The 57,671-nt window shown below is 36.2% G+C and carries 54 protein-coding genes and 3 pseudogenes (1 of these 57 running past the window's edge); 30 read left to right on the forward strand and 27 right to left on the reverse strand.

Going from position 1 to position 57,671, the window contains the following annotated elements; genetic code table 11:
* Nucleotides 1–119: 119 nt before the first annotated feature.
* Together IE155_RS07055 and mef(C) are read right to left on the reverse strand one after the other, a co-directional pair.
* Nucleotides 120–1,004 carry an Mph(G) family macrolide 2'-phosphotransferase gene (locus IE155_RS07055; RefSeq protein WP_014386803.1) on the reverse strand — a complete coding sequence of 295 codons (885 nt, stop codon included), beginning with the start codon at nt 1,002–1,004 and terminating at the stop codon, nt 120–122.
* 4 nt (nt 1,005–1,008) lie between these two features.
* Nucleotides 1,009–2,232: a macrolide efflux MFS transporter Mef(C) gene (gene mef(C) / locus IE155_RS07060; protein ID WP_014386804.1), complete on the reverse strand. Its 1,224-nt coding sequence runs from the start codon at nt 2,230–2,232 to the stop codon at nt 1,009–1,011.
* A 469-nt stretch (nt 2,233–2,701) separates the two neighbouring features.
* On the opposite strand from mef(C), the gene IE155_RS07065 reads away from it, so the two are divergent.
* Both IE155_RS07065 and IE155_RS07070 read left to right on the forward strand, forming a co-directional pair.
* Entirely contained in the window at nt 2,702–3,052 is a 351-nt protein-coding gene (locus IE155_RS07065; RefSeq protein ID WP_229817119.1) for a RidA family protein, read from the forward strand.
* A gap of 53 nt (nt 3,053–3,105) precedes the next feature.
* Nucleotides 3,106–5,058 (forward strand): RecQ family ATP-dependent DNA helicase, encoded by a 1,953-nt coding sequence (locus tag IE155_RS07070; protein ID WP_229817121.1) that lies wholly within the window; start codon nt 3,106–3,108, stop codon nt 5,056–5,058.
* Between the two features lie 69 nt (nt 5,059–5,127).
* On the opposite strand, the gene IE155_RS07075 is transcribed toward IE155_RS07070, so the two are convergent.
* Together IE155_RS07075 and ygfZ are read right to left on the reverse strand one after the other, a co-directional pair.
* Nucleotides 5,128–5,616: an FKBP-type peptidyl-prolyl cis-trans isomerase gene (locus tag IE155_RS07075; RefSeq protein WP_189377551.1), complete on the reverse strand. Its 489-nt coding sequence runs from the start codon at nt 5,614–5,616 to the stop codon at nt 5,128–5,130.
* 15 nt (nt 5,617–5,631) lie between these two features.
* The gene (ygfZ, locus tag IE155_RS07080) at nt 5,632–6,579 is read right to left on the reverse strand and encodes a tRNA-modifying protein YgfZ (RefSeq protein WP_189377552.1); all 948 of its coding nucleotides are present in this window, start codon (nt 6,577–6,579) and stop codon (nt 5,632–5,634) included.
* A 179-nt stretch (nt 6,580–6,758) separates the two neighbouring features.
* Here ygfZ and IE155_RS07085 point away from each other — a divergent pair, with 179 nt between their 5' ends.
* On the forward strand, nt 6,759–7,010 hold the full coding sequence (locus tag IE155_RS07085) for an FAD assembly factor SdhE (RefSeq protein ID WP_189377553.1): 252 nt from the start codon (nt 6,759–6,761) through the stop codon (nt 7,008–7,010).
* A 43-nt stretch (nt 7,011–7,053) separates the two neighbouring features.
* On the forward strand, nt 7,054–7,497 hold the full coding sequence (locus IE155_RS07090) for a protein YgfX (protein WP_229817123.1): 444 nt from the start codon (nt 7,054–7,056) through the stop codon (nt 7,495–7,497).
* Here the strand turns inward: IE155_RS07090 and nadB are convergent.
* Nucleotides 7,463–9,064 (reverse strand): L-aspartate oxidase, encoded by a 1,602-nt coding sequence (nadB, locus tag IE155_RS07095; protein WP_189377555.1) that lies wholly within the window; start codon nt 9,062–9,064, stop codon nt 7,463–7,465. The genes IE155_RS07090 and nadB overlap by 35 nt on opposite strands.
* 203 nt (nt 9,065–9,267) lie before the next feature.
* On the opposite strand from nadB, the gene rpoE reads away from it, so the two are divergent.
* The 12 genes from rpoE to IE155_RS07155 all read left to right on the forward strand — a co-directional run bounded on the left by rpoE (nt 9,268) and on the right by IE155_RS07155 (nt 18,518).
* A complete protein-coding gene (gene rpoE / locus IE155_RS07100; protein ID WP_189377556.1) occupies nt 9,268–9,846 on the forward strand; it encodes an RNA polymerase sigma factor RpoE in 579 nt (192 codons plus the stop codon).
* Between the two features lie 32 nt (nt 9,847–9,878).
* On the forward strand, nt 9,879–10,475 hold the full coding sequence (locus IE155_RS07105) for a sigma-E factor negative regulatory protein (protein WP_189377557.1): 597 nt from the start codon (nt 9,879–9,881) through the stop codon (nt 10,473–10,475).
* Complete coding sequence (locus tag IE155_RS07110; protein WP_189377558.1) at nt 10,472–11,428, forward strand: MucB/RseB C-terminal domain-containing protein; 957 nt, start codon at nt 10,472–10,474, stop codon at nt 11,426–11,428. Before IE155_RS07105 ends, IE155_RS07110 begins: the two co-directional genes overlap by 4 nt.
* Nucleotides 11,425–11,904: a SoxR reducing system RseC family protein gene (locus IE155_RS07115; RefSeq protein ID WP_189377559.1), complete on the forward strand. Its 480-nt coding sequence runs from the start codon at nt 11,425–11,427 to the stop codon at nt 11,902–11,904. Before IE155_RS07110 ends, IE155_RS07115 begins: the two co-directional genes overlap by 4 nt.
* 88 nt (nt 11,905–11,992) lie before the next feature.
* Nucleotides 11,993–13,783, forward strand: a complete 1,791-nt coding sequence (lepA, locus tag IE155_RS07120; RefSeq protein WP_189377560.1) for a translation elongation factor 4 — start codon at nt 11,993–11,995, stop codon at nt 13,781–13,783.
* A 10-nt stretch (nt 13,784–13,793) separates the two neighbouring features.
* Nucleotides 13,794–14,714 (forward strand): signal peptidase I, encoded by a 921-nt coding sequence (gene lepB / locus IE155_RS07125; RefSeq protein ID WP_189377561.1) that lies wholly within the window; start codon nt 13,794–13,796, stop codon nt 14,712–14,714.
* Nucleotides 14,714–15,412: a ribonuclease III gene (gene rnc, locus IE155_RS07130; protein ID WP_189377562.1), complete on the forward strand. Its 699-nt coding sequence runs from the start codon at nt 14,714–14,716 to the stop codon at nt 15,410–15,412. Before lepB ends, rnc begins: the two co-directional genes overlap by 1 nt.
* Nucleotides 15,409–16,317: a GTPase Era gene (era, locus tag IE155_RS07135; RefSeq protein WP_189377563.1), complete on the forward strand. Its 909-nt coding sequence runs from the start codon at nt 15,409–15,411 to the stop codon at nt 16,315–16,317. Before rnc ends, era begins: the two co-directional genes overlap by 4 nt.
* Before the next feature lie 37 nt (nt 16,318–16,354).
* Nucleotides 16,355–17,035, forward strand: a complete 681-nt coding sequence (recO, locus tag IE155_RS07140; RefSeq protein ID WP_189377564.1) for a DNA repair protein RecO — start codon at nt 16,355–16,357, stop codon at nt 17,033–17,035.
* 7 nt (nt 17,036–17,042) lie between these two features.
* Nucleotides 17,043–17,774, forward strand: coding sequence for a pyridoxine 5'-phosphate synthase (pdxJ, locus tag IE155_RS07145; RefSeq protein WP_189377565.1), 732 nt, complete (start codon nt 17,043–17,045; stop codon nt 17,772–17,774).
* Nucleotides 17,775–17,779: 5 nt separating this feature from the next.
* The gene (gene acpS, locus IE155_RS07150) at nt 17,780–18,160 is read left to right on the forward strand and encodes a holo-ACP synthase (RefSeq protein WP_189377566.1); all 381 of its coding nucleotides are present in this window, start codon (nt 17,780–17,782) and stop codon (nt 18,158–18,160) included.
* Nucleotides 18,161–18,272: 112 nt separating this feature from the next.
* Nucleotides 18,273–18,518 carry a hypothetical protein gene (locus IE155_RS07155; RefSeq protein WP_189377567.1) on the forward strand — a complete coding sequence of 82 codons (246 nt, stop codon included), beginning with the start codon at nt 18,273–18,275 and terminating at the stop codon, nt 18,516–18,518.
* 42 nt (nt 18,519–18,560) lie between these two features.
* Here the strand turns inward: IE155_RS07155 and barA are convergent, their stop codons facing one another.
* Entirely contained in the window at nt 18,561–21,401 is a 2,841-nt protein-coding gene (gene barA, locus IE155_RS07160) for a two-component sensor histidine kinase BarA (RefSeq protein ID WP_189377568.1), read from the reverse strand.
* 122 nt (nt 21,402–21,523) lie between these two features.
* Here barA and relA point away from each other — a divergent pair, with 122 nt between their 5' ends.
* The 5 genes and pseudogenes from relA to mazG (IE155_RS18140) form a co-directional block, all read left to right on the forward strand.
* The gene (gene relA / locus IE155_RS07165; protein WP_189377569.1) at nt 21,524–23,719 is read left to right on the forward strand and encodes a GTP diphosphokinase; all 2,196 of its coding nucleotides are present in this window, start codon (nt 21,524–21,526) and stop codon (nt 23,717–23,719) included.
* Nucleotides 23,720–23,993: 274 nt separating this feature from the next.
* Complete coding sequence (locus tag IE155_RS07170) at nt 23,994–24,701, forward strand: helix-turn-helix domain-containing protein (RefSeq protein ID WP_189377570.1); 708 nt, start codon at nt 23,994–23,996, stop codon at nt 24,699–24,701.
* Between the two features lie 49 nt (nt 24,702–24,750).
* Nucleotides 24,751–24,879 (forward strand): annotated as a pseudogene (gene mazG, locus IE155_RS07175) (nucleoside triphosphate pyrophosphohydrolase); the annotation flags it as partial.
* A 78-nt stretch (nt 24,880–24,957) separates the two neighbouring features.
* Nucleotides 24,958–26,292 carry a 3'-5' exonuclease gene (locus IE155_RS07180; RefSeq protein ID WP_189377571.1) on the forward strand — a complete coding sequence of 445 codons (1,335 nt, stop codon included), beginning with the start codon at nt 24,958–24,960 and terminating at the stop codon, nt 26,290–26,292.
* Nucleotides 26,282–26,410, forward strand: a pseudogene (gene mazG, locus IE155_RS18140) (nucleoside triphosphate pyrophosphohydrolase); the annotation flags it as partial. The gene IE155_RS07180 and the pseudogene mazG (IE155_RS18140), both read left to right, overlap by 11 nt.
* Before the next feature lie 354 nt (nt 26,411–26,764).
* Here mazG (IE155_RS18140) and IE155_RS07185 read toward each other — a convergent pair.
* The 5 genes from IE155_RS07185 to IE155_RS07205 form a co-directional block, all read right to left on the reverse strand.
* A complete protein-coding gene (locus tag IE155_RS07185; RefSeq protein ID WP_189377572.1) occupies nt 26,765–26,995 on the reverse strand; it encodes a hypothetical protein in 231 nt (76 codons plus the stop codon).
* 213 nt (nt 26,996–27,208) lie between these two features.
* Nucleotides 27,209–27,352, reverse strand: coding sequence for a hypothetical protein (locus tag IE155_RS07190; protein ID WP_189377573.1), 144 nt, complete (start codon nt 27,350–27,352; stop codon nt 27,209–27,211).
* Nucleotides 27,349–27,513, reverse strand: coding sequence for a hypothetical protein (locus IE155_RS07195; protein ID WP_189377574.1), 165 nt, complete (start codon nt 27,511–27,513; stop codon nt 27,349–27,351). Before IE155_RS07195 ends, IE155_RS07190 begins: the two co-directional genes overlap by 4 nt.
* A gap of 2 nt (nt 27,514–27,515) precedes the next feature.
* Nucleotides 27,516–27,695 carry a hypothetical protein gene (locus IE155_RS07200; protein WP_189377575.1) on the reverse strand — a complete coding sequence of 60 codons (180 nt, stop codon included), beginning with the start codon at nt 27,693–27,695 and terminating at the stop codon, nt 27,516–27,518.
* A 2-nt stretch (nt 27,696–27,697) separates the two neighbouring features.
* Entirely contained in the window at nt 27,698–28,309 is a 612-nt protein-coding gene (locus IE155_RS07205) for a hypothetical protein (RefSeq protein WP_189377576.1), read from the reverse strand.
* A 520-nt stretch (nt 28,310–28,829) separates the two neighbouring features.
* Here IE155_RS07205 and IE155_RS07210 point away from each other — a divergent pair.
* Nucleotides 28,830–29,387 carry a tyrosine-type recombinase/integrase gene (locus IE155_RS07210; RefSeq protein ID WP_189377577.1) on the forward strand — a complete coding sequence of 186 codons (558 nt, stop codon included), beginning with the start codon at nt 28,830–28,832 and terminating at the stop codon, nt 29,385–29,387.
* A 150-nt stretch (nt 29,388–29,537) separates the two neighbouring features.
* Complete coding sequence (locus IE155_RS07215) at nt 29,538–30,239, forward strand: hypothetical protein (RefSeq protein WP_189377578.1); 702 nt, start codon at nt 29,538–29,540, stop codon at nt 30,237–30,239.
* Between the two features lie 20 nt (nt 30,240–30,259).
* Here the strand turns inward: IE155_RS07215 and IE155_RS07220 are convergent, their stop codons facing one another.
* Together IE155_RS07220 and IE155_RS07225 are read right to left on the reverse strand one after the other, a co-directional pair.
* Nucleotides 30,260–30,988, reverse strand: a complete 729-nt coding sequence (locus tag IE155_RS07220; RefSeq protein WP_189377579.1) for a hypothetical protein — start codon at nt 30,986–30,988, stop codon at nt 30,260–30,262.
* Nucleotides 30,981–33,017, reverse strand: coding sequence for a recombinase family protein (locus tag IE155_RS07225; protein WP_189377580.1), 2,037 nt, complete (start codon nt 33,015–33,017; stop codon nt 30,981–30,983). The genes IE155_RS07220 and IE155_RS07225 overlap by 8 nt, the downstream gene beginning before the upstream one ends.
* Before the next feature lie 16 nt (nt 33,018–33,033).
* Between IE155_RS07225 and mazG (IE155_RS07230) the strand changes: the two genes are divergently transcribed.
* From mazG (IE155_RS07230) to IE155_RS07240, 3 genes are all read left to right on the forward strand, one after another.
* Nucleotides 33,034–33,765: a nucleoside triphosphate pyrophosphohydrolase gene (gene mazG, locus IE155_RS07230; RefSeq protein ID WP_229817125.1), complete on the forward strand. Its 732-nt coding sequence runs from the start codon at nt 33,034–33,036 to the stop codon at nt 33,763–33,765.
* 127 nt (nt 33,766–33,892) lie between these two features.
* Entirely contained in the window at nt 33,893–34,165 is a 273-nt protein-coding gene (locus IE155_RS07235) for a hypothetical protein (RefSeq protein ID WP_189377582.1), read from the forward strand.
* 166 nt (nt 34,166–34,331) lie between these two features.
* Nucleotides 34,332–34,901, forward strand: coding sequence for a CBS domain-containing protein (locus tag IE155_RS07240; RefSeq protein WP_189377583.1), 570 nt, complete (start codon nt 34,332–34,334; stop codon nt 34,899–34,901).
* An 81-nt stretch (nt 34,902–34,982) separates the two neighbouring features.
* Here IE155_RS07240 and IE155_RS07245 read toward each other — a convergent pair whose 3' ends face one another.
* Nucleotides 34,983–37,094, reverse strand: coding sequence for a methyl-accepting chemotaxis protein (locus IE155_RS07245; RefSeq protein ID WP_189377584.1), 2,112 nt, complete (start codon nt 37,092–37,094; stop codon nt 34,983–34,985).
* A gap of 206 nt (nt 37,095–37,300) precedes the next feature.
* On the opposite strand from IE155_RS07245, the gene IE155_RS07250 reads away from it, so the two are divergent.
* Nucleotides 37,301–37,966 (forward strand): TorF family putative porin, encoded by a 666-nt coding sequence (locus IE155_RS07250; protein ID WP_189377585.1) that lies wholly within the window; start codon nt 37,301–37,303, stop codon nt 37,964–37,966.
* A 53-nt stretch (nt 37,967–38,019) separates the two neighbouring features.
* On the opposite strand, the gene IE155_RS07255 is transcribed toward IE155_RS07250, so the two are convergent.
* Genes IE155_RS07255 through IE155_RS07270 form a run of 4 tightly spaced genes read right to left on the reverse strand, consistent with a single transcriptional unit; the run spans nt 38,020 to nt 41,601 of the window.
* Complete coding sequence (locus tag IE155_RS07255) at nt 38,020–38,538, reverse strand: nitrous oxide reductase accessory protein NosL (RefSeq protein WP_189377586.1); 519 nt, start codon at nt 38,536–38,538, stop codon at nt 38,020–38,022.
* Nucleotides 38,538–39,356, reverse strand: a complete 819-nt coding sequence (locus IE155_RS07260) for an ABC transporter permease (RefSeq protein WP_189377587.1) — start codon at nt 39,354–39,356, stop codon at nt 38,538–38,540. Before IE155_RS07260 ends, IE155_RS07255 begins: the two co-directional genes overlap by 1 nt.
* Nucleotides 39,353–40,306 carry an ABC transporter ATP-binding protein gene (locus IE155_RS07265; RefSeq protein ID WP_189377588.1) on the reverse strand — a complete coding sequence of 318 codons (954 nt, stop codon included), beginning with the start codon at nt 40,304–40,306 and terminating at the stop codon, nt 39,353–39,355. The genes IE155_RS07260 and IE155_RS07265 overlap by 4 nt, the downstream gene beginning before the upstream one ends.
* Entirely contained in the window at nt 40,306–41,601 is a 1,296-nt protein-coding gene (locus IE155_RS07270; protein WP_229817127.1) for a nitrous oxide reductase family maturation protein NosD, read from the reverse strand. Before IE155_RS07270 ends, IE155_RS07265 begins: the two co-directional genes overlap by 1 nt.
* A gap of 184 nt (nt 41,602–41,785) precedes the next feature.
* Here IE155_RS07270 and IE155_RS07275 point away from each other — a divergent pair, with 184 nt between their 5' ends.
* The gene (locus IE155_RS07275) at nt 41,786–43,429 is read left to right on the forward strand and encodes an FMN-binding glutamate synthase family protein (RefSeq protein WP_189377590.1); all 1,644 of its coding nucleotides are present in this window, start codon (nt 41,786–41,788) and stop codon (nt 43,427–43,429) included.
* 81 nt (nt 43,430–43,510) lie between these two features.
* Here the strand turns inward: IE155_RS07275 and nosZ are convergent, their stop codons facing one another.
* The 5 genes from nosZ to IE155_RS07300 all read right to left on the reverse strand — a co-directional run bounded on the left by nosZ (nt 43,511) and on the right by IE155_RS07300 (nt 50,500).
* Entirely contained in the window at nt 43,511–45,400 is a 1,890-nt protein-coding gene (gene nosZ / locus IE155_RS07280) for a TAT-dependent nitrous-oxide reductase (protein WP_189377591.1), read from the reverse strand.
* 68 nt (nt 45,401–45,468) lie between these two features.
* Complete coding sequence (nosR, locus tag IE155_RS07285; protein ID WP_189377592.1) at nt 45,469–47,595, reverse strand: transcriptional regulator NosR; 2,127 nt, start codon at nt 47,593–47,595, stop codon at nt 45,469–45,471.
* Between the two features lie 223 nt (nt 47,596–47,818).
* Nucleotides 47,819–48,547, reverse strand: coding sequence for a YebC/PmpR family DNA-binding transcriptional regulator (locus IE155_RS07290; protein ID WP_189377593.1), 729 nt, complete (start codon nt 48,545–48,547; stop codon nt 47,819–47,821).
* 389 nt (nt 48,548–48,936) lie between these two features.
* Nucleotides 48,937–49,452: a hypothetical protein gene (locus IE155_RS07295; RefSeq protein ID WP_189377594.1), complete on the reverse strand. Its 516-nt coding sequence runs from the start codon at nt 49,450–49,452 to the stop codon at nt 48,937–48,939.
* Between the two features lie 172 nt (nt 49,453–49,624).
* A complete protein-coding gene (locus IE155_RS07300; RefSeq protein ID WP_189377823.1) occupies nt 49,625–50,500 on the reverse strand; it encodes a LysR family transcriptional regulator in 876 nt (291 codons plus the stop codon).
* Nucleotides 50,501–50,943: 443 nt separating this feature from the next.
* On the opposite strand from IE155_RS07300, the gene IE155_RS07305 reads away from it, so the two are divergent.
* Complete coding sequence (locus IE155_RS07305; protein ID WP_189377595.1) at nt 50,944–51,672, forward strand: transporter substrate-binding domain-containing protein; 729 nt, start codon at nt 50,944–50,946, stop codon at nt 51,670–51,672.
* A 165-nt stretch (nt 51,673–51,837) separates the two neighbouring features.
* Entirely contained in the window at nt 51,838–53,079 is a 1,242-nt protein-coding gene (nhaD, locus tag IE155_RS07310) for a sodium:proton antiporter NhaD (protein ID WP_189377596.1), read from the forward strand.
* A 72-nt stretch (nt 53,080–53,151) separates the two neighbouring features.
* Here the strand turns inward: nhaD and IE155_RS07315 are convergent, their stop codons facing one another.
* The 4 genes and pseudogenes from IE155_RS07315 to IE155_RS07335 form a co-directional block, all read right to left on the reverse strand.
* Nucleotides 53,152–54,417: a putative bifunctional diguanylate cyclase/phosphodiesterase gene (locus tag IE155_RS07315; RefSeq protein WP_229817158.1), complete on the reverse strand. Its 1,266-nt coding sequence runs from the start codon at nt 54,415–54,417 to the stop codon at nt 53,152–53,154.
* 861 nt (nt 54,418–55,278) lie between these two features.
* Nucleotides 55,279–55,793: pseudogene (locus IE155_RS07325) on the reverse strand (Rab family GTPase).
* 57 nt (nt 55,794–55,850) lie between these two features.
* Nucleotides 55,851–57,608, reverse strand: coding sequence for an OmpA family protein (locus IE155_RS07330; RefSeq protein WP_189377599.1), 1,758 nt, complete (start codon nt 57,606–57,608; stop codon nt 55,851–55,853).
* A protein-coding gene (locus IE155_RS07335) for a hypothetical protein (protein WP_189377600.1) crosses the window boundary here: on the reverse strand, nt 57,608–57,671 show its end. 476 nt of this gene lie beyond the right edge of the window; only the last 64 of its 540 coding nucleotides appear in the window; its start codon lies off the right edge, out of view; it ends in the stop codon at nt 57,608–57,610. Before IE155_RS07335 ends, IE155_RS07330 begins: the two co-directional genes overlap by 1 nt.

The following is a 57,671-nucleotide window of genomic DNA, read 5'->3' on the forward strand; positions in this document are numbered from 1 at the left end:
CATCGCAGGGGTGTCGAAAGAGTCAACTGCGGTCCAAAGCTGTTGGACTTGGGTGAAAAGGGCGTTTATTCTTCCTATACGTTGACCCGATTAAGGTGTCAGCCCCTACTAAAAAAAATCTACTCAACACCTAACTGTAATTTTGCAGAACTAAGATGAATTTCATCTTGTGTTTCTAAAGCAAAATATCCATAAGCTAGAGGTGCGGCAGCAGCTCGTTCAACTGCTTGTTCAAACAGTTTATCCCATACTTCTCCACCTTGTTTTTCGTATGCCGCAATTAAATTTTTCAGACTTTCTTCACCGAAAACAGTAACGTGACCTGAAAAATCTTGTGCTATATCGCTGACTTGTGCAGTTGACCAATCAATAATTCCACAAACTTCTCCATTATGATGAGTAAGTGTATGACCTGCATACAAATCACCGTGAATGAATTTTGTAAAATTCGGCCATAAGGCATCATTATCCAGCCATTTTTGGTACCGAAGTTCTAATTCGGCATTTATCCCTAATTCAGATTTCACCAAAATCAATCTTTCAGAAATCTCATTTCTAACCTGTTCAGGTGTCAAAATTTTTAGATTATTACGAAGTACTTCTTCCGTAGGAATTGAATGAAGTTCTATAAGTGCTTTCGCTAATGATGGTATATAAAGGTCGTTTTCTTTAGACATATTCCAGGTTACTTCATAAGTCTCCGCATCATAAGTAAGTGCAGGTTTTCCATCGAGCAAAGGATAGGCTACCAGTTTTTCATTAGCTATACGCCAATCAGGAACTTGAACCGAAAGGTATTTCGACACCAATTGAAGAATGCGTTTCTCATTCGCAATCTGTTCGCCTAAGGTTGTTCTTCTTGGAATACGCAACAACCACTTTGTGCCATCCCTATCTGTAGCGAAACCAACCTTAAAATCAATTCCCATTTCATTAAAACTCATTTCATCCGAAAGAATTAACCCATTTCTTTCCGCTAATTTTTGAATATCTCTATTTTTCATTTTTTTAAATATTTTTGATTTTACCTAATTGCATTAAGTTGCGAGTGCTAAACGAAAGAATACCCACAAGGATTGCCAAACAACCGCTTATGATAAACGTAATGTTTACACCAATAACTTCTGCAATCAGGCCTGTGAATAATAAACCGATTACACTTGGCAAAACTGCCAAACTATAATAAAGTGAAAATACACGTCCTAATTTTTCAGGACTTACCTCTGTTTGTACAATTGCTGTAAAACAGCCATTGAAAACAGACAGGCTGATACCGCCAATGGCTGTTACCATCACAAATCCTACAAACCAACTTGCAGGTAATACACCACTCAAAATAAATGTAAGTCCCAATAATACATACATAACATTGACTGCGACTACTTTTGAGCCTTTCAATTTGAAAATACTCAGGATGACACCGCCAATAAGCATACCTCCGCCCCAAACCACTTCTACAATTCCTATCTCCCATTTTCCTCCTGCAAAATGCCCTGTTGTGAGCAACGGAAACATAATGGCAGCTGGCATTATAACAAAGGTTATCGCCATTGCATAAAGAAAAAGATAACGCAAACCTTTGTTTTTTGAAACAGTCTGAAACCCTTCCGAAAATTCTGTAGCAATAGAATGTGCAGACGATTTTGACTTCGCAACCACATTGGGAATTTTCACCATCACGAGTGAAAGAATAGCCAGCAATGCTCCAATCAAATCCAAGTACAATACTTTTGAAATAGGAAGATAAGCAATGGCTAATGTGCCAATGGCAGGACCACCAATCCTGCAAACCGAATGTAACACCTGATTAATTCCTGCTACCTTTATCAATTCATTTTGGGGTACAATCAGCGGAGCAATTGCCTGTAGTGCCGGAGCGTGAAAAGCATTACCAACAGAGCGTAAACCCAATAAAATGTATATCCATATAAGATTAACATTTTCATTTTGTAAAATGACGAGTAACAAAAGGGCACAGAGAGCTATAAAAGCATCCGAAAAAATCATTACATATTTACGATTGAGACGGTCAACATATACACCTGCTATTAAGCCTATCAATGCTTGAGGCAACATAGCTGCTATTCCTGCGTAGGCTAAAACTTCGGCTGACTTGTACTCCAGACTAAGCCATATAACAATAGCAAACTGAACAGCATAACTTGTAAGCATTGAAGCAAACTGTCCAGCCCATATAAACATATAGGTCTTAAACCATTTACGGTTTTCCATAAAAACTTGATTAAATTATACAACAAAATAATTGTAGCATAATACTAATAGAGTACTATACCATAAAAGTGGGTTTTGAAGAGAATTACCCTAATAATTATTTAATCCAAGGCTTTGCCACGTGTTGTATACTTTTTGGAAGTGAAGCCACAAAAGTACAAATTATTATCTCAAAAAATAAGCTATTTTATCAAAATTAAGCCCAGCAGCTAACATGAACTCGGGTCGCCCTCAAAGGGGACATGCCTGCTGAACAATAAAGCGACGCTCTTTTTTGCTATTTCACTTTATTTCTGTGTCGAAAGTACTCACTGACTAACGTCAGCTCCGTGCTATCTCCTTGAACTAAAGCGAACTATCGGCAAATAGCGTACTTTACTTTTATTTAGTTCAATAAAACCTCATCGTTGCATAGCGTTGGGGTTTTATTTTTTAAACATCTACATTATTAAAAAATTGAGAATTAACAATGATAATCGAAAGAATAGAAACCAACGCTCGAATGAGTAGAATCGTTAAACATAATGGTACTATCTATTTATGTGGGCAGGTTTGTGCTGATGCAACTAAAGACATTACTGAACAAACCCAAACTATGTTAGCGAAAGTAGAAACTTTACTTGAGCAAGCGGGGAGTTCGAAAGAACATATGCTTTCAGCTACTATTTACTTAAAAACAATGGATGACTTTGCTGCTATGAATGCCGTTTGGGATGAGTGGGTTCCTACTGGCTTTGCCTCAGCTCGGGCTTGTGTTCAAGCACCAATGGCGCGCGATGTATTACTTGTTGAAGTTTCCGTTATTGCGGCAGAAAAATAAGCAAGATATTCTGATAAAGTAACTTACATATATCAATACAAGTATGGAAAAATGTGAATAATTTTACCTCACAAAAGATAGCACAAACATTAATACAAACTTTTGGCTTTAATGAATTCAGGGAAGGGCAGGAGCAAACGATTTGTCAGCTCCTAAATGGTGATTCAAGTTTAGCTATTTTTCCTACAGGCTCTGGAAAATCGTTATGTTATCAACTCGCTGCTTTGCACCTACCTCATTTAACGTTAGTGGTGTCTCCCCTACTTGCACTGATGAAAGATCAACTTGAATTTTTACATAGTAAAGGAATTTCGGCAGCCAGTATTGATTCTAGTTTAACAGCTAATGAACACCAAGACGTCGTTAAAAAAGTTAAATCTGGAACAGTTAAAGTATTAATGGTGTCGGTTGAGCGTTTTAAGAACGAGCGTTTTCGACAACTTATTTCGTCAATACCTGTGTCATTATTAGTGATTGACGAAGCACATTGTATCTCTGAGTGGGGGCATAACTTTCGTCCTGACTATTTAAAACTACCTTATTATCAGCAACTGTTGAATATCCCCTTAGTGCTACTGTTAACTGCAACGGCGACGCCAAAAGTCAAACAAGATATGGCAAAGAAGTTTACCATCAGTGAGCCTCATATTGTACAAACGGGCTTTTATCGTTCAAATTTACAGCTATCAATACGCTCGGTAGCACAAGCTGACAAAGCGAATGTACTTTCTGAAATATTATCCCAAAATACAGGAGCAGCTATTGTTTATGTCACATTACAGCAAACAGCCGAGGAAGTTGCTAGTTTGCTTGAACGCCAGGGTTTTAGCGCTAAAGCTTATCATGCAGGATTAGAAAGTGAGTTACGAACCAAAATCCAAACAGAATTTATGCATGATAAAGTGCAAATTATTATCGCAACAATCGCTTTTGGAATGGGAATCGATAAAAATAATGTACGTACTGTAGTGCATTATGATCTACCAAAATCTATTGAAAATTACAGCCAAGAAATAGGTCGAGCCGGGCGCGATGGGTTAGCTTCAGACTGTATAACTTTCGCTGCAACAGCAGGACTTAACACCTTAGAAAACTTTATTTACGGTGATACACCTGAGTTATCAGGAATAGAATATGTATTGCAAAACATTAAAAATGAGCAATATAACAATCAATGGCAATTACAAGGTCTGTCGTTATCAACAGAAAGTAATATTAGACAATTACCGCTAAAAACCTTACTAGTCCAATTAGAATTATTGAATGTTGTTAAACCGTTATTTACCTATTTTGCTGATTTTAAATATAAATTGAATGTCAGTGAAAATGAAATAATTGAACAATTTTCAGGAGAAAGACAAGACTTTCTAAAAGCTATATTTTTAACAAGCCATAAAAAGAAAGTTTGGGCTGAACCCGATTTTGAAAAATTGATGCAATTTTATCAGTGTGATCGTGCACGTGTTGTGATTGCATTAGAGTATTTGTCAGATAAAGGGTTAATTACATTAGAAGCGAAAAAAGCAACAGAGGTCTTTAATGTTAACCTGCAGGCTTTAGGTAACAAAAATTTAGCACAGCAGCTTTTTGCTTATTTTAAAGAAAAAGAACAAAGCGAAATCGCACGAATTCATCGGCTGATAAGCTTTTTACAAAGCTCGCATTGTTTAACTTATGAGTTAGCTCAATATTTTGGCGATATAGAAGCACCAATCCATTGTGGTCATTGTTCTGTTTGTGATGGAAATATTATTACCTTAGCAGTTGATCAAATACCTTCATGGCCAAGTGATGAGGTGATCGTGATGTCATTAGAACAATTAAAGCGGCAATTAGCTGGAAAAACTAAAGCAGATTTAAGTCGGGTTAATTATTGTCGATTTTTAACCGGTATAACTGCACCAATGTTTGCTAGGCAAAAAGTACAACAACTATCTGGCTTTGCATTATGTGAAAAAATGCCTTTTAATCAAGTCTATGAAAAAATAGCTAAATTAGGCTTTTAATTAGTCTACTTTAGCTATTATTGTTTTCTACAAGTCTAAACTTAGGTTAATGTGAGTGCCCAACTTAGGTTAATGTGAGTGCCCACAACCGCCTTCGGCATGTACATGTCCATGAGCGAGTTCTTCTTCAGTGGCATCTCTTATTTCAAGTATTTCAACGTCAAACTCTAAATCGATACCTGCTAGTGGATGATTGCCATCAACAGTTATTTCGTCGTCAGTCATATCAATAACAATAACCGTTTGTTCACCTTCATCAGTTGTTGCACGTAGTTGTGTGCCCACCTCCAATTCTTCAATACTCTCAAACATTGCTTTTGGCACGGTTTGAACAAAACCATCGTGGCGTTCACCATAAGCATTTTCTGCGGCTACAGACACTTCAAATTTATCACCCACTACATGGTCAATTAGTGCGTCTTCGAGTCCCGGAATCAAATAGCCTGTTCCATAAATAATGGCTAAAGGGCTGTGATCATAAGAGCTGTCGATTAATGTGCCTTCGCTGTCAGATACGGCATAATGTAATACGACAACTTTATTCGGGGCTATTTTCATAATAATTCCTAACGTTTATTCTGGATTTAAAGAGTAGGGGAGAGGCATTAGCGTTAAAGATGATCCTTCCTGGCCTTTTACTCTGAATTTAGTTTGTGGATTTACATCGTTTGCTAACACGATTTGCACAAAAGCAAGTTCAGAATCTTGATAGCTAGCAATAACATCACCTGCTTTTCGCCAATTTTCACCTAATTGCATTTCAACTATATCGTTTACCGAAATAGGGCTACTTGTTTGTCCTTGTAAAGAGAACATGGCACGTTTGTTTTTTCCTAAATACTGCATACGGGCAACAGTTTCTTGGCCCAAATAACAGCCTTTTGTAAAGCTAATGCCATGAATAGCTTGTATGTTTAACATTTGTGGGACGTATTGATCAAGGTGTTCGCTTGATAAAAATGGAAAACCTTGACAAATTTCATGAAAAACCCAGAGACTATCATTAAGGATAGGCAAAGCTAATGATGTTAATAGCGGTGCTAAATTTTCACTGCGATCAATTAATAAGTAACGGGTTATATCACCTGCAATATAGATTAATGAAGTGGTACCTTCATTGACAACAGGGGTGATATTATCTGGGATTTGGCTAAAATGTTTTGATAATATTTCTTTAGCATTTTCAGCCACTAATCCATAAAAGCTAAACTGTTCGGAAGTTGTAATGTCAACTTTTGCAAAAACACCAAATTTCTTTAATTCTGCTAAGGAAGCGGGAATGGTCGCTTTGGGTTGTATTAGCAATAATTGTTGGTCTTTTTCTATTAACCGAAAACAACTAAGTACTTTACCTTTAGCGTTACAGTGTGCTCCATGTAGTAAGTTATGAGCGGAAAGCGCATTTACATCACAGGTTACCTGACCTTGTAAATATTTGACTTGCTCCTCGCCAACTAATGAAATTGCAGAAACGTTGTTGAGCTTTATAAGATAATTGTTGGGAATATTTGGAAGTTGCATAATATTAATGAGCTTTCTTATTTAAGTAAGGTTTAAGTATGGGCGAAAAAACTATTTTGCAAGTTTAGTTTAAGGGAAGTGATAATTTATCTGTTATTTCCCCTTTGATGCTAAAATACCATAGGTATAAATAGTGGTTTTTGTTAAAATAGATAAAAATAAGTTATTTAGGAATAATAATGACTGATGGAAAAGTAAAAGCAAGACTAAAATGGGCTTGCCGACGCGGGATGTTAGAATTAGATGTACTTTTTATCCCATTTGTAAATGAGGCTTATGATGATTTATCAGAACAAGATAAGCTAACATTTGAACGCTTGTTAACCTGCCAAGATCCTGAATTATTTGCTTGGTTTATGGGACATGAAGCTTGTGAAGACACTGAACTCAACGCAATGGTCCAATTTATACTTGGACGAGTCAAAGTATAAGATTACGGTAAATATTTCAGTCATAAACGCTGTATATTGGTCTGTGTTTACGTTGCTTAACGCATTGTTAGTTTTATTGTTATGGTCAACGTTTTATCCATTAAATAATATCACTCTGTTATTAGCTTTAAGTGTCATATTATATATTTGCTGGCGTGTTTTTGTTCTAAAAAAACAAAGTCAGTGTCAGTTATTTTATCAACTTGATGCAAAAGGGAACTGGCAAGAGGTTTATAACGATAGACAAATAGCGCATTGGCAAATTAGCGATAAGAGTCGAGTCGCATTATATGGTTGCTATTTAGTACTGATACCGATAGCTGAGCCTAATACCAATACGATGTTATCTAACAAAATAATAAATGATGGGACGCTTACTAAACAGCAATTTATTTTTAAAGATAGCTTGAGCATAGAAGACTATGCTCGTTTATGCAGAGTGATACGTCGAATTAATGTTGAGGGTGAACAGACGGTTTTAAAATAGTAGGAAGCGCTTGAGCAAGTTGATCGGGATAATCTAAAGTATAATGTAACCCTCTACTTTCCTTTCGCTCCATCGCACTACGAATAATGAGCTCTGCAACTTGTACTAAATTACGTAATTCTAATAAATTATTACTTACTTTAAAATTTTGGTAATAATCTTGTATTTCTCGTTGTAATAATTCAACACGATGCAACGCCCTTTCAAGGCGTTTTGTTGTTCTAACAATACCTACATAATCCCACATAAAGAGTCTAAGTTCATGCCAGTTATGCTGAATAACAACTTCTTCGTCAGAATCTGTGACACGACTTTCATCCCAATCAGGTAGTGTTAAATATTGTTGATTAGGCGGTATACTGTTTTCAATATCAAGAGCGGCAGCATGAGCGAAAACTAGGCATTCTAATAATGAATTACTCGCTAAACGATTGGCACCATGTAAGCCTGTATAAGTGACTTCACCAATGGCATAAAGGTTTTTAATATCAGTTAAGCCTTGTTGGTTAACTATTACTCCACCGCAAGTATAATGGGCTGCAGGAACAACAGGCATTGGTTGCTTAGTTATATCAATCCCTAATGATTGTGTTTTTTCATAAATAGTAGGGAAATGTTGTTTAATAAATTCGGGTGTTTTATGGCTGATATCAAGGTACATACAGTCAGCACCTAAACGTTTCATTTCAAAGTCAATAGCACGGGCAACAATATCGCGAGGCGCTAGTTCGGCACGTTCATCAAAACTAGGCATAAAACGACTACCGTCAGGACGACGTAAAATAGCGCCTTCACCGCGTAATGCCTCGGTTAATAAAAAATTTCCTGCTTTAGGGTGAAATAAGCAGGTAGGATGAAATTGATTAAATTCCATATTTGCAACACGACAACCTGCTCGCCAAGCCATAGCTACACCATCGCCGCTAGCAATATCAGGGTTAGAAGTATATTGGTATACTTTGCTGGCGCCGCCTGTAGCTAAAATTGTTTTATGGGCGAAAATAGATTCTACCTTTTCGGTATTTCGATTCCAAATATATGCACCAATACAGGCTTTATCAGTTTCTTTTTTCCGAATAAGGTCAATGGCATTGTATCGTTCAAATACACGAATACGGTTATGCTCTTTTACACGATCAACTAACGTTGTTTGTATAGCATGCCCTGTAGCATCAGCAGCATGAAGGATGCGTCTGTGACTATGTCCGCCTTCGCGTGTTAAGTGATAGCTATCCTCTCCTTGTTGATCTTCCTCTTTATCAAAGGCTACACCTTGCTGTATCAGCCATTGTAAGCATTTTTTTGCATTACTAGCGGTATAATTAACAATCGCTTCATCACATAAACCTGCTCCAGCAACTAAAGTGTCTTCAACGTGAGAAGCGATACTATCACTTTCGTCAAAAACGGCGGCAATTCCACCCTGAGCATACATTGTTGAGCCTTCACTAACGGCACTTTTACTTAATACAATAACATCAGAACTTTTAGCTAAATGTAATGCTAATGAAAGTCCTGCAGCGCCACTACCAATAATTAATACGTCACAGTTGTGTTGTTGATTCATAATTGAGTTGAATTAAGGTACTCTATAGAGAATTGAATATTAACTTTTATTATTGCTTCATAACAGTAATAAACCGCTAAATGTGTCATTTTTTAAATAATTTGTAATTATTTAGAACTTTTTGGTAAAAGCTTAGTCCTACTTTTAGCGTTTGCCATGAGCCAGATGTAAAGTTAAGTGGTTATTTAGGAGAATGGGCTCGGATGAGCGAACAAAATGTCGACCAGAAACTGGTTGAACGAGTACAACGTGGCGATAAAAATGCGTTTAATTTGTTGGTGACAAAATATCAACATAAAGTAGCTAATTTGGTCTCACGTTATATAAAAAACCAAAGTGATGTACCTGACGTAGTACAAGAAGCCTTTATAAAAGCTTACCGTGCTTTACCTAACTTTAGAGGAGATAGTGCATTTTACACTTGGTTATATCGTATAGCAGTAAATTGTGCGAAAAATCATTTAGTGGCAGGAAATCGTAAGCCACCGGGTTCAGATATTGAAATTGAAGATGCAGAGATTTATGATGAGGGTGATGCATTAAGAGAAAACGCTTCACCTGAAAAGTTATTGTTAACTCAAGAAATTAAAAGAATTATTTTTAGCACTATTGAACAGTTACCGGAAGATTTACGTACAGCAATTAATTTACGGGAACTGGAAGGGCTAAGTTATGAAGAGATAGCTGTAATTATGGAATGTCCAGTAGGTACTGTGCGTTCACGAATTTTCAGAGCACGGGATGCTGTGGATAAAAAAATTAAACCTTTATTACAACGATAATGTTGTCAATGAAGAAAATTTAAGGTGTGTATATGAGCGAAAGTAAGTTTGAAACAGTTTCATCGTTAGTTGACGGATATAAAATAAATGATGAAGCTTTTGAACAAACAATGAATGACGGCGAGATGTCTGAAGCGTGGAACAATTACCAGCTTATTGGTGATGTATTGCGTGATGAAGTTAAAGGCCTAATTACTGACGATATATCAAACCAAATAGCACAGGCTATTGCTGATGAACCGACTGTTTTAGCTCCGAAACCTTCTGAGAGTTTTTCACAAGCGGTAAAAGCTAAAGTTGTTAAGTTTGCTAAACCTTTTGGTCAAATGGCGATTGCAGCTTCTGCGGCTGGGCTAATGGTGATTGGTGTACAACAAAATGTTGCTCAAAATGAAACGTTTATACCTAATCAGGTGTTAAAAACAACACCGCTTGGTGGAATTGCTGAACCTGTTAGTTTAAACTTTCAAAGTCAGAACTCTGATCGTAATGCACAAGAAAAAGCTTTTGCTGAGCAGCAACGTCGTTTTCAAGCACTACTTCATGATCATGAGCAACAAATTAAACTAACTGCGTTAGTGAATACACCTAAACAACCGGAAAAAAAGGCTGAAGAAACGCCTAAATGAAATTAATAATTAGTTTTTTAGTAGCGGTAGGTATCAGCTTACCGCTATGGGCAGAAGAACAGGCCCAACTTTCTCTTAATGCCTTATCTCACTCTATTAAAACTCTAAATTTTAGTACTTCATTCGTCGTTGTAAAAAACAATGAAGCAGAGCCTTATCATTGGTTTCATGGGGTTAATGAAGAAGGTGAAGAACTTGAAATTTTATCTTTATTAAATGGAGCAAGACGAGATATTTTACGAAAAGGAAATATTGTTAGTTATATAGAGCCAGAGTTACCCCCTTATTCTATTTTCTCAAATGATATAAAGGGGCCAATTCCGAGTATTTTTGCTCAAGACTTTACACTTCTAGAAAGTAGCTATGATTTTATTTCTGTTGGGCGAAGTCGTGTACTGGGTCGAACAGCGCAATTAGTGCGTATAGTGTCTAAAGATGCACATCGTTATGGGCATTGGGTATGGTTGGATCAGGAGACTGGACTTTTACTAAAACTTGTTATTGCAAATAGAGCCGGACAATTATTGGAGCAGGTACAATTTACTCACCTCGATATTTCCGATGTACCGGCAGATAGTTTAGTACAATTACAAGATACTGAACTTCCTAAGGTGCTTGAAGTACCAGATGATTACGAACAACCTACTCTTTCTTGGCAGGTAAAATGGTTGCCTCAAGGTTTTGAATCTATAAGTACTAATAGACATCGTATTACATTAACTAAGCAACCTGTAGAATTCATGATGTTTAGTGATGGTCTTGTTGATATTTCTGTTTATGTTAGCCCAAGTAATGTTAGACAACGAGCTGTTGAGTTTTTGATGGATGGCGCAACAGTTGCACTCAATCAAGTTAACAATGGTTTTGAAGTAAGCGTCGTTGGTAAAATACCCTCACAAACAGCTAAGGCCATAGCTGACTCTGTTGCGTTAATGACGAATCCCCCTAAATGATTGAAGAGAGTGCACGAGTAACTTCTGTAAGTGATAAAAATCAGATTACAGTGGTTAGTGAGATAAAATCGACTTGTAGTAGTTGTCAGCAGGTTGATACCTGCGGCAGTGGGCAAGTTGCTAAAGCATTTCCGACAAAGAAATTAGCACTTGAGTTAACCTGTCATTTACCTGTTAAAGTAGGTGATCATGTCGTATTAGGATTATCAGAAAAAGCGTTGTTATCTACTGCTTGGCAGGTATACTGCTGGCCACTATTCGGTCTACTTCTTTTTTCATACTTTGGACAATGGCTAGTAAGTGAGCAACTTTTAGCTCATGAAATTTTAGCAATAATCTTAGGGGCGTTTGGCGGTTATCTGGGATTTACCTTCGCAAAAAAACATCAAGAAAAATCAATAAGTCAGAAAGCATTAGCTCCTGTTGTGTTAAGAATCGAGCCCAAAAAGGTTTTTGTAACAGAAATAACTGAGTAATAGTGAACAAAAGATAGCCCCAAGGCGCTAAATTCGTTAAAATCTGGCCATTATTGAATTAGTAACAGCTTGAATTGAATTTTCTTCTATGAAACATATCCGAAATTTTTCCATTATTGCCCATATTGACCATGGTAAATCAACCTTGTCTGATCGCTTGATCCAACATTGTGGAGGGTTACAAGACCGTGAAATGGCAGCTCAAGTGCTCGATTCAATGGATATTGAGCGTGAACGTGGCATTACCATTAAAGCACAAAGTGTCACTTTAGATTATAAAGCGAAAGATGGTCAGGTATATCAACTGAATTTCATTGACACTCCTGGTCATGTTGATTTTTCTTATGAAGTATCCCGCTCTTTAGCCTCTTGTGAAGGAGCTTTACTTGTTGTAGATGCTGGCCAAGGCGTAGAAGCTCAAACAGTTGCCAATTGCTATACCGCAATAGAAATGGACCTAGAAGTCATTCCAATCTTAAATAAAATTGATTTACCACAGGCTGATCCAATTCGAGTAAGTGAAGAAATTGAAGATATCATAGGCATTGATGCTACCGATGCAGTGACTTGTTCAGCAAAAACCGGTCTTGGTATTGAAGATGTATTAGAGTCAATTGTCGCCAATATACCACCGCCAGTAGGTGATCCTAATGCTAATTTACAAGCGTTAATTATTGATTCATGGTTTGATAATTATCAGGGGGTTGTTTCTCTTGTTCGCGTCATAAATGGCGAAATTAAGAAAGGCGATAAAATGGTCGTTATGTCAACTGGACAATCTCATATTATTGATAAAGTTGGTATTTTTACTCCGAAACAGCGTGACACTGGAATATTAAAAACAGGTGAAGTAGGTTTTATCATAGCGGGTATCAAAGAAATCCATGGTGCGCCTGTAGGTGATACTTTGACGTTATTTAAACGTGAAGCAGAAAAGCCATTGCCCGGTTTTAAGAAAGTACAGCCGCAAGTATATGCTGGTATTTTCCCAATTAGCTCAGATGATTATGACAACTTTCGTGATGCGCTAAATAAACTAAGTCTTAACGATGCTTCATTATTCTTTGAACCGGAAAATTCATCAGCACTAGGTTTTGGATTCCGTATCGGCTTTCTAGGCATGTTACATATGGAGATTGTTCAAGAACGTCTCGCTCGTGAATATGATCTTGATTTAATTACGACTGCACCCACAGTGAATTATGAAATTGCCTGCACTAATGGTGATATTCTATCTATTGATAACCCAAGTGATTTACCCCCTATTAATAATATTGATGAAATTAGAGAGCCGATTGTACAGGCTAATATACTAGTGCCACAAGCGCATTTAGGGAATGTGATTACCTTATGTATTGAAAAACGCGGTATACAAAAAGATATTATTTATCATGGTAATCAAGTTGCTGTAACTTATGAGTTACCTATGGCTGAAGTCGTCATGGATTTCTTTGATAAATTAAAATCTACTAGTCGTGGTTATGCATCTTTAGATTATCATTTTGTACGCTTTGAAGCTGCAGATATGGTGCGAGTAGATGTTATGATAAATGGTGATCGTGTTGATGCATTAGCAATGATCACTCATCGCAATAATTCAGTTTCTCGTGGTCGCATGTTAGTTGAAAAGCTAAAAGAACTTATTCATCGTCAGATGTTTGATATTGCGATACAGGCAGCTATTGGGAACAATGTTATCGCACGAACTACCGTTAAACAATTACGTAAAAATGTAACAGCTAAGTGTTATGGTGGTGATATATCACGTAAGAAAAAACTGCTTCAAAAACAAAAAGATGGTAAAAAGCGAATGAAGCAAGTAGGTAACGTAGAAGTACCGCAAGAAGCTTTTCTTGCCGTACTAAAACTGGACAAGTAATAGGATAATTATGGCCGTTTATTTCTCAATAATTTTAGTCTTTATCACCGTAGTTTCAGGTATTATATGGCTTGCAGATAAGTTTTATTTAGCACCACAGCGACAATTAAAGTTAGCGACAGCACAAAAACAATGTGAAGGTGAGCTAAGTCCTGAGATATCCGATAAAATATTAGAGGCCCCTTTTTTTATTGATACACCAGTACAAATTTTTCCTGTTATCGCCTTTGTACTTATACTTAGATCATTTATTTATGAGCCGTTTCAAATTCCGTCTGGTTCAATGATGCCAACGTTATTAGATGGTGATTTTATATTAGTAAATAAATTTAACTATGGTTTACGAGATCCTGTAGCTCGCAAAAAATTTGTTGATATTGGTTTACCAGAACGCGGTGATGTTATCGTTTTTAAATATCCTGTAGAGCCGACTATTGATTATATTAAACGTGTCATTGGTTTACCTGGTGACAGAGTTATTTACCGCAATAAATCTCTATATATTAAACCTGTGTGTTTACCAACAGATACTCAATGTCCAGAATTTGAGCAAGTAGAAACGACGTTAGTCAATAAAGGTGAATATAGCGATGGCCCCGTTGGTTTAACTCGCTATACCTCCAATATGCCCAATAAGACGCATGATATTTTAGTCAATGATGAAATTATACCGCGTACACCACTTTATTTTAAACAAAATGGTACTAAGCGAGATGAGTTTGTTGTGCCTGAAGGTCACTATTTTGTTATGGGTGATAATCGTGATAATAGTGCTGACGGTAGGTTTTGGGGCTTTGTACCTGAAGAAAACTTAGTTGGAGAGGCTGTAGCTATTTGGATGAGCTTTGATTTTGAGCGTACAGAAGAAGATATGTTACCTAGATGGGTACCTACAGGCATTCGATTTGGGCGTTTAGGTAGTATTCAATAATGAAAGTCGATGAAGAGTTGGCGTTAGCTCGACTAAGTAAAAAGATTGGTTATCAATTTTCTGATAAAGCTTTATTGCTACAAGCGCTTACTCATCGAAGTGCCAAAGGAAATCATAATGAACGTCTTGAGTTTTTAGGTGACTCTATTTTAGGTTTTACTATAGCACAAAAACTATACGAACAATTTCCTAAAGTTAACGAAGGAGATTTAACTCGAATGCGTTCGAGTTTGGTTAAAGGTGTTACATTAGCAGAAGTTGCACGTAGCTTTGAGCTTGGTAATTACCTAATTCTTGGACCTGGCGAATTAAAAAGTGGGGGCCACCGTAGAGAGTCTATTTTAGAAGATGCCGTAGAAGCAATTATTGGCGCCGTTTATGTAGATTCAGATATTGAAACTTGTCGCAGCTTAATTTTAGAATGGTTTGAAAGTCGTTTAGCGCAAATTCAGCCGGGACAAGCACAAAAAGATCCTAAAACACGCTTGCAAGAATACTTACAAGGTCGAAAAATTGACTTACCGTTATATGAAGTAATTGACACTAGTGGTCAATCTCATAACCAAGAATTTACTGTTCGTTGCACTACCGAAGTGCTTGATAAAGATGTTATCACTAAAGGTTCTAGTAGACGAAAAGCTGAACAGTCAGCAGCAAAGCAAGTATTAACACTATTAAAGGCGGATAAAGGTAAATGACAACAGAAAAGTATTGCGGCTTAATTGCAATTGTTGGGCGACCAAATGTTGGTAAGTCTACCTTGTTAAATGCCTTGTTAGGTCAAAAAATTAGTATTACATCACGTAAGCCTCAAACCACTCGTCATAGAATATTAGGTATATTAACAGAAGATAATTATCAGGCCGTGTTAGTTGATACTCCAGGGCTACATGGAGAAGAGAAGCGTGCCATCAACAGATTAATGAATCGGGCTGCAGCAAGCTCTATTGCCGAAGTAGAATTAATTTTATTTTTAGTAGAGGGCACAAACTGGACACCGGATGACGAATTAGTGCTGAATAAAATTAAGAAAAGTGGTGCTCCATGTATTTTAGTGGTTAATAAAAGCGATAATGTACAAGATAAAGAAGAGCTTTTACCACATTTACAAAAATTGGGTAGCATGCATAACTTTAAAGATATTGTGCCTATTTCTGCTAGTAAAGGTGATAATGTTGATACGATAAAAAACATGTGTTTATCGGCGTTACCACAGGGCGATTTTTGGTTTCCTGAAGATTATATTACCGATCGTTCTAGCCGGTTTATGGCATCAGAAATTATTCGTGAGAAATTAATGCGCTTCACTGGAGACGAATTACCATATTCCACAACTGTTGAAATAGAACAGTTTAAAGTGGATGATAAAGGAATATTGCATATTAATGCATTAATTTTGGTTGAGCGTAGTACACAAAAGCGCATGGTTATCGGTAATAAAGGTGAACGTTTAAAAACGATTGGTCAAGAGGCTCGCCGTGATATGGAAGAGTTATTTGATCAAAAAGTATTTTTAGAAAGTTGGGTGAAAGTAAAATCAGGCTGGGCTGACGATGAGCGAGCATTGCGTAGTTTAGGCTATGGCGATGATTACTCGGGTTAATATCGATTTGGATTATCGAGGTAAATGAGTTTTGACTATGTATGGACAAGACCAAGCTGCGTTTATATTACATAGTCGACCTTATCGAGAAAATCAGCATTTGGTTGAGTTATTAACACAACAAAACGGTAAGGTTTCAGCCTTAGCGTATGTCAGTCATACGACTAAATCGAGCAAAAAAAGTTTACTTCAACCATTCTTACCGGTAAATGTGGTGCTATCGGGAAATAGCAGTTTACAGAAGCTGGTCAGAGTTGAGGCGCTCGGTAAATCATATTCACTTGAAAAAGAAAGACTTTATAGTGCTTTTTATTTAAATGAATTATTGGTCAGGTTACTTCCTGAAGATCAAGAATGCCCCCTATTATTTTCTTTATATCAAGAGAGTTTAATCGCATTAATTAAAGAAGAGCCTGTTGAACTGATACTCCGTGCATTTGAAGTGCAGTTATTAGAAGAGTTAGGTCAGGGTGTCGATTTTTCTATGTTGGAAGCAATGTCAGCGGAACATATTTACTACGTACCCGATAGCGGGTTCCAATTAGAAAATGAAACTAATAAGCATATGCCTAAGTATGCGTGGCTTGACATGCATGCTATAGCTTGTGGTCAACTATCTAGCATAACTGTTAGGCAAAGTTATAAAAAGTTAATGCGTCAAATTATTAATCATTTATTGGGTGGTAAGCCGCTTAATAGTCGAAAATTATTTAGTTGAGGTTAATGTGAAAGATATTTTACTCGGTGTTAATGTAGATCATATTGCAACGTTACGCCAAGCTCGTGGTACCACATATCCAGACCCAGCTCATGCAGCAAGTGTTGCAGAGCATGCTGGTGCGGATGGCATTACTATACATTTACGTGAAGATAGACGTCACATTCAAGATCGCGATGTCTATGTAATGAAAGAAACATTGCAAACACGTATGAATTTAGAATTGGCTGTTACTGATGAAATGTTAACAATTGCGTGTGAAGTTAAACCTGAGTTTTGCTGTTTAGTACCTGAAAAGCGTGAAGAGTTAACGACTGAAGGAGGCTTAGATGTTGCAGGACAACAAGATAAAATTAACCAAGCAGTAGCTCAATTAGCAGCAGCAGGTGTAAAAGCCAGCTTATTTATAGACGCAGATAAAAGCCAAATAGACGCGGCAGTATTAAGCCAAGCGCCTTTTATTGAAATTCATACTGGTTGTTATGCTGATGCACCTACAGAAGAACTACAATTACAAGAGTTAGCGCGTCTTAAGGGAGCAATAGAGTACGCTCATAGTGTTGGCCTCAAGGTTAATGCAGGACATGGTTTACATTATTTCAATGTAAAACCTATAGCTGCAATCCCTGAAATTGTTGAGTTAAATATTGGTCACGCCATTGTTGCTCGAGCAGCTATTGATGGATTAGACAAAGCGGTGCGAGATATGAAACGTTTAATGATAGAAGCAAGACTTTAGTTGTTATGTCTGTTATTGGAATAGGCACTGATATCATTGAGATTAATCGTATAGTTAATATGTCAGAGCCTGCTAAAGAGAAACTTGCCAAGCGAATATTAACAGCTAGCGAATACCAGCGTTATATTAATATTAATGCTCAAGATGCATTTTTAGCTAAACGCTGGGCGGCTAAAGAGGCTACTGCAAAAGCGTTGGGCACTGGTATTGCCAAAGGTGTCTCATTTCAACATATTGAAATACATTCGTTAGCAAGCGGTAAACCTATTTTAGTACTTTCTGATATAGCATTATCATTAGCTCAAGAGCAAGGTGCTACTCAATGGCACGTGTCTTTAGCAGATGAAAAACTTTATGCCACCGCTTTTGTAATATTGTCTCAATAGCTTTGTAACTCAATCCAAGAATGTAAATGCAAATAACATATTACTAGTATTATTTCTTATTTGAACTATACTTTTATTATCCTTGTATATATTTTGCTCATAGGTTGGTGTTATGCAGTCACTTAATAAACCTATTGTTGAAAGAAGAAGAGAACCTCCGGAGCAGTCTGTGTGGTGGGAAAAGCTTTCACTTGCACAAAAATTTTCAGCCAGTAGCCTTGGAAAATTTGGTTATGAACTTTCGTTTGTTAGAAATGAAAATGGTCAAAGCTTGGCGGTATTAATGTGCGATGGGGGAGTTGCTGTGATCACAGAAGATGGGGATATTAATACCGATCCCGATATTAAAGTTAGATAACACACTCTGCAGATTATATAAGCTTAAAGTTAGCGTTGAGAACTAATTAGTCGGTTTAGCGTCAATATCTTCAAGTTCAAGCATTTTAAACGTTTTAGGCGCTTGTATTATCACATTTTCTATATGTTCAAATAATTCAAAAAACTCAGGCTCTAAATCATCTATTGCTTTACCTTGTTTGAGTTGTGTTTCTAGTTCGTGAACAATTTTGCCTAAAGCAGGTACTCCAGAATAACAACATGCCCCATTAAGCTTATGAACTAATACTTTAAGCTGTTCAACGTCTTGCGCTGTAACCGCTTCTGATATGTGTATTTTGGTTTCAGGCAAGCTATCTACTAGCCCTTGTAACATATCTTTAGCTAATGTTTCTTTATGTCCTGCTCTTTGAATAGCGAGTGCCCAGTCGATAACGATAGAAGATTTATCTGGTTTATGGTTAATTACTGATTCACTACTAGATAACTTTTCTATGGTGTTGATTTTTTTAGTTGCTAATATTTTTTGTCCAAGTAACTCAGGATCGCAATACTCATAGATAATGTGCTTGAGCATGCTTTCATCAATAGGTTTTGTCATATATGAATCAAAACCTTCTTTTAACAACTTATCTTTTTCACCACTAAGTGCATGTGCTGTCACAGCGATAATAGGGGTTCTATCGTTGAACGTACTTGTTTTTATATGATTTAATGCTGATATTCCGTCCATAACAGGCATTTGAATATCCATAAAAATTAAGGCAAATTTTTCATTTTTACATAAATCAACGGCTTCTTTACCATTTGTGGCTAAGGTAACATCGTGAACTTGCTCATTTAGCAATGCATCAATCAGTTTCAAATTTGCATCATTATCGTCTACGGCCAATACCTTGATAGGAATTCTTTGTCCATTATTGATTAATACATCTATCTCATTTGCATCTGTGTGTGGCACTAATACCTTACAAAGGCGTTCAGGTGTGACTGGTTTGCTAATGCAACTTTTAGCGCCGGCAGCCATTAAAGCTTCCTGTAAACTTGGAGAATTAGAGTTAATCGCTAAATGAATTGAAGAAATATGTGGCTTTATTGATTGGATCAGTTCTTTTAACTCATTAAGTGCTGTAGGTGTAACTTCGTGCCCGATAAGTGCAAAATCAAAATGCTGCTTTTGAGCTAATGCATTACTTACTTCTTCTAAACTGGTTACAGGCGTTACTTTTATTTGCCAACTCTCCATTATTTCGCTGGTGGCAATACGGCTATGGGTATGTGGTTCAAAGTATAAAATACGTTTATTTTTAAGAGGTTTAGGTTTAGAAGATTCGGTTTCTGGAATTTGATTTACTTCACATTGAAAGGTAAACCAAAAAGTTGAACCACGATTTTCTTCACTAACAAATCCCATGTCGCCGTGCATTTCAGAGACTAAACGTTGAGAAATGACTAAACCTAATCCAGTACCACCATACAAACGGGTCACACTTTTATCAGCTTGCCCAAACGCTTCAAATATAGTTTCTTGTTGAGTTTTAGACATACCAATACCACTATCGGTAACGGTGGCTTTCAACAATGCACTTTTATCATCGATAAATTCACTATCTAGATCTATATTAACAAAGCCTTTCTCGGTGAACTTTATCGCATTACTGGCTAGGTTAATTAGAATTTGTTTGATACGCATGGCATCGCCAATAAATGAATCTTGAAGTGCGGGGTTTACTCTAAGAGAAAGTTCAATATTCTTTTTGTGTGAGCTTGGTGCTAAAAGTGTTAGTGCTTCTTCAACAGACTCTCTTAAAGAAAAAGGGATTTTTTCGATAACCATTTTTCCAGCATCTAATTTTGAAAAATCAAGAATATCATTGATAATGGATAGTAAATTGGCTGCTGAACGTTCAATGGTTTGCAGGTAATCTCGCTGTGTATCAGTTAATGGGGTTTTTAGTACTTGTCGAGTAAAGCCAATAACACCATTTAAGGGAGTGCGCAACTCATGACTCATATTAGCTAAAAATTCTGATTTCACTTTATTAGCTTCTTGGGCTTTTCGTTTAGCTATATCTAATTGTACGTTTTGAATTTCAAATTGCTCTAAACTTTCACGTAAATCTAGTGTTGCTTGATCAATACTTTTTTGCATTTCATCATGGTAGTCACCTAAGGATTGCGCCATAGCATTAACACCATTTTTTAGAAAATTAAGTTCGCCAATAAGTTGCCCACTTACACGACTTTCTAACCGTCCTTCTCTTATTCTGTCTACCGCTTGTACCATTGAACTGACAGGACGTGTGACATTTTTAATTAAACGAATGGCAAAAATAGCATTAATTAATACGCCGAATACAACAATACCAAAAGCAATAAGGATCTGACTTTGTTGATCAAACTTTATTTGGTTTCTATCGATTTGCATCGAAATGTAACCAACAACTGAGTTTGAAATATCCTCATTACTTACCGTCGTGCTTTGGATCGACTCATCAATAATAGGCGTTCTAAAAATGAGATAGTCATCTACTGTTGAAATTGTGGTATTAGTTGGAATATCAGTACCTGCACTTAAGCGTAGTGATGAAATATCCCCATGATAGGCACTGGTGACAAATAATTGGTTATCTTTGGTAAATACAGTAATGCTTTTAATGATGGATGATTGGCTGCGGTGAGCAAATCCTACAACTTGTCGTAGCTTTTCTCTTTGGTTATTGATGATCGCATCAGTACTGGTAATAGCTAAAGGTTCTATAATACTTAATGAACGTTCAGTTAAGTAATGATTGAGTTCAGCATAACGACTATAAGAGAAATAACTGGCAATTGTTATTCCAATAAGGGTTGTTGGGACTATGGTAAGTAAAATTACCCAATCTTTCAGGCTTATTTTATGCATTATTCACTGTGATTTAGTGTAATATTATCTCATGACGTAATATGTATCATGGCATAACTAAATAAAAATAAATAGTTAGGGATTAATGACTATTTGAACAAGTAGCAGAGGTAGTAAGCTTCATGGTTTCGGTAAGAAAGTCGCATCAAATGACAGAAACAAGCTTTGAGCAGTGGTTAAATGCTTTAGAGTTAAATAACGTTAAACGCCAAGCTATAGAAAACTTGTGGATACAAGTTAAAAATACATTTGACGGCAACGTTGAATGTGAAAATAAATCATTTGAAATGGTGGAAATACTTGCTGGACTTAATTTAGACAGTGATTCGCTTTGCGCGGCGTTTTTATCGTCTTTATATGAGTATCAATTAATTGATATTGCTTATATTGAAGAGCACTTTTCTAAAGATATTCTTGTTTTGGTTGAAAGTGTTAGCCAAATGGATGCTATTCGCGCCCTACAACAAAGTCAGACCAATAGAGTTGCGGCCAATCAAGTAGATAATATTCGTAAAATGTTATTGGCAATGGTTGAAGATGTGCGTGCTGTAGTTATTAAGCTTGCAGAACGCTTATGTTACTTGCGAATTGTTAAAAATTATGATGAAGAAACCCGTGTTCTAGCAGCAAAAGAAACTGAAAATATTTATGCGCCGTTAGCGAATCGCTTAGGAATAGGGCAGTTAAAATGGGAACTTGAAGATATTGCGTTTCGCTACCTTCACCCTGAAGTGTATAAAAAAATAGCGAAACAACTTGCGGAGAAACGTTTAGACCGAGAACGTTACATGGTGAATTTTGTCGATGACTTATCAACTAAATTAGCTGATGTAGGTATTAAAGGAGAAGTATACGGTAGACCCAAACATATTTTCAGCATTTGGAAGAAAATGAAGCAAAAGTCGCTCGACTTCGATCAATTATTTGATGTTCGAGCCGTTCGTGTTGTAGTAGAAAAGCTTCAAGATTGCTATGGGGCGTTAGGTATCGTACATACAAATTGGAAACATTTACCTGATGAATTTGATGACTATGTAGCAACTCCTAAAGCCAACGGTTATCAATCGATACATACTGTGGTTTTAGGTCCTGAAGGTAAATCTGTAGAAGTACAAATACGTACTCAACAAATGCATGATGATGCAGAGTTAGGTGTTGCGGCACATTGGCGCTACAAAGAAGGTACGGCAAGCGGAAAAACAACTGGCTTCGACGAGAAAGTTAGCTGGTTACGTAAAATATTACAATGGCAGGATGATGTTAGCGAAAGTGGTGAATTACTTGATGAATTACGTAGCCAAGTTTTTGAAGATCGCATATATGTGTTTACGCCAAATGGTGATGTAATTGATTTACCTATAGGGTCAACACCGTTAGATTTTGCTTATTATATTCATTCAAATGTAGGGCATTGTTGTATTGGCGCTAAAGTGTTTGGAAGAATAGTACCTTTTACTCATCGTTTAAAAACCGGTGACCAAGTTGAAGTATTAACAAGTAAAAAGCCAAACCCAAGTCGTGATTGGTTAAACCCTAGCTTAAAATATTTGCATACAGCAAGAGCAAGAGCCAAAGTACAACATTTCTTTCGTTTACAAGATCGTGATAAACATATTGCCTTAGGTAAGGAACAAGTAGAGCAAGAACTAGAAAAACATCATATTGAAGCAAGTACGTTAAATTTAGCCATTGAAAAATTCAATATGAACACGTTAGACGATTTATATGTCGCTATTGCATCAGGTAATGCTCGCTTACAACAAGTGATAAATTACTTGTTATTAGAACAAGAAAAAACTCAACCACCGAAGGAAATCGATCCACAAAGCCTAATCAAGCAGACAACAGCACCACAAAAATATAAAGGTGATAATAACGGTATTACTGTTTCAGGGGTTGGAAACTTACTGACTCATATGGCGCAATGTTGCCAACCTGTTCAAGGAGATGAAATTTTAGGTTTTATCACACAAGGTCGCGGTATTTCGGTACACAGGAAAGATTGCGAACAATTAGCTAACTCTTTGCAGCAACACCCGGAACGAGAAGTTGAAGTACAATGGGGTGAGCAAAGCCGTGGTGTTTATAAAGCTACTGTTCTTATTACAGCATATGATCGCCAAGGATTATTAAGAGATGTATCGACAATTATTGCCAATGAACGATTATTTATAATGGGATTAGAAAGTCATGCGGATCGTAATAAGCCGACCTCAACAATACTGATACATATTGAAATTTCCGATAATGACAGCTTAAATCGCCTGCTAAGTAAACTGTTACAACTTGATGACGTAATAGAAGCTGTTAGAAAATAACTCATACAATAAGTGAATAAATGTTAAACGATAAACCTTCAATAGAAAAACTTCGCTGGGGTATGTCATAGTGGCGCAATGTTGTAACGAGATGCCATAAAATTTCAGAGTGCTATTTTCAACGTTTGCACATTGATTATAATTGATGGCATACGTGGTAATGTGTTTTAACAATCGTTGTCGGTAGACTGTCAGGTTTTGGCGGCAACGTGTCGTGGTAAAAGAAGTCATTTGTTGTAAATTTATTTCACACACATTATTTGGGATTATATAAATGATATCTACCGATAAAATAAAACAACTTCGAACTCAACATGGCTGGTCACAAGAGCAACTCGCAATAGTATCAGGGGTTAGTGTGAGAACTATTCAGCGCATTGAAAAATCTGGTGAGTGTTCACTTGAATCAAAAATGGCTTTAGCTGGCGCCTTCTCAGTTTCAGTTGAATATTTAAATGACTCATCATCTTACTTCCATGATTACAAAACCGTATCATTTAAAGATAACTTAGCTTCATGGTTTGTTCTACTGGTCATTATTTTAGGTATCTTGTTAGTAAATGGCAGTGGCAAGATAGATGAAAGGCTGCATATTAACCTATTTGTCATGGCTGCCTTTTGGTTGGCAACTGCAATACGCGCACAAGGTAGTGAAGTTATTGTGTTGACATTTAAGTTAGTATTTGGAATGTTTTCAAAATCTGTAAAAGGTATCCCTGTTAGGCAGTCGATAATGAACATAAACCAGCAGATTAAACTGGTGTATTCATCAGCATTATTTGCATTTGTATTTTTGGCTCTACAACTATTTGATGGCAGCGTATTTTCTTCTCAACAGAGTTTGGATTTATTTGTCATGCAGATGGCTCAAAGTGCTATTACTGCAATAATATATAGCATATTTTTTGCTGAATTCTTACTGCGTTCAGCAAAATTAAGACTGGAAAACCATCTAGTATTATCATCTAGGATCGATGTTTAACTCTGTCTAGCCGTTAATATGAACACAACGTAAAAGTGATAATTAATATATGTTAAATGAAGCTCCCTCAATAGAAAAACTTCGCTGGATAATGGCACAATTACGTGACCCTGAATCGGGATGCCCGTGGGATTTAAAGCAAACATTTACCACGATAGTGCCTCATACTATTGAAGAGGAATGCAAGTTGTCACGGGTTGGTTTTAAACATTAAACACTAGATAAAGAGTTAACTTGCTAAGAAAGGGAGTTGTAAATGGAAATACTATTAGTATTGATTGCATTGGTTGTTGTGTTTTTTATTTTGACTATCAATAAAAAATCTCCAAAAAATATCGAACCTGAATCTGCAACATCAAAAACAATCGAAACTGAAGAAACAGTTGAATCAAAAAACGATAATAGTGAAGAAAGTGATGAAGAGTATCTGAATTCATTTGTTGTCATTGATACTGAAACTACAGGTATATCTGAAGGTTATCAAGTTATTGAAATTGCAGTTGTTGATATGAATGAGAATGTTCTCCTATCCGAACGAGTTAAACCAAACATACCTATTGAACAAGGCGCAACAAAGGTTCACGGTATCGTTGAAGGTGATTTGAGTAATTCTGAATCATTCGCTTCACTTACGGAAAGGTTTTTATTTGCTATTCAAGGTAAGCGTATTGCAGGGTATAACCTTCAATATGATACCGATGCAATTTATAACAGTGCAACAGCAAGCGACGCTGACCTAAAGTTTAGTAATGAAGCAGTATGCGTAATGCATTATGCAAACACTATTTTCAAATTGACAAAAAGCATGAAACTAACAGAGCTATGCGAAGCATTTTCTATCAATACTTCTAATGCGCATTCAGCGGCACCTGATGCATTAATGACTGTGAAATTAATGAAGAAGTTATTTGAAATTGAAAATAACTTTGAAGATAATTATTTACCTGAATTTGAAGAAATCAACCCGCTGAACCTTTCTACATGTCAAGATGGTGATACATTGACGGAATGGACTGCTTCTGATGGTCGTGTGATGTTGTTCTCGCCTAGCTCTGTTGGTGGTGCTGGTAGAGTTGCACATCTATCAGAGGCAACCAAGAACAGGGTTGCCGAAATATATGAAAGTGACGGTGCTGTTGACTACATTGTAAATTATGAAAGCGCTATTCCGACAATAGAAATAAAAACTTATTCCAAAGAAGAAGTTGAAAATATTGAAAGTAAGAGGCAGCAAGAATACATTGATTCACTGAGAAATGAACTTCCTGTTGCAGGTGTGTTTCCCAGAAAGGGCAGCCTACGATTGACACTGAAAAACAACCTTTTACTTGAGCCGTATACTACCCAGAACTTCGAAGTTGATGAGCAGTTGTACATAAAACACCAATCTCTTGATAGCTTTCTGGATGGTTCGTTGTTATTGGATTTTTATGATGAAAGTGACAAATTGGTGGCTCAACAGTACCTATCAAAACCTTGGAAAAGAGTGGCTGGAATCATTACATCGGGTTATAAGGCAACAGTGCAAATTGTAAATCCAACTGAAAAACACAATACAAAAGTGGATGTGATATTTAATAATGCTGAATGATAAACCTTCGATTGATAAATTACGTTGGATTATGACTTGCTTGCGTGACCCAAAAACGGGATGCCCGTGGGATTTAAAGCAAACATTTACCACGATAGTGCCTCATACTATTGAAGAGGAATGCAAGTTGTCACGGGTGGTGCTTCCAAAAATAATTAACCAATCATTAGTAAGAAGGATGTACAGAATATGATGAAAGTTATTGCAAGCATTGCCCTAGCGATGGTAGTGATGCCTGTTAGTTATGCAGGGTCGTTAAACTGGTATCGTGTGAATTGTATTGAAAGTTCAGATAAGTTAGTTGTGTGTAATGCGGCTGTAAGCTCAACAATCTCAGGAATTGTTTCGGGCTATGCTGTCGCTAACAAGCCGCCATTTTTTTGCGAGAAGAAATACTTCTCAACGGAATTACTTCATACCGTAACAAGGTTCAAGCCTTATGCAAAAAAATTAACAGAAGATGAGTACACAATCAAACAGCAAAAAAGTTTGTTGTTGTCTGATGTGATGGTTGAATATCTGAAGCACGACCTCCCATTGGAAGGGTGCTATTCTTCTGATTAACGTAGTAATCAAAAGACTCCTCATGTTCATTATAAAAGCGTGTCACCCACTTCATCAGTAATTCATCAATACTGGTGTTTGGGTGCATAACAGCTACTTCCATTAGTGCAATTTCCGTTTCTCGGCTAAGTTTGTACATATCAAATAAACCCCTTGTGGAATGCTTTCAGAATCAGCATTTTCGTTTTCTCAGTTGAAGGGCTTTCAGTGCCTTTTCCACCCATTAGATAACGAATCAACCAATACGCACACATTCTCCTGATTCGCTTGTTATCACCTTGGCACGACAGTATGGCGTGAACCAACTGTCGTTTGTCAGGTGTTGTGTGATGAAGCTTGCTTGTTCGATGTGCTACTGACATCGTAGTGCCTTTTCTCGTTCAATAGTGCGTTGTGACTTGTCTGGAAGCGTTGTTTTTACGTTAGGCATGGATTCAGTGTACCTTTTGAATTCTTTGAACCATGACTGGTCGGTGATTTTGTGTTTATTATTCATGCTATATCTCCATTTGAGTGTTGTTGTTGAATTCTACTCAAAACTTCTCGTACAAATTTTGAACGAGTAATGCCAAGTAACTTGGAATTTGAATCAATGAATTCTAATAGTTCAGGTGTCAGTTGAAGTGTGAACCTGTTTTCAATTTTACTGTTGTTCATTGTTAACCTCGTGCGATTGCTAATATCATTTCACCAATGATGTTGAGTTTCTTGTTGGTATTGGTTGCAGACATTAAATCATTATGAAGTGAATTCAATGATTGAAGGTTTGCGTGTACAGATTCACTTATGGTGCTATGTTGCTGAACCTGAATTGTTTCTAAGAAGTCTGTAAGTTTCATGTTTATGCTCCCATTGCTACTAAATTTACATCAAGCAACCCATCATCATTCAGTGGTGTGATGAAGTCTCTATTGTATGATTTGCCATTCGCAGTCTTGCTTATGTAGTTGAACAAACCTGACTTGTTGTACACTCGTTGCACATCAATGCCTTTCGGACTAAACAACGATGGCTTAGAATCACAAGCAAGCGAATAAATCTTGTTCTTCAACTTTTCATCTGATATTGAGTTGATACCTTTCTTTGGTGAGCGGAGTATCATGTGGAGATGAGGCACCAGATGAGAGCAGCGAAGCTTTTGCTTCTCCAATGCAACATAACCTTCAAGCTGAACACCTTTTCGCTTCAATGATGAAAGCAATAGTTTCAAAAGTTGATTTGCATCTTCAACAAGCTTTCTAATACCGCAATTAGGGTTCTTTGGCGTTAAAGTAAGGAAAACTTTGTACTTATGCCCATCCTTTTTGATTTCTAATGCATCAGCAGAGACTGACTGACCAACAGTAAAATGCTTCCATGCACTATTGTATCGTTTCCTCTCATTGCGTTTTCTTAGCTCATCATCAGTAAGTAAGCTGTCAAAGCATTGTGTATCTGTATTATTGTTTTTCATGTATTTCTTCTTGTTATTGTTATGATATTACTATCAATGTGTATGAATTATGTTCAACACATCAAATAGATGGTTCTTTAGAATTAAACGGATTTATAAAACCGTCCCCTTACACCAACAGCGTCTCATTTACTAATGCGTAACATGCACCTCATTCGATGAATGTGTTGTGATGAATAACCTTTAATATTCAAAACAGTGACGCTATGAGTGTGAAGATGACCTACTGCAATGCATTACTTCTGGTTGGGAAATAACCAAAGAATGGTGACTGAGGGTTTAATTACCATATTTATAAGTTTCCGAACTTTTTCAGAAGCTTTTTTCTAGTGGCTTTTGTTGCATGGTTTGGTCATACAGCAAGGGGCGGATTGATGAGTGGTATATTGATTTTGATGGTTTTACTTTACAGAATGTAATTGTGTAAAGTATGCACCCCCTTATTTTGTTGACAAAGTTAATATAAATGCTATCTTAGTTGACACAATGATTGGTTTTTGGTGTTTAGTAAGGTTTGCAAATGCAAGAAGTTGAAGCGGTTAGGGATGAAAATATTTTGAAGTCAATCCCTGTGTTACTGAGTAAGCATTCTACTCAGCAAATGGCTGATGTGTGGGAATTTGGTATTAATATGGCATTAAGAATCTCTGATTTGTTAGGTATTCGTTATAGTGACATCAAAGATGGTCGCCTAACGATGGTTGAGTCTAAGACTGGTAAGGTTGCTGATATTCCGTTGAACGCTAAGGCTCTTGCAATCACTAAATCCATCATGAAAGAGTACCCTGAAGGGGAGTTTTTGTTTCAGTCACGCAACAGTAGAAACATATCAACTCGCATTAAACCGTTATCACGTCAATCTGTAGCTAAGGCATTCAAAGATGTTGGTGAAATAATCGGTGTTAAGCTGGGGACTCATTCTATGAGAAAAACTCGTGGTAGATTTCTCTATGCTAAAACTAACGATATTGCGAGAGTTTCGAAAATGCTACGCCACTCATCAACTGGTGTGACATTGAAATACATCGGAATTACTAAGTCAGATATTGATGCGGATTTTAACGAAATGGTACTTTGATTACTTCTAAAAGTAAGCCGTACATTATACCAAATCCTCACCATTTGTCAAGCTGAAGCTCTTCATGATTTAGTGTTTTCTGTTTCTTGACTTTGTTGCGGTGTTACTGCAAAGTTGTAAAAATTCAATTGGATAAAATAGGGATTGTTGATGAGAATTGTTCTTTTAGTCATGATGATTATGGCTTTGTCGAGTTGTAAAAGTACAGCTTATAAGCCTTACCAGCCTAAGCCGTCAAACGGTGAGAGTGAAACTGAAAAGTTTATAGTTTTGGGTGGCTCGTATATGTACATCGGGTTGTTTAAGCCTAAGATGTATGTCTTGAAAAACCAAAGAAGTTTAACCTTTACCACGAATGATGTTTTTCAAATTTTGCACTATTCTGATGATTCAGGGTACGGTCATAAAAGTGAGAAACAATATTTTAATATAGGTGGTAATGCTGAGAAGTTAGAATTAAATTCCAATGCGAAGCTTGATTACTGGTCTAAATTTGAATACTGGTATGCGACACACAAAGGGAGTGATGATGTTGAATTGGAATTCTCTGTTGCTGGCAAAAGTAAAAAAGTAACAATAGATGTAATTGAGTTGCCGTTAAGTCAAGGTGCGACAGCGCAAGATGTTATTGAAGTCTTGGGCTTTCCTAGTAGAAAGATGAAAAGGTATGCTTCATGGCCCTGTACAGAGTATGTTAATGGTATTGGGTATGACCCTGTTGCTGGTTCGGGTGGTATTTCTATTGAGCAGTGGTTTTATGATAAGTACCCTAATTTGATAATAGATGTAACTTATCGTGATGTATCTGTGTACACTTATGGTAGTCGGGATAGGACTTTTGATACTTGCTAAATTTTGTTTGTAGGTGTGACTTAGGTGATGATTGTTACCTTTTCTCTATACTCATCATATACAAATAATTTGTCGAAATCTGATGTGATTTTTATATTTGGTATTCCTTCGTGCAACTGATAATCGTTAGAAAGTTGCATTAATGGCAATACAATTAGTAGCCATATTTCTTGGCATGACTTTTTGTATTTGGGTAAAAGCTTTTCTTTAGCTGCGATGCAGTTTGAGATTGCAGTCTTGGTTAGGTTTTTTGTCTCGAATTTACTGGTAATGAAGAATTCGGAATTATTACTTTCTATTGGTCTTGCGTGAATGGAGTTAATTAAAGTTGAAAATTGACTGTTCTTGGGGATTTTTAGATTTATTAGGTTGGTACATTTTTTGTTTCTAAAATGAATGTTTTGTAAAAGATGCTTTGATAGTGATGTTGTGATTTCTTTTCTGTTGCTGGCATCGTTGTGTCCGTTAAAGCCAAAATGAAATATGCATTTCGTGTTGGACTTTTTGTCGAAGATTTCGATTGCATCTTGAGAGATTCTGCTAATATGCGCCTGTGTTTTTGCAGAGTCGAAATCATCTTTGATATATAGTTCAGTTACTTCGATTCCTATTGCCTTATTTGCAATGTTAATAATGAAGTCAGGTGACTCACTTTCTTTGATGGTACTCAAACCGGAAATATTTAGTAAGCGAAGTGCATTAACTAATTGCCGTTTTTCTTCATTTTTCTTTTGGGTTTGGTTATTCATTTGTTTGAATTTCATTGGCTTTGATATAGAGCTTGAGGATTCTTTGAAGCTTCTCGTGTTCAATTTTTTGGTATTGCTTGGTTAATTTATCTTTAATACGTTGGGTTCTTGCTTGGATGATGGCTGTACTCTGAGCTTCATTTTCAATATCATCCTCTTCACTTCTCATCGCTTCAGCAAGTTTGTTTGCAGCGATGAATGCACCTTCATATTCAAATCGTGTTGAAAGAGCGTTGTACAGCGCTTCAGCCCTTCGTTCGTATCTTGCTTGTGATAATGCCTGACGAGCGTGTAACGACCAGTCGTCGTACTTGTATCGTTCTTTGAAGTATTTGTTGCCCTGTGAATCATACTCAACATAAAGAGTGTCGTCTTCCTTGGTGGTGACGAAGAAGTGATTCTCTTTGGTTTTGATGTTAATCATGCGAACGGTATCGCATCCTGTAAATTTGATTACTAGTGCAATTTCATCTTCATTATCCGCTGCACTGAATCCATGAAGCATGATGGTGATATTCTCAACTGTTGATGCAATATGGTTGGATAGCCTACAGCGTAGTGCGTAAAGTTCGTTGGTATCTTCTTCGTTGTCACTACTTCTTAGCTCAGTCAGCTTCTTTGTAAGTTCAATGTAAGTATAGTTGATGATGCTTCCATCAATGAATTCAGTGTTGGATTCTCTTATTTGGTTCTGCTTTTCCAAAATTTGAATGTTTAGTAAGTCCAAGCTTTGTTCTTCTTTATCAATCTTCTGTTGGATTGTTCTTGATGCTTTACCTTGCATGACAAAGTTTGCTAATGATTCAAGACCAGTTTCCAGTGACAATTTCTTTGATTCGAGTTGTTCAAGCTCATTCTGGAATGAGTTTAGTTTTAGTTGTGTTTCTGCTGGCGATATTATCGAAGTGAAGTCTAGTTCAGTGCAAAATTGCAAGAAGGCATCTTCGACGGTTTGGTAAACTGCTGTATGACCTTTGCAAGCCTTTTCTCTATCTTGTGAGCAGTAGAGGCGGGTTCTTCCTTCACCGTTACGTTTACCCCTTACGTTGATATTATTGCCACAGTAACCGCATGTCATAATGCCTGTGAATAAGTTGGTTTTGTGTTTCGAACGGTACAGGATGGCACGTTTGGATGTCTTATTAGTGTTTGATAGCTTTACAGCTTTATTGTACGTTTTAACATCGACAATGGGAGGATACATCATTCTCGTGATGTCGTGTGCTTCACTCCGCCATTCACCAATTACACGTCTGGTGTTCAATAGTGTTCTAGTGAAACTGCTTTTCCATAAGCCGTCTTTGCCCCAGTATTGGACTTTGCCTTCTTCATTGACGAATTGGCATGTTTGGGATAGTGATAGATTCTTTTCAACCATGACATCGAAGAAATATTTGATAGCATCTGCCCGTTCTTTGATGACTACGAAGTTGCCGTCATCATCAACATCTAACCAGTTCGGTTTGTTATGGGTGATGGGTCTATCATTCTCAACTAGTTGTTTGATTTTGTTTGAGTATGCTTTGCTAATGCGTTCAGACTTGTTTTGACTTTCTTGATGAGCTAACCCAAGTTGGAAGATGGCAAACATGAAGTCCATGCCGCTGTTTTTGTTGAGTGATTCTTCGTTGTATTCTTTACCATCAGATAGGGTAACTATGGTTATACCATGATTGATTATGTCGGTAAGAATTCCCACTGCTATCGTCACCTTTTGGCGAGTAGCACGGTCTAACTTTTCCAATATGAGATATGAATTGCGTGGTACTCTGCCTTCCTTGACTGCTATCAGAAATCCGCCAAGTGCGGCATCTTCTCCGACATTCGCACCGCTCCATGCGCTTACCCCTAAGTCCCGCATGTGCAAGGTGTCATCAATTGGAATGTTAACATTATTATTTTGAAGCCACTCTTCAATGGCTTCTGTTTGCCTTTGAAGAGAATGACCTCGAAGTTGTTTCTCGGAACTAAATCTAGTGTAGCTGTAGATTTTCGGTGTTAACATATACTCACGCACACAACTATTCATGATGGAATGCCTTACAATGTATCAAAATATTCGCTTCAGTGTAACTGTACATTCCACTGAAGAAGCTTACGAGGTTGTTGATGCGGTAATCGATGCGGTTAAGCAACAAGACTTTAGTGAATTAGAAAAAGAGTTAGGAGATTTACTGTTTCAAGTTATTTTTTATAGTCAATTAGGGCAAGAACAAAAAAGCTTTGATTTTGACAGTGTTGTTGCTGCGATATGTGAGAAATTAATCCGTCGTCACCCACATGTGTTTGGGGATAAACAATTAACGACAGATGCTGAGATTAAAGCAAACTGGGAAAACGAGAAAGCAAAGGAAAGACAAAATAAGAATTCAAATCAACAAATTAGTCTTTTAGCCGATATTCCTAAAAATTTACCCGCATTATCTCAAGCAGCTAAAATTCAAAAGCGCTGTGCCCATGTTGGCTTTGACTGGCATAACATTGATGAAGTTTTTGCGAAAGTAGCTGAAGAAGTTGAAGAAGTTAAGCATGAGCTTCATCAGTCTCCCGAATTATTGGCTGAAGAATTAGGCGATCTAATGTTTGCAGTAGTGAATTTATGTCGCCATGCCAAGCAAGATCCTGAAAACTTGCTGCGACAAGCCAATCAAAAATTTACTAAGCGTTTTCATCAGGTTGAAGCACAAGTGCGAGAAAGCAATAAAACATTTGAACAACATGATCTTGAGCAATTAGAACAATACTGGCAACAAGCTAAGAAAGTCACTAAGCAATAACAAACCTGTATATCCGTGATTTATTATTTAGAAAAGACTTGAAAAATTATAATTAAACATCATAGTTAATATTATGAAGCAACAATAAAGTAGTTTATTAGTGGTTAGATATTTTTTAGCAATCCTTATGGTAATAGTTACTTGTTCTACAATAGAACAAGGAACGGGGGATTTAAGTCAAAAAAATAGCGTTGATAAAGCGACGTTAGTTGATTTTGATTTGTCTGCTAGAAAAAATGTACCAGAAGATAGCGAACCTTCTGATTATATTATTGCGGCCCACTCCTTAACGACTAATATTAGCGCTTTAATTGAATACGTAGTATTCAACCCGTCTTTTGCTCTGATTACTAGGCACACAATTAACACCAGAGCACCACCTCATAGTACTTCTGTTTAAATATAAATTTTAGGTTTGATACTCGCGTACATAAAATACTTGCGCAACCTAGTATAAATCTAAGTATTAATTGTCTATTAACATCTCACTGTAAACTAACTACAGATACACTAAATATCTGGTTTTGTGCTGTTAATAGATCATAATTTAAAGATTAGAGGTAGTTATGAAAAATTTACATTTATTTGATCTAGAAAAAGTAGACAATATTGTTTCTCCAGAGCATTTCGAGGAAATTACTCTTAGTTCACCTGCAACAAAAATATTTACTGATTTTAAACATAATGTCCCATTAAAAATTGAAGGGACTACATTAGCTGTTGACGCACTAAACTTAATGATCAAGTCACATGTTAAAATGCAGATGGTGGTATCTGCAGATGATGAATTTATTGGTGTTATTAGCACTAAAGAATTGAGTGAGCGTCATATAGTAAGTGAGGTAGCTAAAGGAACTCCTAGAAATATGCTTTTAGTTGAAGATATGATGTTACCTCGCGAAAGCTTAACAGTTTTTGACTATCAAGAACTTGAAAAATCAAAAGTGAGTGATGTTGTTTTTGCTTTAGAACAAAATGGCTTAAATCATTGCTTAGTGGTTGATCGAGCTACACATCAAATTAGAGGGGTAATTTCATCAAGTGACATTGCACGTAAGTTGCATTTACCTATTTTACTAAACAAAAGTAACTCTTTTAGTCGAATTTTTAATGTAATTCATGGAAAAGTGGCGTAAAACATCGATTGGCCTTTACTGTATTTTACAGTAAAGGCCTTTATATATTAATGTTGATTATCTATCGCCTCTTATGATTCTTTAAACAACAAACTTGTTGAGTTGTGCATTCATGGTATCAATTAACTGTTTCGCTGACTGACTTAGTTTATTGATTTCAATCCCTAATTCAGAGAGTTGTAAACTACCATCTGAGATTAATGTCACGCGCTCATTAAGCTCTTCGCTCACTGTGCTTTGCTCTTCCGCTGCTGTTGCTACTTGTGCAACACTACTATTAATTGATTCTATACCTTGCATTGTTTCTGATAATTTATGATAGCTATCGTTCGTTTTTTCTACCGTATTACTTACGGCAGATTGAATCTCATTCAGATTGGTTACAGCAATATCCACATCAGATTGTAAATGCCCAATTAAATCACTAATTTCCTGGGTTGATGTTTGGGTGCGAGCAGCGAGTGTTCTCACTTCATCAGCTACTACGGCAAAGCCTCTGCCTTGCTCACCTGCTCTTGCTGCTTCAATTGCAGCATTTAATGCTAATAAATTAGTTTGCTCAGCAATCGATTGTATCGTTGAAATAATCCCCGAAACATTTTGACTTCGTGTGGCAACCTGAGAAATTTGAGCTGATGTTTTGGTAATATCATCGGCTAATAAATGAACCTCTTTAACGCTATTTTGAAGTGTAGTTTGGGTCACCGATAAATTACCTATTTCTTGATCTGCTTGGCTTGCTGTGTTTGCTGCTAAACTTGCTACTTCCATAGCTGTTGCAGACATTTCATTAATTGCAGTTGCTACACTTTCTAAATTAGTTTGCTGCTCTAAAGTGTCTTCGCCAATCTTTACGGCTTTACCTTCTAATTCTTGGAATTGATCAACAAAATCGCTTGAAATTCCTTTTAAAGAAGAAATTATCGTCGCAAGTTTATTAATAAATGTATTTAAGTGTTGCGCAAGAAAAATAAGTTCTTGGTGGCTTTTTACTTCAACAATTTGAGTTAAATCACCTTCATTAGAAGACAAATTATCAATAGACCCTGATACAGTTTTAATGGAGTGTGAAATCGAATTAGCAAGCCAAACACCTAAAACAATACTAATCAATATCAATACGATTGATGCAATAACAATTTGTATCAATCCGTTTGTTAAAGAAATCTCTGCCTGTTCATTGAGAAAAGTCACGGGCGCTAAAGCCGTAGTTTTAGGTAAAGAAATGATTAAATGCCAAAGCGTATCCGCTTTTTTGATAACAATTGGAATTTTAACAGTCCATTCATTCCCATCAATATTGAAGTCTTGTTTTGAATCGAGCACACCTTTTAATGTATTAGAAAAAGCATTGATATTTTTGCCAATGTTGTTTTGATAATTACTTGATCCAACAATTAACTGTTTTTGACTGACTAATGACACACTGGCTTGACCGTCGAATAAGTTTTTTGCTAATTCAACCAGCCATTGCTGGATGATAGGCAAGTTGATGTCGACACCAACCATGCCAATAAATTTGCCATTAACTAGAATAGGCGAAGTGAGTGATGTCATTAATTCAGATTTACCTGGCTCTATTTCATAAAGGTAAGGATCAAGAGCACAAGGTTTTAAAGAGTCCATACTACATAGATACCATTCGCTTTCTCTAATACCATTTTCATTCAGCGTGGTGATATATTTACTTTCGGTTTCTTGGGTTTCTTGGAAAATAGGCGTGCCATTTTCCCATAACCAATAGGTTTCTAACGTTCCTACATCTGAACTATGTTCAAAATTACCGATATTTTCACTGTCTTTGTTATCGTATCCATCAGGTTCAAATTGAGCATATAGCGCACTAATTTGCTTATTACTGGCTAAAAAAGATTTTGAAATGTTTTTTACTTGAGACCGAGAGAAGGTTTCATTAGGTAGGGCACTGTCTTGAAGTACTTGGGCAAACCCTATGGTTGTTGAAAAATTTTCATCAAGTAATGCACTTATTTGTTTTCCTGAGGATTCGCCAGCGAGCTGTAGTGTTTTTACTACCGACTTTTTAAGTTGAGATTCAACAATATCACTTTGCTCTGATGTTGTTGATTTTAAAGTGTAAACTGCAATGTAAGAGAGCAGTGAAACACAAAATAAAATGAGGCAAACAAAAGCAATTGTTAATTTTAATTTTATACTTGCTTTAGCATTAAGCATGTTTTTACCCTTTAAAATAAAATATAGAAATAAGAATAGGTTATAAAATTTAATTGGGCAAACGCAGACACATTAAATTAATTTTTACTCTTTTAAATAAAACGTCTAACCTTATCAATGTATATATGAGTCGATTAAATATACGTTGTAATATTTAATCAAAGATAGGATGTAAATTCGATTTATTTGGAATAGGGCAACTTTTTATGAGCAAAATTCAACTGTTATTAATCGCTTTTTTTGTCGTTTTTGTTGCTCCTTTAGCTACAGCTGAGGTTAGCGTAACAGGAACATTAACTTCAGATTATGTTTTTCGCGGAGTGAGCCAAACTGATAATTCATTTGCTGTTCAGGCGGGTCTAAACTATGAGAATACAAATGGTTTTTATGCAGGAGTATGGGCGTCTAATGTTGATTTTTCTGACGATGCTGATGCAGAAATAGATTATTTGATTGGTTTTTCAAGTCAGTTTAATCAATCAGTTTCTTATGATATTTCGTATACCTATATTACATATACTGGCTATAGCAGTGCAGATAACTCTGATTATGGGGAGTTTATTTTTAATACTTATTTTAATGCGTTAACGATGACTGTGGCTTATGCACCCGATTATGTTAACTCAGGCGAGTCTGCTCAATATTTAAGTGCAGCGTACGATTTTTATTTTCCAAACGAATACTTACTTAAATTACAAACTGGCTATAGCATGGGGGATGCTTTTGATGATAATGAGTATATTAATTATAGCGCAACGGTTGCCAAAACGTGGAATCAGTTTGAATTAACAGCAGCTGTTATTAATACCAACATAGATCACAGTGATACAGCAGATTTACGATTTGTATTTTCAATTTACCGGACATTTTAATACCTAAACATCCGGTTGTTAACTGTGTCAAAATTAGTTTTTAATTTAATCAATTAATGCGCAGGCATTAATGTCGCTAAGGTAATTTCGTTAAAAGCTAAGACATGACCGTTAAATTCATCTGCAAAAGCTTGTGCGTCAGTCTTTGTTGAAAAACTTGCTAAAGTTGCGCCCATAGCCCCTTTTTGTGTTGAACCTGTGACAAACCATGCGCTTCTTGCATCAATAAAGTACTCATCGTTTGGGTTGTTCCACGGCGATTTACTCATGTCATGGACTAAAATTGTTGTTATATTTCTTTTGTTTTCAGGATCTAAGTAAAAACTAAACATATCGCGAGTAGAGCAAAACTTGTGAACTTTATTGCCTTCATCTTGTGAAATTCCATTTTTAAAAAGCTCTCCTTTAGGACCCGGAAATTCAGAAATTAACATGCCGCATAAATGGCATTCATCTGCCGCTTCAATGGCTACAGCTTCATGAATACTTTGCTTTTTTGCGCTATGTTCGGAGCAACTTACAAGAGTGAGGGTAGATAATAATATGATTAGGTATTTTAGTGTGTATTTCATTAGAGTTTCTTCTTTTTAAAAATAATATTAGCGATTGTTAATGGAAGTACAACCCATGCGGTTAAAATCGCGAAAAGTTGTACTTGGGATAAACTTGACTTTATTGCAATAGCAAGGGCTCCGTTGATATCACTACTATCGAGCCCTGATAAGTTAACTAAGCGAAAGATATCGGCAGGACTTAACATCATCAATTGTGTAAGTCCTTGTTGGGAAATACCTTGTTCAACACCCACAAGTAATGCAAGTAATGCAAGGTCAAAGGCTAAAGTAAATAAAAACCAAATAATTAAGGCAAAGCCTGCCGCTTTAGATTTTTCAGTGACAAGCAAACTAATTAAATAAGCGATTGCGGTAAAACTTAAGCCAAGTAAAACTGCACTTGTAATAAATATTGAAAACACTTTAATAATTTCATTATCATTGAGCTGAAAATAAAGTACCAATGCTGAGGAACCAAAACCAAGAATAGTCGCAAGAGCGATAATTCCTCCTTGTCCTAAAAACTTACCTAATAGTAGCTGTGTTGTATTTAGTGGGTAGGTTAATAGTAACAATAAGGTGCCGCTTTCTTGTTCACCAACAAAACTATCATAACTAAGTAGTAAGGCTATTAGCGGGATCAAAAGTACCGCTAAACTGGCTAAACTAGCCACAGTGGTAGATAAAGAAGCAATACCTATAGAACCAGATGCAACGCCGCCAAAATAGGTTAAGCCTATCGATAATATGGCAAAAATTATTGTAATCGATATCAACCAACGGTTTCTTAAGCCATCATGAAACTCTTTACTGGCTACCGTTAATATTTGTCTCATTTTATAGCCTCCGCAGAATATGAACTCTTTGTATCAACAGGTTTTTCCTTCAAGAAATATTGGTAGACTTGCTCTAAATTTGCGGGTTCAACATTAATGTCTTGCAGGTTTGGTAAGCTAAGTAAATGGCGTAAAATATCCATTTTATCTTGCTCAGGTACTCGTAATATATTGTTTTGTTTTTGATCAATGTAAGGAATAAGTATTGGATCTTGTGTCAATGTATCGTCAAGCCCTTGAAGTGATATTTTTGTTGGTAAATGCGCTAATTGGCGTAATTCAGCTAAACTGCCAGTTGCTAACATTTGACCTGAAGATATGATCATTGCGCGATCAATATGTTGCTCGACCCCCGGTAAAACATGTGAGCATAAAATAACGCTTGTTCCCTGGCTTTTTAGTTGATCGACAGTTTGATAAAACTCTGCAGTAGCGATTGGGTCAAGTCCAACGGTTGGTTCATCAAGTAATAATAATTTAGGCTGACCAATAAACGCTTGCGCAAGGCCTAAACGTTGTCTCATACCTTTTGAATAGGTTTTTACTTGACGTTTCATCGCATGATCAACACCAACTTTTTCTAATAAGGCTATGGCATGTTTTTTAGAGTTAGTGTTAGAAAAGCCTTTAAGTTTTGCAAAGTAAGTTAATACTTCTAATCCTGTTAATTGTTCATAAAAACTCACATTTTCAGGTAAGTAACCAATTTTATTACGCATATGAGAGGCGGCTTTAGTGTCTGGTTTTACGCCAAATACTTCAATATTCCCATGTGTTGGCGAGATCACCCCTAAAATTAGTTTCATCATAGTGGTTTTACCTGCGCCATTATGACCAAATAACCCTAGTACTTCCCCTTGTGCTAATTGCATATTTATCGCTTGTAGCGCACAAAGGGAACTATACTCCTTAGTAATATTTGATAACGTTATTAACGATGTAGTCGTCATTATTCTTTATCCTTTACAGCTAGATTATCGCGATCTTTTGTTTGATTAATTTGTACTGAAACGTCACGAGGAATAAATTTCTTATGAGGAGATGTCATCAGCGGAAAACTATCTTTAACTCCGGGAGGTTTTAGTACGGGAAATTGTCGTTGCACCCAACGTAAAATAAGTACGGCAGGACTGTCCATTAACATTTTCATTTCAGGATATTGCCATACAAGTTTATCTATTCCGTCATTAGGTTCGAAAATAATGTCACCTATGCTGTCGTTATTCATATCCCAACCCACATAATTACTCCAATAATTGCCTTGCTCATTGAAGCTCCATTCTTGCTTTTTATTTGATACGTATTTCACTTGGGTAGGGTTATTAATAAAGCTATTACCGTAAACTTGTGTATTTTCGGATCCAGCAGTTAAGTGAATACCAATTTCTGTGGTATCTACTATATTATTGCTAATGGTATTGTAGGCTGAATTATATACGAATAAGCCTTTGCCATCTCGGCCTAGTACTTTGTTTTCTGGCTTGGTCCAAACGTCTTTAATTACATTATCGGAAATTGTTGATGTGGTAATAAAGTTCATCAAAAAGCCATAATCTTCACTGTTATAGGTAACATTACCTTTCACTATTAGCCTTTTTGAGCTCATGAGGGCATAGCCGGCTCTGGTATTATAGGCATAATTATTTACTATCTGATTATCATGGGAATACATATAGTGGATGCCGTATCTCAAGTCGTGCATCCTATTGTTTTCTAATATATTTTCCTGACTTGAGATGATGTAAATTCCATCGCGGGTATGAAATATCTCATTTTGTTTTACTTCGGCATTTCTCACACTAGAAAGTTGAATGCCATTGCCTCTATCGGCAGATCGTAAAAGAGTACTACCTTGAATAATATTATTTAATACCTTGATATAATTTGCTTTTTGTAACCAAATACCAAAGCCTTCACCAGTTAATTTATTATTTCGTAGTACTATTTGCTCTGCGTTTTGATCTGAGTAAATACCTGAGTTTTGATCTGTTAAGTCATTGCCCCAATTTATAATAGTAAGATTTTCTATTGTGATATGAGAGTTTTTTAGCTGTAGAGCATGACCTCTACCTTGAGCGTCAATAATTGCATTTTCTTCACCGATTAAGGTAATTTGTTTTGAAATTACAAAATTGCCTAAATAACGACCCTTTGCCAATATAATTATGTCACCATTGGTCGCGTTATCGAGTACTTCTTGTAAAGCTTCTGTTGGGGTTATTTGCCATGTTTTTGCAGCCAACACCTTAGCACTTAAACCTATAAGAGTAAGTGATATTAGGAAGATTAGTTGTAAATTTCTTAAAAAAAACAAAGTAAATTCTTTATAAAAGTTGATGTACTAATAGCATATCAATTTTTATCAATATACTATTGATCTTGATTAAGAAAAGTTAACTATTAGCGTTAATTAGTTAGAAGGAATATTTATGACAATCATGCAAAAGGTTTATTGGTTTGTATTAACCTTTGGAAATATTAGTACTGCTTATTTATTTCATCAAAATGAGAATATCTTTTCAGGTATATTAGTGTGTGTGACGTTAGCTTATTCAATCGTTGGTTTTTATGATTTATTTTTTAGTCGCCATAGCTTAAACAAACTTTACCCTGTTGTTGCTTATATTCGTTATTTCCTTGAGTCATATCGCGGAGAAATGCAGCAATATTTTATTGCTAATGATACAGAAGAAAAACCTTTTAACCGTGAAGAAAGAAGCTTGGTTTACCAACGAGCCAAAAATACGCGAGACACTATTGCCTTCGGTACACAGCATGATTTATATGAAGATAATTATTTAAGTCTCTGGCATTCAATGGCGCCTAGTAAAGTTGTTGAGGCGGCTAAACGCATTACTATTGGTGGAAGTCAATGTACACAACCATATTCTGCATCATATTTAAATATTTCTGCTATGAGCTTTGGCTCACTTAGCTCTAATGCGATAGAAGCATTAAATTTAGGGGCTCAAAAAGCCGGTTGCTACCATAATACGGGGGAGGGGGGGGCAAGCCCTTATCATTTAAAACATGGGGGAGATCTAGTTTGGCAAATAGGCTCGGGTTTGTTTGGATGTAGAAATGATCACGGACATTTTGATGAACAGCGTTTTACAAATATTGCAACTTTAGCGCAAGTAAAAATGATAGAAATTAAAATTAGCCAAGGAGCAAAACCAGGGCATGGGGGAGTATTGCCTAAAGCGAAAATTACTGCAGAAATAGCCCAAATTAGGCATATATCAAGAGATGAAGATTGTGTTTCCCCTGCGATTAACCCTGAGTGCACTACACCTGTTGCATTACTAAACTTTGTTCAACGTTTAAGAGAGCTTAGTGGCGGAAAGCCTGTTGGCTTTAAATTATGTATAGGCAACCCTGCTGAGTTTCTTAGCGTTTGTAAAGCCATGCTTGCTACGGGAATATTACCAGACTTTATTACTATTGATGGTGCTGAAGGTGGCACAGGTGCTGCACCAGTTGAATTTAGTAACCGACTGGGAATGACGTGCTTAGAAGCTGTTTATTTTGTGAGTAATGCTTTAATTGGCGTGGGATTAAGAGATAAAATTAAGATTATTGCTTCAGGTAAAACAGCATCGAGTTTTGATTTATTAGCCAAGGTTGCTGTTGGTGCTGATGTTGTTAATGCGGCTAGAACAATGATGATGGCACTCGGTTGTATACAAACTAGACATTGTAATACTAATCGCTGCCCTACAGGCATTGCAACTCAAGATCCTGTTCGAGCGAAAGCGGTGAACGTGGCAATTAAAAGTGATCGTGTTAAGAATTTTCATAATAATACGCTAGAAAATTTTTATGAGTTAGTAGCTAGTTTAGGGTTAAATGATCCTGCCATGTTAACGCCTAATATGATTAAACGTCGATCGCCCAATGGTTTGCAAACTTCTATTGGTAGTTTAGTGGCACCATTAGCCTGTAATGCATTACTTAATGAAGATATAGATAGGTTAAGTCGTTCATGGCAATTATGGTGGCATAGTAGTAGTGCCGAGCAGTTTTATGTCCCTGATAACGATATATTAGTTTCCGCTGAATTTTATCGTTAATACCATCCAAATAAAATGGTAATAACGATAAAAAAGCACAACTAAAGTTGTGCTTTTTACACTCAGTAAGAGGGATGTTTGTTATGCTTCAACTAGCATACGACCACGCATTTCCATGTGAAGCGCATGACAGAACCAGTTACAGTAATACCAATGAACGCCAGGTTTATTAGCAATAAAGGTTAATGAAGACGTTGCTTGCGGGCCAATTTCCATTTGTACGCCGTGATTTGTCATACAGAAACCGTGAGTTACATCTTCTACTTGGTCCAAATTGGTAACGACAACGGTTACTTCATCTCCCAACTTAACTTTAAATTCAGTCATTCCAAATGTTGGTGCAATTGAAGTCATATAAACACGAACTTTATTACCATCTCGAATCACTTTGTTTTGCGTGTAAACGTCAACACCATCCTTTTTAGCTTGTGCGATAGTTTCATTAAAGAATGGATCGTTACGCGGCCATAGTTTTAATGGTTTTAGCTTACTACGGTGAACAATAATACAATCATGAGGTTCGGCATAAGTTGGACCATCATGTACGAGTTTCATTTCGTCACCAGAAATATCAATTAACTGATCATTTTCTGGACGTAATGGACCTACAGGTAAGAATCTATCTTTAGAAAATTTACATAACACAACTAACCACTTGCCGTCTGTATCACGAGTTTCACCTTGTGATGTATGGTTGTGGCCAGGTTGATAATGCACATCTAACTTTTGGCGAAGATAGTTCACTTTTTTACCGTTATGCGCATCAATTGCATCTTGTATATTCCATTTTGCAATTTGACTGTCTAAGAATAATGTTGTGTAAGCATTGCCTCTGTTATCAAAAGCGGTATGAAGTGGACCTAAACCTAGCTCTGGCTCAGCAACAATAGCATCGCGAGGTTTAATTTTATCAGCAAAAAGATCATCTAATTTTTCAATAGATATGATAGAAACCGTTGGTGATAACTTACCATTAGCAACAAAATATTTCCCATCGGGTGAAGTGTTCATGCCATGTGGCGATTTAGGTACAGGAATATAACGAGTCAACTCTGAGCCTTTACGACCATTTAGTACAGGAACATTGTTTCCATTATAAGTTTTAAATTTACCCGCTTTAACAGCTGCTTCACAGCGTGCAAGGTTAAATATAACGACATGATCGCGCTCAGAAGAAATCATATCTCCTAAGTTCATACCCATTTCAGAGTTATAACAGGTTGAAGCGAAGTATTTTCCATCAAAGTCAGCATCGGTGTTATCTAAATTACCATCTACTTCAACCTGAAAAGCCATTTCCATGGTTTCGGCGTTGATAACATTATATAAGGAGCGATAAGTGCTCACATCGTTTAATGAGGATTTACCATCATTGACAATTGGCACCTCAAACTCACCGTTACAAATTACATATTTGGTGTATGGTACTTTTTGAACACGTAATCCGTGAATCGCATAAGCGTTAGGGACGGTTAGCATCTTGTCACATTTCATGATGTCACAACGTATTCTAGCAACGCGAGTATTGGCTTTGTCATTAATGAAAACATACTTACCATCATACTGCCCATCAGTCATACTCATGTGAGGATGATGTGAATCCCCTGTGTGCAGATGAGCACTGTCGCCTTTAATGCGTTTACTTTCGTTGGTTAAGCCCCACCCGGTTGCACTATCGGTATTAAATACAGGAATACGCATTAACTCGCGCATCGAAGGGATACCTAATATGCGCACTTCACCAGATTGACCACCACTCCAAAACCCATAATATTCGTCTAATTCACCAGGGTGAACGGTTGCGCTATTTTCAACTTCTGAAGCGTTAGCTTTTGCCATTGTTGCAAACATGGTTGCAGTCATAGGTGCGGCTACTGCACCAGCTCCTATTAATGCGGTTTTCCCAAAGAATTTGCGTCTGTCTTCGTTCTCTAATGATATGTTATTAGAGCTATCGCTATCTTTATTCATCACTCTTCTCCATTATTTTGCTTTATATATTTGTTTTATGTTTTAAATCTTATGTTTGATTTTTTGTACTAACCAACATTGATTGTTTCTATTTGGTTTTCTTTAAATTGATTCTTTTTACGTGCAAGTTTTTTTAATGGAGGGCACTTTTCTTCATTAAAATAGGTCACTTGACAATCTAAGCAGTAATGACATTCACGCATGTTAATCACTCCGTCTGGATTTATTGCTTGGATTTCACATTCTTTAGCACAAGTTTTACAAGGTTGACCACATTCAGGGCGACGTCTTAACCAGCTAAATAAACGAATACTATTACTTGTAGATAGCGCGGCTCCTAATGGGCATAAATAACGACAGAAAAACTTACGATTGAAAACGTTGATCACCAGGAGTGATATCGCGTAAATAATAAAAGGCCATTCACGATCAAACTTAAGTAAAAACGTGGTTTTAAATGGTTCTATTTCAGCAAATTGTTCAGCGGTAGCTAATGACTCCATAGACAAACCGAATAAGCCTAATAAAATTAGGTATTTAATTGCCCATAAACGCTCGTGAACCGCCCAAGGTAGCTCAAATTGAGGTATTTTGATGTAGCGTGCAAAGACGTTAATTAATTCTTGTAATGCGCCAAATGGGCATAACCAACCACAATATACAGCTCTACCCCATAAAATCATGGTAACGGCTGCTGCTCCCCATAAAATAAAGATCACAGGATCGAGTAAGAATAAATCCCATGAAAAATCGGACATGAAAGCTTGTAGAAAAGTAAACACATTGACTACTGATAACTGGCCGCCCCAAGACCAACCAATAAAGACTACTGTGACAATTAAAAATGCATGTCGGAAGTTATGCATAAAAGTAGGATGGCGAACAATTATGTCTTGCAGAAACAATACGACTAACAAGATAGCAAGTAAGATAAATAGGATAGTTACTTCTAAGTTCTTGTCTTGCCAAACTTGTTGAGTCAATGTTAATTCAGGCTCTGGTGCAATATATGGTGGACGATACACGTAATTGTCTAAAGCATCATAACTGCCTTTGAAACTTGTAAATGTACTGTCAATTGCTCCTATCTGACGGCGCACTAAAAATTCAAGTTGCCAAGTGACACCAGGATTAAACTCGTGATGATCTCGAATAGTAAATAAGGACATCTCTTTAAAATGTGGAGCCCCTTCAATATATATGTCAGTAAGACGGTTATGATCTAGATCTCTAAAGGAGATAGCTGTTTCATTTTGTAAAACTTGTATACGGTCAAAAATACCACCGCGTACGTATCCAGAGCCCTTAAATGAGTATCCATTACCAAATAAGGCAATAGCATGTTCTCCTGGTTGTAACTTATTTATTAACCATTGATATTCTGAATCACCAAGTAAGTTTCGACCAACATTTGGCAGATCAATTTGAGCGAAGTATATATCAGCAAACATATCGCTTTTCTGCTCAGGCTTGGCTTCTTCTATATGTTCGGCTTCGGTACCAATAAATGCTTCATCTACTGTTTTTCGATCAAGGTATAATCGGCGGATAGATCCGTCGCCCACTAAAGTTTGCCATGATGACTTTTCAAATACATCCGGTAATACTACTGCCATTGGTTGCTTAATAGAGTCGCTTTTACTGATAATGCCTAATGATCGTGCTACTTTGGTTGCTGCTTTTGTTATAGCAACATTCATTACCATTACTGTTACTGTGGCACCAGAAAGCCCATCAATATGAATGATACCGTCTTGTTTATTGCCACCGACTTTTAATCTATCGCTTACTTTTAAGTTTTCGTATTGATTGGCAAATGTATGTAATTTTGTTTCTGGAATTCCCGCAAGAATAATAGGTTCATGGTGTTCAAGTACTCTTGCACCTAAGTACACTCCGCTAGGACTTATTGCGACGAGCATGTTTACTGGTTCACCAGAATAAGCTGGAATTTTTGCTATATCATTGGTTTCAAAGGCATAGCCGATAACGTTTTCATCCTTGTAGATTGTCCAAATTAATGGATCCCCTTGTTTTTCACTTACTAAGGTTGCCTGTGGAAATATTTCATGGATAAGTGGTAAGGGCTCTTTAGGGGGGCTAACGAAAAGAGCTTGCGCAGGAAAGATTACAGCTAATAAAAAAACTGTGAATGTAATATAAAAATTTAATTTATTTTTCAGTACGTTGAACATTAAACTCGACGACCTTACTATAGTTTGTTGCTATGCAAAAAATGAGCAACTGCGACAATATGTCACACATAGTACACTTTCGTCAGGTTCGCCTTATGATCTCGATCAAACAATGAGTAAAAGCGATTAAATGGCAGTGAAAAATAGGGGATTGAATAAAAATAAAGCGCTACTAATGGGATAGTAACGCTTTGTTGTAGGTTGTTTTAAGGAAAGTATTTACTTACTCTTCTGGTAACTCAGCATTATGATAAACGTTTTGTACGTCGTCACAATCTTCTAACATAGCTAAGAATTTCTCGAAATTAGCGATATCTTCTTCAGCAGTTATTGCTGTATATGTTTGTGGTACCCAAGTAATTTCTTCAACTTCTAGATCATATTCAGGCATTGTTTCTGCAAATGTGGTTTTTATTTTATAAAATTCAGTATGAGGGGCTTGTACTGTGATAATTCCATCTTCAAGTTCAACGTCTGTTACGTCAATATCTGCCATCATTAAGTTTTCTAATACAGCTTCATCGTCATCGCCCTTAAATGCGAAAACTGCTTGATGATCAAACATATGAGATACAGTGCCAGATGAGCCTATTTTTGAATGTGTTTTAGTAAAGCATAAACGAACATCTTTAATTGTTCGGTTACCATTATCTGTTAAGCAATCAATAATCACCATACAATTACCTGGCCCAAAACCTTCGTAACGTGCTTCTGAGTAATCTTCGCCGCCGACACCTGATGCTTTTTTAATAGCATTTTCTATAACATGTGTAGGTACTTGGTCTTTTTTGGCTCGATCAATTAATCCTCTCAAGGCTAGGTTGCCTTCAGGGTCAACACCACCGTTTTTAGCACAAACGTAAATTGCTTTTCCGTATTTCGAATAAATTTTAGTTTTTGCGCCAGCAGTTTTGGCCATTGATAATTTTCGGTTTTGGTAAGCTCTGCCCATCTTGAATATGTCTCATATACTTAAATTGTACTTGAGGTGATTTTAACAGTGTATATGCCTATTTTTCCAGTCATCAGTTAATTTATCTTTATAACGTATACATATAGGAGGTGAAATGAATGGTTTATAAGTAGTTAATCATAAGTGATAGAGTGGGGGGAATAAAACGATAATAGCTAACTTAATACGAGTTTGCTTATATTAGGTTTTATATAGCCCCCTTAATTTTATTATTCATTTAACTACCTTTTCTGTCGTTTTAAATTATTATTCTCTAGCAAAGTACTTGAACTGCTCTCCCAATCTGAAACATCGATATGTTTAAGTTGGTGTAAAAATAAAAAGATATCGTTAATATTTTTTTTAAGATATTTCATGATATTTACCTCTTACTCAGATGCTATAAGTACATCGTTTTCATCATACGATATTGTACTTGCGGTGCTTTTTAAATAGTTAATGTTATTTATGATCACAGGATCGTCAGCTAAAAGTAGTGCGGTACTTAAATCTTCTAGTGCACCGTATTCGTCCGCTTTAAAATATTTAACAATACCTCTATTACTGTAAGCTAATGCTTTCAACAATTGTGATCTATGGCTTTTTACTTTACTTGTATCAATTGCAGTGATGGCATCGGTACAGGCAACTTCTGCATCTGCTAAACTATTTGCTTGAAGATACGCTACACATAATCCCATACTTTCATCAAATGAAGATTTAGTGTCAGACATTGATAAAGATTCGATACCGTTGTGGTAATCACCTTTAATAATTTCATTTGAACCTGCCGCATTTTTAATAATTGCAACAGTAAATTTAGATGACACATCACTTGCTAATGCAGATGCAGATAGCAAAGTTGAAACGCCAATAGCAGATACAAGTGTTTTAATTGTTTTCATGTTTATTCCTCTTTAATTAATGTTACAAGCTTAGTAACAGGTATAACTTTAAAGAGATGACTATTGGCTGACAAACGATATAAATAGACTTAATAAGTGAAAAAAACTCATTTATTAAGTCTGTGATGATTTGTTCTACTTGGAGTTATTACGACTTCAATAGTATAAAATGTTAGTTTATTGAAAAAGTTTCAGTAACCCACTCTGCGAATAAAGACAAATCACTACCTTCTTCAATTCTATCGTGTTGAACTAAATAGTATCGATCATTAGTGACTAATTCATGATCAAAAAGTTTGACTAAAAGCTCTTCGCTAAACCATGCTCTACTCATAGGTAAGGGGACAAGTGCAATGCCCATTCCTTGTTGAGCTGCACGAGCAACGCCGAACATGCTATCAAATTGAATGATTTGCTTTGGATCAAAATCTAAAATATTGCATCTGTCGGCCCATTGATGCCAAGACCATGGGCGTGATTGATGCAAAATCAGAGGTACTTGACTTAGCGCGCTATATCCTGAATTAACCCACTTTTTATAGAGTTTTTTATTACAAGCAGGGACATAACGTATTGGAAAAAGCTCATGTACGATACTTGCGTTAGGTTTGCCATTGGCCAATACTATTGATAAGTCTGATGCTGAGGATGATTGAGCTCCGGACTTAATAGTTTCTAATTGTAGATTTATTTCTGGGTTTTTTTCTGCCCATTCACCTAGTTTAGGTACGAACAATTCGCTGGCAAAAAATTCAGGTAAGCTGATTACAATCGTTTTATTTTGTTGAATATTAGTAAAGTCAGAAATTGTTGACTCTAATTCATTTATTAATGGATTAACGGCATTATAAAATTGCTTACCTGCGCTAGTTAAGGCAATAGCACGTGTTTGACGTTCAAAAAGGGATATGCCTAATTGTTCTTCTAGTTGTTTAATTTGATGACTTACAGCAGATGGCGTTAAAAATAACTGAGAAGCTGCGTGTTTAAAGCTTAAGCACTTCGCTGCAATACAAAACGAACGTAAGCCACGAATTGGAGTTTGAATAGCCATAGAGGATAAAGATATTTCTTATAAAGGAATCTCTTAATTTATTAGCAAATCTTACACCAGAATATTAATCATTGAAAAGTATAGCTTTTATTATTTTTTGCTTTAAAAAGGTTCAGCTAGATGCGTTAATTTAGAGCCTGTGCCCTATATTGGTGCATTATTAATTGATAAAAAAACATTGTTAACAGGTTTAATTAAACACTAGTAAAAAAATAGGGCGCTCCTATAAAAGTAGCGCCCTTACATTAAAACAATGTCACATGTTGAAATCGGGGGAGATTTCGAAAACAAGTACATCATATTGAGTTGACGCTTTGATGACAAACGAGAACTACTCATCTGATGAGTTAATTTAATTAATGTGTTTACTTTTAGAGCATATCTGCAATGTTAAAGTACTATCTTATAGCCTATGCTTTATTTAAGGGGAGGATTTTATGAAAAAATTCTTTTTACTTTTTTCGTTAACTTTCTGTTCTGTAGTGTGTGCTAAAACCTTTGTCGTAGGAGTTCAAGATATAGCTTTTTACCCCTTGTATGATTTTCCAAATTCGAGTCACTCTAAAGAGTTATTAGATGCTTTTGCTAAGTCTAGAGGGTATGAGTTTATTTACCTACCATTGCCAGTAAAGCGGACTAATTATTGGTATGAAGAACATGCAATCGACTTTAAGTATCCTGATAGTGTGAGATGGATTGGCGATCGTAGTGTATACAAACAGCTTAAGTTTAGTGTTCCTGCGGTTAAGTTAGTAGCGGGAACTGTTGTCAAGGCTGAGAACAGGGGAAAACAACGCTTAGAAATTAAAACACTTGGAACTGTGCTTGGATTTCATGCAACTATGTGGCTGGACTTAATCGACAGTGGTAATACTAAGTTAGTTGAGAGTACATCACCATTAAATATAGTTAAACAGGTGTTATATGGTCATATAGATGCAACAAATATTGAGCCGAGTGTCGTTAATTATTATTTAGCCTTAATGGGAAAAGAAAACGGGTTAATAATAGATAAAGCACTACCCTATGAAATATATTCGTATCAGTTATCTACAATTGAATATGAAGATGTATTGCTTGAATTTAATCAGTTTATTAAGAGTAACCAGGAGTTTTTAGAACTTCTACGTAAAAAATATAACTTAACGGATATTCGAGAGTATTAATTATGAACGGTTATTTAGGCTTAGATAGCACTCAACATTATTTCCTATATCATTTAAATGTAAAAAATATTTAATATTAGCGGAAAGTCGCATCTACTTTAGCATTGACATCCGCTATAATGCGCGCCATTAAAATAGCTACCCCAAATTCCGAGTAGAACCCTTATGGTTGATTATTTTTTAATTGCGCTTGCCGTTGTCGCTTTATTGTCTATTGTTTTTGAAGAAGTTACACATATTAATAAAGCAAAAAGCACCTTGTTTTTTGGCTGTATTGCGTGGATAACCCTCTTTATTTCACGTGGTGCAAGTCAGAATGAGTTTATTAATCATCAGCTTGAAGAAAATTTACTTGAAATAGCGGTTTTATGGTTGTTTTTAATGTCGACTATGACTTTTGTTGCTTATTTGAATGCTAAGGGAGTCATTCAAATGGCAGTTCAGCGTTTGTTTCCACAAAAGTCCCATGTTGCCGTGATTATGTTTTTGGTGGCTATTTTTTCACTCATACTTTCAGCTATTTGTGATAACGTTACAGCGACACTAGTGTCATTAACTCTAGTGCAAACTTTCAATATATCGCGCAGGGTAAGGCTACGTATGGCCATCATAGTAGTTTTTGCGGTCAATTCTGGTGGTGTGGCATTAATTACCGGTGACGTAACTACCTTAATGATATACCTAGATGGGCATGTTCAAATGTCGCAATTATTTTTCTTGCTAATTCCGGCGACAGTGAGCGTATTATTTTTGACAACTATATTGTCAATTGGCTTAAAAGGAACGATAAGTACAACGCCTGCCGCACGTAATTATGAAACTGTTGACTTACTTGTTGCCTTGATATTTTTTAGTACTATATTATCAACCATGTTATTAAATGTAGCCTTTGGTATTCCGCCTGTACTGACATTTTTAAGTGGTTTATCAGTCATGTTTTTAGTTGGTACTGTCTACCGTAACGACAAGCAAGAGAGTGAGATTTTAGAGTATATTCGTCAAATAGAATATGACACTCTGTTATTTTTCTTAGGCATTTTGTTGCTTGTTGGTATGCTAAAAGAAATTGGTGTTTTACATTTAGTGACAGAAATTTACGCACAAATTAACCCAACATATTCAAACTATTTTGCTGGTATAGCTTCTGCAATACTAGATAATGTTCCACTAACGGCAGCCCTATTGAAAGCTGAACCTGTATTATCAGCAACACATTGGCTTGGATTAACTTATGCGGTAGGTGTTGGCGGTTCGTTACTCGTTATAGGTTCTGCTGCGGGGATTATTGCAATGAGTAAAATGAAAGAAATGACTTTTATGACTTACTCTCGTTATATACCGGCATTATTAGCTGCATACACTGTAGGCTATGTAATAACGATAAATTTAGCGGACTATATTTTATAAAAAGTAAGTAATAATAAAGTACAATTACATCGTAGTTTGCTTATTAATAGTTGATAGTTATGCAAACTTTAATTATGTATTGAGTTTGCTTTGTAGTAGCTCAAGAAATAATTCAAATCGTACGGGGTGACTAAAAAGATAGCCCTGAACCGAATTACAGGCATTATCTTTAAGGAAACTGAGTTGTTCTTTGGTTTCCACACCTTCTGCAGTAACGCCTAAGTTTAGATTATGAGCCATGGCGATTACTGCTCTGACTATTGCTTTATCATTGTCATCTACCACAATATCTTTAACAAAAGATTGATCTATCTTCACAAAATCAAGTGGTAGTTTTTTTAAATAAGACAATGAACTATAACCTGTACCAAAATCATCTACAGAGACACTCATACCTATTGCTCTTACCTTACTGAGCAACCTTTCTGCAATTTTATAATCATGAACAAGTACGCCCTCAGTAACTTCTAATTCTAGTAAACTAGGATCTATTTTGTGCTTTTTGATACAGCGATGAATGTAGGAAAATAGGGATTCTTCAAGTACCTGTGTTGGGCAAAGGTTTATTGATATTTTGATTTTAAAATCTAGTTCAGATAGTTTTTTTAGTAATAAACACACTGAATTGATAACCCAATGTCCTATGGTGTTAATTAATTCACTTTTTTCAGCGATAGGAATAAATTTATCAGGAAAAATAAGGCCTTTTTTAGGGTGGTTCCAACGTATTAGTGCTTCAGCTTTCAATATTTTATTACGTTCTAAGTCAATTATTGGCTGTAGGTATAATTCAAATTCATTATTTTCAATGGCTTTACGCAGATCATGCTCTATCGCGACGACTTGCAGAGAAGCATCTTTAATAGCTTGTGAATAAAATTGTAGAGAGTTTTTATTTCTAGCTTTTCCACTATAAACGCTTAAATCAACAAATTTCATTAAATCTTCTACATTCTCTGCGTCGTTCGGGAAACTAGCGGCACCAATACTAACGCTAATATTAAAGTGATCAGACTTACTGGTATTAAAAGGTAAATTCACACTATCAATAATACGCTCAATAATAAGTTTACAACTTTCTTGATTGTCGATATTGGCTAGAATTACTGCGAATTCATCACCACCTACACGAGCTATATAATCTGTCTTTTTTAAATTTGCTTTTATGCGCTTACTTAAGTCGACTAAAAGTTTGTCACCTTCTTCATGGCCAAAGTATTCGTTATGACTTCTGAACTCGTTGATATCAACGTAAAGTAAATAGAAAGGAGTCTTTTCTGTTGTTTTCTGCTCAAGCGTTTGCCAAAAACCAAAGCGATTGGGTAGTTTTGTGAGTATAGTATGTCATGTAGTGCCAGTTGCTCATTTCGCTGAACTAAATACTTAACATTACTGATATCATTAGCGAAAAAAATCCAATTTTTAATTTCATTGAATTCATTGGTTACTGGGTATACGGCTATTTTTAACCATTTTAAAGTTGAAGGGGGGAGTATCCAACAAAGCTCACCATCCCAACTGCTTTTAGTCGACATAATGCGATCAAACTCAGGTAATTGGTTTTGCATTAAAGACAGAATGATATCAATGGGTTTCTTAACTTCACTTATTGGTAAGTATTGTTGATCAAAAAGAGATTTTGTTGCTGTATTTTCAATAATAGTTTTTAATTTTTTATTGGTAATGACTACGGCAAATCCAGCATTTTCAATGGCTTTTGTTAAGGCTATAAGAATGTCATTTTGTTTGGTCGGTTTTTTTAAAATTGTCAGAATTCTATTATGTAGGTATTGATTTTGTTCTACTAATCGATCGTTTGATAGTAACATTTCGCGCGCTGATTGTAGGGTAGTTTGACGAAACTTAAATTCATTGGATTGATTGATTATTAACAATAAGTTTTCATTTTCTTGCTTTATGGCTACCGCTTCGAGGTGTAATTGATTATGGTGAGCGGTGACTTCAGTCCAAAAGCCTGAACGGATACTGCCGTTACTGCTAGCATTCCATACTTGCTTAGCATCAAATAAAAAGTCATATAAAAAAGCGATATTATCATCGAGAATAAATGGGGAGTCTGAACTAAGTTGTGGTAAAAGCTCTTTTGCCCAATCAGCTTCACCTGCAACTAACTTAACTGTATCAGTTTTATAGTCTACTACCTCAAGAACAATTTGTTCTAGGGCGTTCAGAAGATTGTTAAGTAAGGTGCTCATTTTTATTACCTTCAAGGGTAAGTTTAGCAATAGCATTGAACATATCTTCTACTTGCTCACCTGTTTTAGCACTTGTTGAAAATTGATTATCAAAATGTCTTTATATTGTTCTAGTTCATAATCTTGCCAATGCCACTGTTTGGGCAGGTCACTTTTATTAATGACTAAAATTGCAGGGGCAGAGGTAACTTGTCTGGCTAAAGTATGAATATCTATGCCTTCGAGTAAGGATGAACTTCTCGTGTGATCCACAACAATAATATAGCCAGCGGCTCCTCGTAAGTATCGCTCTTGGAAAACATTATATTGGTCGTTGCCTTCAATATCCCACAGCATAAGTTGAACAGATTGGTCGTTTACTTCAACCAACTTTTTATCAACTTTAACACCAATAGTGGTAAGGTATTTTTCATTAAAAATACCTTCTACAAATTGTTTGACTAAACTTGTTTTGCCAACGCTAGACGCGCCTAAAAGACAAATTTTCTTTTGAATCAATGTGTTTCTCCATATATAACACCCCAGCGCACGATATATTTTTTAAATTTGATGATATTATTTACTTACATATATCACATTAAACATGACTTTTCTTGAAGTATTCTTTACTTCTTTAATATCTATTTGTCCTAAACCTGTTGGGAACATCTTCTCTTTTGGCAAACCAAGTGCATGTAGCGCTGAAGCAGTATTTTCAGCTCTTTTCAAACTTAAGAGGTTGTTAGTTTCAATATTCCCTGAATTATCACTACTACCCATAATAACTAACCCAATATTAACATTAAGTCTATCAGCAAGCTGGTTTAAAAATATAAACTGTTGGTAGAGTTGGTTTAAACTGTTGTGCATTTCAGGCGTGATTTCTTCGCTTGAAATGGGAAAGTTAAGTTGGATAGTTGATATCTTACCAATTAAGCCATTAAAAACTTTTTGATTTAGTTGCTCTGAATTGTTTGAATTACTTGATATTTCTATATTTAATGGGGTTAAATCAAGGTTTTTATTATTCACTATACCAACACGGCTTAATTGGCTACTTAGTTGTTTAAATGCCGTAGGTGTAATAGTACCTGATAGCGTTAACACCTTGTTTTTCCATTGAGAAGTAACATTGGGAAACTGGGAGACTACTTTCTCGGCTTTTATTATTAATAGTTTTTGGTCTAACGATAAATAGAAGCGCTCATTTAATATGAGTTGCGAAAAATGAAGGTCTTTTGATGCTAGCCAATTATCTACTGTTATAGCGTCGGGATCGCGTAAAATATTTATTTCGACACTATCATTATTAATGATGTTTATTTTTTGGATAATGATGCCTGGTTGTTGTTCTAATTCGCTTAGCTGTAGTTTTAATTGCTCTAAACTATGCCAAACACTTATTCGAAAAGCTATGAAGGCAAGTATTGCAATGACTGCTACCCAAGCAAACCAGGGCGTTTTTTTACTTTTAGGATGAATATTCTTTTCTTCAGCTAGTAGACAGTCGCGCAGTAAACTATCAGCATTGTCAAATGTACTATTATCGCCGTCAAACTGGATTAGCTCATTGGCATAAAGTGTATGCAATGCTTCAATAGTTATTTGTAAATGTTCGCTAACTTTTTGTGGAGGATTACCTGTAACAGCTGCAACTATAATGGCATTGGGTCCTGGTTTTAACAGCAAAGTGAAGTTGTCGGTAGTGACCGTTTGTAACTGCTGTTTCATACCTTCAGGGCTTTGTGAAAAAGAATCGCCAATAAAGTCATTAATTGCACTGAGCATCGACGAGATAATATCTGCATTACTATTATCATGATTGTCTAAACTAACAGAGTTGAGTAATAAGCCCGTTTCATGATGTATAAGAAAAACATGCTCAACGCGATAAACAAATGTTTGAGAGGCAATATATTGACTGAAACTGACTCCAGCTCGCCATGCAGAAAAACGCCATTTTAACCCTTTTATCGTTAAGCTATTTTCAAGTAACTGGTTCGTTTTTTCCATAAAATCAGCCAGGAAAGCGGCAACTGATTTTCTAATTAAACTTCCCATTAATGGATATAACGAACTGATGAGTCTGTCACTGTGGTGGTTAACAGAGTGCTCTACAGCATTTTCAACTAACGGTTGAATAACTTTATTGATCGAACCGTCTTTTTTTTCACGATCATGTAATGCTTCAGTTAAAACATCGCTTACAACACCTCTTGCTTGTTGTTTTACCGTGTGTGTGATTAATTGATGATCTTCACCAAGTATAAGTGTTCTTAACTGTTCGAGCTGCTGTTGGGATTCAACTTGCTCAGTTGAAGTCGACTTTTGCATTATAATTGATCTGCTTCCAAATTAGTTGCCATAGTAGCGAGTAATCTGGCGAGAGTTTTACGA

Origin of the sequence: Thalassotalea profundi, assembly GCF_014653195.1 — a bacterium.
Lineage (GTDB): Bacteria > Pseudomonadota > Gammaproteobacteria > Enterobacterales > Alteromonadaceae > Thalassotalea_B > Thalassotalea_B profundi.

Coding starts and splice junctions, on each gene's coding strand:
- barA (WP_189377568.1), bottom strand. CDS start 21,401: ATGCATAAAATAAGCCTGAAAGATTGGGTAATTTTACTTACCATAGTC.
- nosZ (WP_189377591.1), bottom strand. CDS start 45,400: ATGAATAAAGATAGCGATAGCTCTAATAACATATCATTAGAGAACGAA.
- recO (WP_189377564.1), top strand. CDS start 16,355: ATGTATGGACAAGACCAAGCTGCGTTTATATTACATAGTCGACCTTAT.
- IE155_RS07190 (WP_189377573.1), bottom strand. CDS start 27,352: ATGAATAATAAACACAAAATCACCGACCAGTCATGGTTCAAAGAATTC.
- IE155_RS07235 (WP_189377582.1), top strand. CDS start 33,893: ATGGTAATAGTTACTTGTTCTACAATAGAACAAGGAACGGGGGATTTA.
- nadB (WP_189377555.1), bottom strand. CDS start 9,064: ATGAATCAACAACACAACTGTGACGTATTAATTATTGGTAGTGGCGCT.
- IE155_RS07275 (WP_189377590.1), top strand. CDS start 41,786: ATGACAATCATGCAAAAGGTTTATTGGTTTGTATTAACCTTTGGAAAT.
- IE155_RS07210 (WP_189377577.1), top strand. CDS start 28,830: ATGCAAGAAGTTGAAGCGGTTAGGGATGAAAATATTTTGAAGTCAATC.
- IE155_RS07245 (WP_189377584.1), bottom strand. CDS start 37,094: ATGCTTAATGCTAAAGCAAGTATAAAATTAAAATTAACAATTGCTTTT.
- IE155_RS07200 (WP_189377575.1), bottom strand. CDS start 27,695: ATGAAACTTACAGACTTCTTAGAAACAATTCAGGTTCAGCAACATAGC.
- IE155_RS07205 (WP_189377576.1), bottom strand. CDS start 28,309: ATGAAAAACAATAATACAGATACACAATGCTTTGACAGCTTACTTACT.
- IE155_RS07115 (WP_189377559.1), top strand. CDS start 11,425: ATGATTGAAGAGAGTGCACGAGTAACTTCTGTAAGTGATAAAAATCAG.
- IE155_RS07075 (WP_189377551.1), bottom strand. CDS start 5,616: ATGAAAATAGCCCCGAATAAAGTTGTCGTATTACATTATGCCGTATCT.
- nosR (WP_189377592.1), bottom strand. CDS start 47,595: ATGTTCAACGTACTGAAAAATAAATTAAATTTTTATATTACATTCACA.
- IE155_RS07305 (WP_189377595.1), top strand. CDS start 50,944: ATGAAAAAATTCTTTTTACTTTTTTCGTTAACTTTCTGTTCTGTAGTG.
- IE155_RS07260 (WP_189377587.1), bottom strand. CDS start 39,356: ATGAGACAAATATTAACGGTAGCCAGTAAAGAGTTTCATGATGGCTTA.
- nhaD (WP_189377596.1), top strand. CDS start 51,838: ATGGTTGATTATTTTTTAATTGCGCTTGCCGTTGTCGCTTTATTGTCT.
- acpS (WP_189377566.1), top strand. CDS start 17,780: ATGTCTGTTATTGGAATAGGCACTGATATCATTGAGATTAATCGTATA.
- IE155_RS07220 (WP_189377579.1), bottom strand. CDS start 30,988: ATGAATAACCAAACCCAAAAGAAAAATGAAGAAAAACGGCAATTAGTT.
- IE155_RS07255 (WP_189377586.1), bottom strand. CDS start 38,538: ATGAAATACACACTAAAATACCTAATCATATTATTATCTACCCTCACT.
- IE155_RS07330 (WP_189377599.1), bottom strand. CDS start 57,608: ATGCAAAAGTCGACTTCAACTGAGCAAGTTGAATCCCAACAGCAGCTC.
- IE155_RS07225 (WP_189377580.1), bottom strand. CDS start 33,017: ATGAATAGTTGTGTGCGTGAGTATATGTTAACACCGAAAATCTACAGC.
- ygfZ (WP_189377552.1), bottom strand. CDS start 6,579: ATGCAACTTCCAAATATTCCCAACAATTATCTTATAAAGCTCAACAAC.
- IE155_RS07105 (WP_189377557.1), top strand. CDS start 9,879: ATGAGCGAAAGTAAGTTTGAAACAGTTTCATCGTTAGTTGACGGATAT.
- IE155_RS07295 (WP_189377594.1), bottom strand. CDS start 49,452: ATGAAAACAATTAAAACACTTGTATCTGCTATTGGCGTTTCAACTTTG.
- IE155_RS07185 (WP_189377572.1), bottom strand. CDS start 26,995: ATGTACAAACTTAGCCGAGAAACGGAAATTGCACTAATGGAAGTAGCT.
- IE155_RS07195 (WP_189377574.1), bottom strand. CDS start 27,513: ATGAACAACAGTAAAATTGAAAACAGGTTCACACTTCAACTGACACCT.
- IE155_RS07065 (WP_229817119.1), top strand. CDS start 2,702: ATGATAATCGAAAGAATAGAAACCAACGCTCGAATGAGTAGAATCGTT.
- IE155_RS07155 (WP_189377567.1), top strand. CDS start 18,273: ATGCAGTCACTTAATAAACCTATTGTTGAAAGAAGAAGAGAACCTCCG.
- IE155_RS07180 (WP_189377571.1), top strand. CDS start 24,958: ATGGAAATACTATTAGTATTGATTGCATTGGTTGTTGTGTTTTTTATT.
- mazG (WP_229817125.1), top strand. CDS start 33,034: ATGTATCAAAATATTCGCTTCAGTGTAACTGTACATTCCACTGAAGAA.
- IE155_RS07170 (WP_189377570.1), top strand. CDS start 23,994: ATGATATCTACCGATAAAATAAAACAACTTCGAACTCAACATGGCTGG.
- IE155_RS07085 (WP_189377553.1), top strand. CDS start 6,759: ATGACTGATGGAAAAGTAAAAGCAAGACTAAAATGGGCTTGCCGACGC.
- rpoE (WP_189377556.1), top strand. CDS start 9,268: ATGAGCGAACAAAATGTCGACCAGAAACTGGTTGAACGAGTACAACGT.
- IE155_RS07055 (WP_014386803.1), bottom strand. CDS start 1,004: ATGAAAAATAGAGATATTCAAAAATTAGCGGAAAGAAATGGGTTAATT.
- IE155_RS07265 (WP_189377588.1), bottom strand. CDS start 40,306: ATGACGACTACATCGTTAATAACGTTATCAAATATTACTAAGGAGTAT.
- era (WP_189377563.1), top strand. CDS start 15,409: ATGACAACAGAAAAGTATTGCGGCTTAATTGCAATTGTTGGGCGACCA.
- IE155_RS07250 (WP_189377585.1), top strand. CDS start 37,301: ATGAGCAAAATTCAACTGTTATTAATCGCTTTTTTTGTCGTTTTTGTT.
- IE155_RS07240 (WP_189377583.1), top strand. CDS start 34,332: ATGAAAAATTTACATTTATTTGATCTAGAAAAAGTAGACAATATTGTT.
- relA (WP_189377569.1), top strand. CDS start 21,524: ATGGTTTCGGTAAGAAAGTCGCATCAAATGACAGAAACAAGCTTTGAG.
- rnc (WP_189377562.1), top strand. CDS start 14,714: ATGAAAGTCGATGAAGAGTTGGCGTTAGCTCGACTAAGTAAAAAGATT.
- lepB (WP_189377561.1), top strand. CDS start 13,794: ATGGCCGTTTATTTCTCAATAATTTTAGTCTTTATCACCGTAGTTTCA.
- IE155_RS07215 (WP_189377578.1), top strand. CDS start 29,538: ATGAGAATTGTTCTTTTAGTCATGATGATTATGGCTTTGTCGAGTTGT.
- lepA (WP_189377560.1), top strand. CDS start 11,993: ATGAAACATATCCGAAATTTTTCCATTATTGCCCATATTGACCATGGT.
- IE155_RS07290 (WP_189377593.1), bottom strand. CDS start 48,547: ATGGGCAGAGCTTACCAAAACCGAAAATTATCAATGGCCAAAACTGCT.
- IE155_RS07110 (WP_189377558.1), top strand. CDS start 10,472: ATGAAATTAATAATTAGTTTTTTAGTAGCGGTAGGTATCAGCTTACCG.